This window comes from Megasphaera hexanoica (assembly GCF_043520715.1).
GTDB lineage: Bacteria > Bacillota > Negativicutes > Veillonellales > Megasphaeraceae > Megasphaera > Megasphaera hexanoica.
In genome coordinates this window covers 2,418,416-2,476,086 of record NZ_CP171361.1, presented here as the reverse complement: position 1 = coordinate 2,476,086, position 57,671 = coordinate 2,418,416, and the positions used below count along the sequence as shown (strand labels likewise).

The following is a 57,671-nucleotide window of genomic DNA, read 5'->3' as shown; positions in this document are numbered from 1 at the left end:
AAGATATCCTGCCAGAAGCTATTAAAAAGACAATCCGCGTCAAAGAAATCTTAAAGCACCATCAGAGCCGTACCATCAATGAAGCGGTAAAGATGATGGATTTAAGCCGCAGTGCGTACTATAAATATAAAGATTATGTTTTCCCTTTCCACGACGTAACACAGGGAAAAATTGTTACCTTATCGCTTCTGATCTTTGATAAACCGGGCGAACTTTCCCAGGTGTTGCATACAGTCGCAGCCAGCAACGGCAGCATCCTGACTATCAATCAGGGGATTCCCCTGCAGGGAATGGCTGATGTCAGTATTTCCATTGAAACGAAGAACATGAATATTTCTGCCGATGAATTAATGAAAAAATTAGATAAACTGCCGGGAGTCAGCAAAGTCGATATCATCGGGCAGGCCTAAGGAGGGGCTGTATGAAACACGTTGCAATTGCATTGTTAGGCTGCGGTACCGTTGGTAAAGGCGTTGTCGATTTATTGAGCCGCAACGGCCAGCTCATTGAGGAACAGCTGGAGACGCATATCAGCATTAAACGGATACTCATCCGTGATTTACCGAAATATGAACAGATGGATTTGCCGGATACCATTGCTCTTACTACCGATTTCAACGATATTATCAATGATGATGAAATAGAAATCGTAGTGGAAGTTATGGGAAGTGCTGATTTTGCAAAAGAATGCATCGAACAGTGCTTTAAGCGCGGGAAGAGCGTAGTCAGTGCCAATAAGGACCTAATTGCTGATTATGGGATTCCTCTTTTGAAACTCAGTCAGGAAAACAATGTCGATTTCCAGTTTGAAGCCAGTGTAGCCGGCGGCATCCCCGTTATCCGTCCCATGTATTCGTCGCTCAACAGTAATCGTATCGAACGCATCATCGGCATCATGAATGGAACGACAAACTATATCCTGACTAATATGACGGAACGGGGCCTGTCCTATGAAACCGCTCTTAAGGAAGCCCAGGAAAAAGGGTATGCCGAAGCCGATCCGACTAATGATGTCAGTGGATATGATGCGGCCCGGAAAATCGCTATTCTGGCAACATTGGGATTCCATTCTGCCGTTACTTTCCGCGATGTCTCTGTCGAAGGCATTGAGAAAATCACCCATGAGGATATTGAACATGCATCGGAAATGGGCTATGCCGTTAAACTGCTGGCTATTGCACAGCAGAACGACGATGGGATTTCCCTCAATGTCCACCCCGCCTTTATACCCAGAAGCCATCCGCTGGCCAATGTCGGCGGAGCCTATAATGCAGTATATGTACGGGGCAACTGCGTCGGTGATGTCATGTTTTACGGACAGGGAGCCGGTGCTTTTCCGACTGCCAGTGCGGTTGTCAGCGATGTCATGAATGTCATTCTTCATTTTAACCTTACCGTGACAGGAAAACGGAAATATGTCTGGCATGACACGAAACTGACGGATCCACGCTCTATCCGCGCTCCTTATTATCTGCGCATGATCGTCGATAATGCACCGGGCGTCTTGTCCAGTATCTCTGGCATATTTGCTGAAAATCGTATTAGTATCCGTTCTCTAATCCAGAAAGATGAAACGAAGGAAATTGCCGAAATTGTAATTCTTATCGATGCATCAGCCGATGGGCTGGTGCGGGATTCACTGAAAAAGGTGACATCTCTTTCCTGCGTCCGCCGCGTTGCCAATGCAATCAGAGTCATTGAAATTTAGAGGTGCTGTTTATGACCAAGAAAGTACATGTAAAAATTCCGGCCACATCGGCCAATATGGGTTCCGGGTTTGATGCCGTCGGCATCGCTCTGACCCTGTATAATGAAATACTGTTTGAAGAACGGCCGGGAGCGGAAGCGATAACCATCGAAATCAAGGGTATGGGTCAGAATGAAATCCCGACCGATCCCGCAGAAAATCTGGTATCGGAAGCCATGGCATACGTGGCAAAACGGAATGGACAGCCGCTGCCGGCCGGTCATCTGACGCTGATTAACCGCATCCCGCCGGCACGCGGGCTGGGAAGCAGCTCGGCAGCCCTCGTCGGCGGAATCATGGCAGGAGATGCCCTGACAGGGCGGAAATTGACCAAAGAAGATATACTGATCATTGCCAATTCGATGGAAGGCCATCCCGATAACGTGGCGCCTGCAACATATGGAGGACTGACATCGTCTATCATTGTCCATGACAAAGCTATCACCAATTCAGTGCCTGTAGAAGATGATTTGTCTTTTATCACGGTCAGTCCGGAAATTGAAGTTTCTACAGAAGAAGCGAGACAGGCGCTGCCCGATACGATTGACTATAAAAGTGCCGTTTTTAATGTCAGCCGGGTCAGTTTCCTTTTGTCCTCCTTCTTTACGAAACGGTATGACTATCTAAAATACAGCCTGCAGGATAAGCTCCATGTTCCCTATCGGATCCAGCTGATTCCTCACGGTCAGGACGTACTGGATGCGGCTATCGCTGCCGGTGCCCTGGGTTCTACCATCAGTGGTTCCGGCTCGACACTCATCGCATTTGCAACCGGACGGGAAAGAGAGGTAGAAGAGGCGATGATTTCTACTTTTGCCGGGTATGGCATCCAATCTTTTGGTCATATTCTCAAAGCGGATAATCAGGGTGCTACTTATGTAGATATACCGAAATAATATTCAGATTTGTGAATTAAAGTATAAAAACGGAGAGAGGCTGCCACCGGACAGCCTCATTTCCTTTGTAAGGAGTTTATATGATTCAGGATATCCATCCCCATATGTATCACAACGAATTTACGCCTGCTCTCATAGAAGAAAATGCCCTTATCTTGTCCTATGATAAAAAAAGTGTCCTCATACGGCAGGATGGAAACAGCTTTACTCTGCCGGCAGCTTCTGATTTTTCCGGCTGGAAGGCCGATAATTTTATCTGGCTGTTTGCCATCGACGACAGGCAGTTTTTCCTGGCCCGGCGTACGCTGCCAGCTCCAGAAGGATATGCCTATGTGCCTATCCGCTATATGCGGTATGCGGCACCACGGCACCTGGCATTTGCTTCTGTCACCGGCCTGTCACTGGCCGGATGGTACCGCCATCATCAGTTATGCGGATGCTGCGGGCAGCCGTTGCAGCATAGCAAAAAAGAGCGGATGTTGTATTGCCCATCCTGCGGTATTATGAATTATCCCCGTATCAATCCGGCGGTCATCGTGGCCGTCCGCCATGAAAATAAGATCCTCGTATCGACCTATGCCGGCCGGGAATATACGAATATGGCTCTCATCGCAGGATTTGCTGAAATTGGAGAAACCATCGAGGAGACAGTTCACCGGGAAGTCATGGAGGAAGTGGGAATCCGCGTCAAAAATCTGCAGTTCTATAAAAGCCAGCCCTGGTGTTTCACCGACACGCTCCTGTTCGGATTTTTCTGCGACCTTGACGGAGAAGATACGCTGCGTGTAGATCACGAAGAACTGGCAACTGCCCGCTGGATCAGTCGGGATGAAGTACCGGAAGATGTAGAAAAGGTCAGCCTGACCATGGAAATGATGACCTTGTTCAAAGAGGGAAAGGTATAGTAAATCCCTTGACAGGTATGGGTAAAGTTGCTACAATTATTACCAACATAAAAGCGATGAGCGGAAGAAGCGGTTTGTATCTGCGTCAGAGAGATGCCGTACAGGTGAAAGAGCATTGGCAGAGAGTATCGCGGGTCACCCGTGAGCCGGCAGGAGGAAAGGCCTGCCCGTCTGACAGGCGTTATCTGTTTTATAAAGAGGCCGCGTGGAGCGGCAATTTAGGTGGTACCGCGGAAGAACTAAGCGCCTTTCGTCCTAAGAGTGGACGAAAGAGCGCTTTTTTTATTTACTTTTTGGAGGGAACAGACAAATGAAATGGAATAAGGAAGAATTAGGAGCTTATTCACCGAATGACATTGAAATGTCCTGGTATGATTTCTGGGAAAAAAATGGCTATTTTCATCAGGATGCCGATAAGAGCAAAAAGCCATTCAGCATCGTCATGCCACCGCCTAATGTTACGGGGCAGCTTCACATGGGCCACGCACTGGATAATACGTTGCAGGATATCCTCGTCCGTTTCAAACGCATGGAAGGCTACAATGTTGCCTGGATCCCTGGAACAGACCATGCCGGCATTGCTACCCAGGTCAAAGTAGAACAGCAGCTGGCCAAAGAAGAAGGAAAGACGCGCTATGATATCGGCCGTGAAGAATTCCTGAAACGGGTCTGGGCCTGGAAAGAAAAATATGGCAGCCGCATTGAAAAACAGGTACGCCGTCTCGGTTCATCCTGTGACTGGAGCCGCAAACGCTTCACGATGGATCCCGTATGTGCCCGTGCCGTTCGTGAAGTATTCTGCACCTTATATGAAAAAGGCCTCATTTACCAGGGACAGCGTATCACCAACTGGTGCCCTCATTGCAATACGGCATTGTCTGATATCGAAGTAGACCATTCGGATGTTCAGGGCAGCCTCTGGTATGTCAAATATCCTGTCGTCGGTGAAGATGATTACATCATGATTGCCACGACCCGTCCGGAAACGATTATGGGCGATACGGCCGTTGCCGTCAACCCGGAAGACGACCGCATGAAAAAATACGTCGGCAAAAAAGTCATCGTACCGCTGGTAAACCGCGAAGTCGAAGTCATTGCCGATGATTATGTTGATATCGGTTTTGGTACGGGTGCCGTAAAAATTACACCGGCCCACGACCCCAATGACTTTGCCATGGGCGAACGCCATCACCTCGAATCAATCATGATCATGAATCTCGATGGCACGATGAACGATAAAGCCGGAGCTAAATACGATGGTATGACCCGGGAAGAATGCCGCAAAGCCGTTGTTGCTGACTTGCAGGAACTGGGCCTCCTCGATCACATTGAACCGCTGACCCACTCTGTCGGTCATTGCTCCCGCTGCAAGACGATTGTCGAACCGTTTTCGACGAAACAGTGGTTTGTCAAGATGGGACCACTGACCAAAGCCGCTATCGATGCCGTCGCTGAAGGAAAGACTCGGTTCATTCCGGAACGGTTCAGCAAGACATACAATCACTGGATGGAAAATGTTCATGACTGGTGCATCAGCCGCCAGCTCTGGTGGGGCCATCAGATTCCGGCCTGGTACTGCGATGACTGCGGTGAAATTTCCGTCAGCCGTGAAGATATCACCGAATGCCAGCATTGCCACAGCAAACATATCCATCGGGACCCCGATGTCCTCGATACGTGGTTCAGTTCGGCCCTCTGGCCGTTCTCGACAATGGGCTGGCCGGAAAAAACGGAAGATATCCAACAATTTTTCCCAACGAGCGTCATGGTTACGGGCTATGACATCATTTTCTTCTGGGTAGCCCGCATGATGTTCATGACCTGCGAATTCATGAAAGAAATCCCCTTCCACGACGTCTTCATCCATGGCCTCGTCCGGGACAGCCAGGGCCGCAAGATGAGCAAATCACTGGGAAACGGTATCGATCCTCTGGGCGTCTGCGAACAGTATGGCGCGGATGCACTGCGTTTTACTCTGGTAACGGGCAATACGCCGGGTAATGATATGCGCTTCTATATGGAACGGGTCGAAGCCAACCGGAATTTTGCCAATAAAATCTGGAATGCATCCAAATTCGTCATCATGAATCTGAAAGATTATGACCCCGGTTTCAAGCCGTCTGCTGATGATCTTACCTTAGCTGACCGCTGGATTCTCACCTCTTTCAACGATACGGTCAGCCAGGTTACGGCTAATCTCGATAAATTCGAACTCGGCGACGCCGCTGACGAAGTGTATGATTTCATCTGGAATTCCTATTGTGACTGGTATATTGAACTGGCTAAACAGCGCCTGTATAAATCGGATGACCAGCGCAGCAAGCAGACTGTACAGTACGTACTGGTCTATGTCCTGACGCACACACTGGAAATGCTCCATCCGTTCATGCCTTTCGTGACAGAACATCTCTGGCAGCATCTGCCCCACGAAGGGGAAAGCATCATCGTGGCACCGTGGCCACAGCCCAGAGCCGACCTGGAATTTACTGCCGATGCCGCCATTATGAACGTCATTATGGAAGCCATCAAGGGCATCCGCAATATGCGTGCCGAATCCAACGTGCCGATGGGCAAAAAAGCTCCGGTCATCATGGTACCGTCCGATGAAGGCATGGCTCAGACACTGCGCAAGTATGAATCGTATTTCCATACACTGGCCTTTGCCGATAAGGTGACATTGCTGGCTCCTGATGCGGCCAAACCGGAAAATGCCGTTGTAACCGTCGTACCGGGTATTGAAGTCTATCTGCAGCTGAAAGACCTTATCGATGTAGAAAAAGAAACGGCCCGTGTCAAGAAAGAACAGGACAAACTCCAGAAGGAAATCGACCGCCTTTCGAAAAAACTGTCTAATCCGGGATTCCTCGGCAAAGCACCGGCTGCTGTCGTAGAAAAAGAAAAAGCCAAACTGGCTGATTATACGGACAAGATGGCCTCCCTTACCAAACGTATGGAAGATTTGGCTAAATTATAAGAGGCGCTCATGACCTACGAAGAAGCAATTGATTATATCCAGCATGCCAGCGTGTTTGGTGTACAATTGGGCCTGGGCCGGATTCAGGAACTCCTGAACCGGCTGGGCAATCCCCAGAAAAAATATAAGACGATTCATGTTACTGGAACCAATGGCAAAGGGTCTGTAACGGCCATGATAGCCAGTGCTCTTTGTGAAGCTGGTTTCCGGACTGGCCGGTACACGTCGCCCCATCTGGAAGAATACACCGAACGGATACATATTAACGGCGATGATATTTCCCGTGCTGACTTTGCCACTGCTGTCGCTGCCGTCCGGGAGAAAGTCGAAGCCATGGCAGCAGAAGGGCTGGAACGTCCGACGGAGTTTGAAATGATTACGGCCGCCGCTTTCTGGCATTTTGCCAAAGCCGGTGTCGAATATGCCGTCATCGAGGTCGGGCTCGGCGGCCTTCTCGATTCGACCAATGTCATCATACCGGAAGTCTCGGTCATCACCAATGTGGCCATGGACCACATGAAATACTGTGGCAATACGATAGAAGAGATTGCCACACAGAAAGCGGGCATTATAAAAGAGGGCGTCCCTGTCGTCACGACGGCGGAAGAACCGGCCCTTTCGGTCATTGCCCGTACGGCCTATCACAAACACAGCCGGCTCTATGCCTATAAGCATAGTTTCGATGTCATTGGCAATGCCGGTCCGGAAGATCCGGCAGCCGGGCAGATGGTGACAGTACGGGAACCCTATGGCTTTGCCATCACGACGACACTGCCTCTGTTAGGGAAACACCAGCGTGTGAATTGCGGAGCGGCCGCCATGACGCTGCTGCTCCTGGCCCGTCACGAAAAGAGACTGACCCGTACGGCTATTGAACAGGGCCTTCACCATGTGAAATGGCCCGGGCGGTTCCAGGTCCTGCGGGCCGGAGAAACAGACGTTGTTATCGATGGAGCTCATAACCCGGCCGGTATCGATACGTTCTGTCAGACTTACAGTGATGTATTTGGGGACAGAAAGCGGGTATTTCTCTTTTCGGTCCTTGCCGATAAAGATTATACCCAGATGGTGCATGAACTGTTCCATGACGATGATTATGTCGTCTGCGCACCAGCACCGACACCGCGTACGTCTGATCCGGAAGAAATGGCAAAAATCCTGCCATGCCGGGCCGACTGGGCGGACAGCATTGTCCACGGATTGGATAAGGCCTTTGCTGCCGTGCAGGAAGGACAGGTACTCTGCATAGTGGGCTCCCTCTACATACAGGGAGAAGTCCGGCAATACATGCGCAACACATATCACATAGACGTGTAAGTTCATACGATATGACAAAAGATACAATCCGGACATTGCATGGGAAAAAACGTATAGAAGAATAGCATATCAGGAATTTTCAAAAGGATTGTCTGTATTTTTCGGACAGTCCTTTTTTCTGGGAAATATCTGCTTTTGGACAAATAAATGTATGCATTATGAACTCCCGTACTAACAGGCTGTATCGCACTCCTGGAGTATGATATAATGAGATATATAAATGCGGTTTCTTTCATAGATTTCGCATGACTGGAGAGATGTGATTCATGGTTTTTCGTTTTCATAGATATGGCCGCTGTAATGAAATCATAAAGGGGATAGCCAGTGCCGGCGTATATTTGTTGTGTTATGGTGTCTGCCAGTGGATGGTTCCGGATTTATCACCGTACCGGTTTTATGACAGTGCTGCTATCTGTGCCCTCCTCGTGGTAGGAAATCAGTCGGTCATTTTTTGCGGACAGTTCATACATGCTATCCTTTTCTGTTCTCTGCTCCTGCGTTTGCTCTCGTTTGATTTCTCCCTCCGTATCTTCTTGGCACAAGCAGGACAATACCTTGATGCACCAGAGCCCGGGACATATTCAACGCCGCACACCGTACAATTTTTAGCGGGCATTGCTGCCCACCGTTTTGTAGGTATGATATGTAATTCATCGACAAAGCCGATGAATTTATAGTAAATCTTGATTTCCTGCTTCACTGTTCCGTCTGCCATCTTCTCACGCTCCGAAACAAGTATCTTGTCTATGAGTGCGTTTATAACTGTTGCATCCAGTTCTTTTAAGCCTTGATAATTTCGGATAAGGGCGAGGAAGTCACGGATTCCCCGTGATTTCTCGTAGCTTTCATTAAGAGTTTCCGTCACCTCTTTCAGCCTTGCTTCAATTTCAAGCTGCTCTTTCTGGTATTTCCCCGACATCATCTCAAAATTCCGCTCGGTAATACGCTCCATGACCTTATCCTCGTAGAGAGAGGAAAACAGCCTGTCCAGTTCCGCAAGGCGTTTGTTCAGCTTCTTACGTTCTTTCTCTAATGCTTTCGCCCTGCTCTGGTCTGTTTCCGTGAGCCGCTTTTCTATGGCCCTGACCGCCTTTTCATCATTCACTGCCATATCCGCAAAACAGTTGATGTCGGCAAGAACGGCATTGAATAAATCCCTTGCTTCTATATTGTGGGCACTACACTCGCTTCTTCCGTTTCTTGCATAATTATTACATGAATACTGTACACAGTCGATAATCTCTGGGCGTTTCCTCCTGTGTACGTTCATTGCCCGCAGAGCACATCCGCAGTCCACACACTTGATAACGCCTGCAAAAATATTTACAAATCCTCCCTTGTTCTGTGGAAGCCTACGACTTGTAATAAGCTGTTGGACAATATCAAATTCCTCCTGCGTGACTATTCCCTCATGGGTATTGGGTATCACTTCCCATTCTTCGGGCAGCTTAGAGGGGCGTTTCTTGCTTTTCATATTGGCGGCAATCCGTTTGTAGCCTACAAGATTTCCCGCATATATCGGGCTTCTTAAAATGCTCCTCACGCTGTTCCCACTCCAAATATAGCGTTTGTCCTCGTTCCCCTCAAAATGACGTTCAAAGCCTGTTTCGCCACGCTCCGCCGCATAAGCGGCAGGGCGTAGGATATGCTGTTTATTAAGATGTCTGCAAATTTTGGCAACTCCATTCCCTTTTAATGCAAGGTCGAATATCTCTTTTACAACATGTGCCACTTTATCATCTATCAGCAGATGGTTGTGGTCGGCAGGGTCTTTGATATAGCCATAAGGGGCGGTAGTTCCCATGAATTTCCCCTGTTGAAACCTCGCCCGATATGCCGATTTTATCTTAACAGATATGTCAGCGGCATACATTTCGTTTAAAATGTTGCGGAAAGGCGTGATGTCCATAGCAGATTTATTCAAGGTATCTACGCCGTCATTGACCGCTATATACCTCACGTTATGCTCTGGGAAGAAAACTTCCAGATATAACCCACAATCAAGATAGTTTCTCCCCAGACGGGATAAATCTTTCGTAATCACGCAGTTTATCAGACCGCTTTCAATGTCTTTTATCATATTCTGGAAACTTGGTCTTTGGAAATTTGTACCAGAATAACCATCGTCCACATACGTTTTTGCTATGTGCCATCCCTGCTTTTTCACATAATCCGTGAGGATGGATTTCTGTGTCGCAATGCTCGCACTCTCGTTATCCGTACCATCGTCTTTAGATAAGCGGCAATAAATGCCGACTAAATAGATTTTCTTTTCTTCTTTGATTCCTGCCATACTGTAAAACCTCCGTATCTGTCCTATCTGTTTTCATGTCCCATTGCGTACATTCTAAGCGGACAGCCCCTCATTGTCGAAGGTGTCGCCCTCGGCAATCTTCTTCCGAATATCCTCGGAGATAATCGGGACAAACGCTTCTGTAACGGTCTGTGTGCCGACATATTCACGGCTGATTATCATCTGCACTGGTGCTTTTGGCACGATACGCTTTCTCTTTTTATCTGCTTTCTTATCCTCGCCCATACTTAAATCTTCCTTTCCAGACAGGGCAGGGAAGAGTTTGGAAATGTCCCCGCCCTGCCAATCAGATACCATTAATCCTCGCTGTTTAATTCTTTCTGTAATGCTTTAAGGAGTGCCGCCGCTTCATCAGCGTTCAGCGTGATTCCCTTGCCGCACTTTTCACGGTTCGGGGAAAAGCTGCGGATGTCATACTTCGGCTCTTTCCCATTCCATGAAATGAGATTGATTTCCTTTGTGTAGCCACTGTCGCCCGTAGACAATACTGCGATTTCCTTTACGATTTCATACTGGATTTCTCTCATTCTCCATACCTCAACTCTCTGTATTTACTTCCCGAAAAAAGAAGATTAGCGGCTGTCACGGTTGCGTTTCCTCTGCAACTCACGCTCCAAAAGTTTGATGATGGTTTCCTCCATCTGCTTCGGCGTTGTGTTCTTCGGAAAGTATTTTTTCAGCTTGCTTGTGTTGATTTTCAAGGTTTCTTTCTGGTTGCCCTTTTCCTCCGTCATAATCGCAAATATCGTATCCATGTCAAGCCGCCCGCTCTGGCTTAACTGTTTCATCCGCTGTGCCTGTGAGAGTGAGGGCGTTGCTTCTTCGCTCTCCATCGTGGCAAAGAGGTTTTCCTGCTCGTCTTTCTTCAAGAAGGACAGTTCCACCGCAGGCGTGAGGGCGATTTTCCCCTCGTCCACCATCTGCAAAATCGGCGGTATCAGTTCCGTCAGGCGGATAAAACGCTGCACGGTCATCCTGCCCACGCCGAAGCCCTGTGCCACCTTGTCGTCCGTCCGCAACTTCGTCACAACTTGTGACGAGGTTAAGTCTGTGCGGAAACCCTGCCGCTTCATGGCTTCGGATTTCATCTTGTAAGCAAACGCCCGCTCCGATGGCAGGATATTCTCACGCTGCAAATTGCTGTCTACAAGGGTGATGATGGCTCGGTCACGGTCTAAGGGCAGGACAAACGCAGGCACGGTATTTATCCCTGCAAGTTCAGAAGCACGGACACGCCGCTGTCCTGCAATCACTTCATAACCGTCCCCGTCCTCTTTCGGGCGTGTGATTATCGGCGTGACAATGCCAAATTCCTTGATGCTTTCCGCTAACTCTGACAGTGTTTCATCTTCTGCCACATGAAACGGATTGTCGGGGAACGGGTACAAGTCTTTGGTCTTTAACACCTTAAAATCCTGTTTCTTCATTCACATATCTACCTTTCTTTCGCTCTGCTTCTATGATTTTTCTGCAATTCTTCCAACACTTCGGGCGGTATTTTTGACAGCAGCCGCCCCATCTGCTCGTTGGTTCTCTGCAATTCAAATATCTTCTGATTCGCTTTCTGCACCTTTAGTTCCTGCTCGTACTTTTCATCACGCATACGCCCCGCATAGTCTGATTCCTGCCCAATTCTCTCTTTCAAACTGTCGATATACGCCTGCTGTTTCCCGATTTCCTTAGAGAATTTCTCCACGTCTGGCAGCCATGCAGAGAGTAAATCTAACGCTTTATCCCTTTTCTTCCCTGCGTTAAAGGCGTTGATGTCGGATAGGGCAGACACGATTTCTTCATACTGTTTATCAAGCCTGCCGCCTAATTTATAGAGCCATGTGGGGACGTGTTTCCGCTTGGTTTCCATTGAGGACTGCCCCCGTTCAAGCTGATTCCACCGTGAGGACATCCGCTCATGGTAGGCGGTCTGCCACTCGGATAATGATTTCTGGTTGCCTAAGATAGCTTTCGCTGACAGCTTATTGTCTGGCGTAATCGGCACAAAGCAGAGGTGCATATGGGGCGTTCTCTCGTCCATATGGACGACAGCGGAGAGGATATTCTGCTTTCCAACACGCTCCGAAATGAAGTCAAGAGCCGTCTGGAAATACGCTTTTTGTTCTTCGGGCGGTAACTGGTTCATAAATTCTGGTGAAGCTGTGATGAGCGTTTCCACCATCATCACGCTGTCTTTCCTTGTCCTGCACCCCGCTTCGGCTACCATGCGGTTAATCTCTTTCTTGTAGGTGTACTTTGGTGGTGCTATGAGATGGTAATTGTTTTTAGAGCGTTCCATATCTATATCTGGGTTGCTTTTGTAGGCTTCTTTCTTCCGCTCGTTGTGGCGTTCACAAGCCGCAACGCCGCCCGCTTTTCGTTTCTGGAAACGCAGGATTGCATAAGGCATAGGCGGATTCCTCCTTTCTTTCGGCGGGTGACCGTCCTTTGGGGTGACAGCGGTGACGGTGGTGACAGCAGTTTTGGGATACCCCCTGCCGACTGCCGCAACTGTCACCCTCACCCCCTGCATGACGGTCATGTCGATGATGACGGTGTTTTTGGGATACCCCCCTCGCAAGAGCCGTCACCGTCATGCCGCCATTCTTTTATCCGAAGCCGTAAGGCGTAGGATAGCAGGGCACAGCCCTGCCTTAAGGGAGTCCAGAGGGAACGTCTGGCACACGACTTTGCAGGGCAAAGTGTAGTGTGTTACACCCTGTAAACGCAGTCGGAAAAATCGGAATGATTTTTCTGACCGCAGGGGTGGTTTTACACGACCGAAAAGGGCGAGTAAATCTCACGCCTGCATTTTGCGTTTACGGGGTGTTCTCCCGTAGGGATGACAGCGGCAGGGTATCCTAAAATCACTGTCACCACCGTCACTGCTGTCACCCGCAGGGCAGAGCCGCCAGCTTTACATGGCTTTAAGCGTCAATGACAGTAACAGGGGGGTATCCTAATATCGCTGTCACCACCATCACCGCTGTCACCCGCCCTCCTTGCAAGGGCAATCCGCCTGCCGTCTTTCCTGCGGCTGTACTGGTAGCAGATACGGTTCTCGCTTAAAAATGTGGTGCGGTATTCATTCAGCCATTTCGTAATCACCGTGGGTATGGTTTCCGTTTCCCCCATAGCGGCTAACAGTTCCGTTGCCGTGCCTATCCATTCTTCCTTATCCCTCATAAAATCCACCAACCGAAAAAGGACATCTGGTATCGTTTCTTTCGCAAGCTGCTCCTGCGTTTTCCGCTCCACAAGCTCCCAACGGCAATCACGGAAACGCAGCGTGTATTCCTGATAAGGCGTGTCCCTGCCCGTCACATACAGCTTGGCGGTGTCAGACGCACGTTTCTCCTTTTCCAGAACAAAGGTAGCGTCCGCACTCCCCGTTAATCCTGTCGTCCCAGACACCTTGTTGAACACGTCGCTGTCATTCTGCTTTCGGATGTGGTGTACGACAATGACCGCCAGAGAGTGCCTGTCGGCAAAGTCTTTGATGAGGGAGATGTCCCCATAGTCGCTTGCATAGGCATTGTCTTTTGAAGCTGTACGGACTTTCTGCAAGGTATCAATGACAATGAGCCTGCTGTCTGGGTAATCTTTCAGATAATCTTCAAGCTGCACGATAAGACCGTCTGACAGCTTGCAGCTTGCCACGGCAAAGTGGAGCCGCCCGCTTGCTTCGTCCGTCAAACGAAATAACCTGTCCTGTATGCGGCAGAACGTGTCCTCAAGGCAGAGGTAAAGCACATCGCCCTCCATTGTCGGCATATCCCATAAAGGGATTCCCTGCGACACGCATAAGCATAGCTTCAGCATGAGCCAGCTTTTGCCTATCTTCTGTGAGCCGCAGAACAGCGATAAGCCTGTCGGGATAAGGCTGTCCACCACAAAGGATGGTTTCTCAAGCGGTTCATAAAGGAGCGTTTCGGCGTTGACTGTCTGTAACTTCTGCATGGCTTTCCTCCTTTCGGGCGGTGTCTTTGTTTTCGTTGCACATAGGCGTTGACCTCCTTAAAAATAGATTTACTCCCACGGAAAAAAGTGAGAGTATGTAATGCCGCCAATCCCACACAAATAAAAAACAGATTTCTTTTTCGGGCGGTGTCGGTCACGGTTGGAGATATTTCTTCAATTTCCGCCTTTACTTTCTCCTTTGCAATCGCAACAGATTTCTGTATTGCCGAAGCGGTGCAATGCTCCATAGCGGCGATTTGGTAAAAATTGAACTCATACTCGTAGTAGAGCAGGAAACGCCGCCTTTGTATCTCTGGAAGGCTCCCAACCGCCTTATAGAGCGTTTCATTCCGTTCTTCCTCAACCATGCGTTCATCAAGGCTCTTAGGCACACGCAACGCCCGTCTGTAAAGGGTTTCGTCCCATACCTCGTTAAACTCCCTGTGCCGCTCGTCCCATTAGAAAAGATTCCTGTTCCTGCGCTCCATCTGCCGAAACTCCATAAAGAACTGTTCCGACACTTCCAACTCGTGGGATTTGCCCTGCCCGTCCTTAAAGCTGATAAAATACCTTGTGCCGCTTTCCGTGGATTCCTCCCGAAGCGTGTATGCCTTAACCCTGTATGCCATCCTGTTGTCCTCCTGCAAAAAATGAGTGAGGGGATTTCCATCCCTCACCCAGTAGCCCGCAGGATGGCAGGCTGTTTTAGAAGCTATAAAATTTTCCGCAGCTTCTTCCGCAGATGGTCTAACCTCGCATAGATGGCACCAGTCGTCAAATGCACAAGCGGGGCAATCTCCTTTGTGGAATACCCCTGCATTTTCAGCAGGACGATTTTCAAGGTACGCCCGTCCACCGTGACTAATACTTGATAGAGATTTTCGCTCTCAATCTCTTCCAGTAACTCCGCAACCGTACCCACTTCCGCCTGCCGCTCCCTGCCTGCCATGTCCTCAAGATATTCCGCAACGTCATTCGTCCATCGGTAAAACCGCCTGTTGGAATTGAAGTCTGCCCTGTCCGCCATGCGTATCTGCTCAATGGTCGCTTCATCAACGCCGCACTCACGCAGCAGCTTTTCCTCCGCTTCTTTCCAGATACGCCATTTCCTGTCCTCCCGTCCGTGGTTGTATGCCATTCTTACTTCCTCCAATCAGAATTGATTGAGAGGGCAGAGAAAAGCCCCCTCATCTTCCCAAAGGAAAAAACAAGGGGGCTGAACGCCTTAAATTTTAATTTTCTATTATCTTTCTTAGTTTTATTAGGATTCTGGCTTTGCGTTTGTTTACAACGCTCTGGGTTATGCCCAACCTCGCCCCGACTTCACGCTCGGAAAGTCCGTCAAAAAAGATTGCCTGTATCAGCTCCTGTTCACTATCCGACAGCAAAGGCAGGGCGGCTTTCAGCCTGTCCACCATGACCGCATTGACAACGGTTTCTGCAATGTCCACCGCTTCATCAGTGATAAAGTCCAGAGGATTCCCCTCGCTGTCCGTAAATCCGTCGAGAGATAGCAGTCTATTCTTTGTATCTAATTTTTGCAGATAACGCCACCGTTCCTTGTCACGGTAGAAGTCTGTGTATTGCTCCCTCACGACTTCAAGCAGACAGCCTTGAATGGGGATAAACAGCTTGTCCATATAGGTCTGGTCGGATTCCCTGCAACGGCAGAACTCCGTGTAGGATAATTCCACATAGCCGCCACTTTCTCTGATATATACCTTTCTTGGTGCATATTTCACCATAAATACCTCCCATCTGAATTTTTGAAATGTAAAAAATCCAGATGGAGAGGCGGAGAACGACACCGCATATCAGAAACAGCCCTACGGCACTTTCCAACAAAAATCGACAAAAGAAAAACCGCAAAGGCTCTGTGACCTTTACGGTTATAGGAAATAGTAATTCTATTGTATGGAGATTGTACTTCTACTTTCAAGGTGAGAAGTACCGTTGCACTGGCAGAAATTTTTTTAACTGGTTTCCTGCCGTTCTCTGATATGCTATGTATTGATAAATTTTGCTTCGTATGAGCAGATAGATAACTGCCCGAAAAAAGGACATAAAAAAATCCCTCCAAATTTAAAAACAAATTCAGAGGGTAATTTAGGGTATAACAAAATAACCCACCCGAATATCGTTTTTTTTATTTGGTGAGTTTGTTCTTTCAAATACGAAACAAAAAGAGCCGATGATTCGTGAATTGTTCCACAATTTCATCGGCTCTGCGTCTTAAGCGTCTGGCTCTTTGATGACAGTTATCTTCAAGTTGTCAACTTTAATCAATCTTTCTTGTCTGCATTTTGGACAATAAAGGGGATAATTCTCCAAAACAGTGTCCTTCCTAATTTTATTACGGGTTTTGCTCCCACAAACAGGACACAATATCCATTCGCATTTCATCATAATTAGTCTCTAATCCTTTCAAATCTCATTTTATATGACTTTTGCAAGCTGTTAAGCTAACTTGTGGAACATATGCCGAACCTTATCTATACGGCTATTCGGGCGGCGGGGTTGGCAAATAAATTTACCAATAGCTGGCTGGTATCCTTTTAACTCTGTCAAGCAGACTCCCTGCCCATTTGTGAAATAAGTTAAATCGTTCCTGTATTCTTGAATACATCTAGCAGGGATTTCTCCTTTCAGAATGACCTCGTCATTCTTTATCTGAGTACTTACAATATCTGCACAATACCTTGGAGCATCATGATACGCCCGTGAGAGATATTCCTGCGGTGCATAAATTTCAAAGTGGAGATATGGCTCTAATAGTTCTGTCCCTGCTTTTTTTAAAGCCTGCTCCAATACGATAGGGGAAAGCAGCCGAAAGTCTGCGGGGGTACTTACAGGACTATAATACAATCCATATTCAAAACAGATTTTACAGTCTGTCACTTTCCATCCATACAGCCCCTGCTCGCAGCCATAAAGAACCCCCTCCATAACCGCATTTTGGAACGATTGATTTAAATATCCAAGTGAAACTCTGCTTTCATACTGCACTCCGCTTCCAATAGGGAGCGGCTCTATGGACAACCCGACAGAAGCCCAGAAAGGATTTGGCGGGACTTCTATGTGGATGGTATATTCTGCTTTTCTAAGCGGTCTTTCCATATATATAACAGTAGGCTCTTTTATTTCTGCCTCCACATGATATTTTTCCTCAAGGATGGCACAAATGACTTCCATCTGCACATTCCCCAAAAAAGAAAGTATAATCTCATGCGTTGTAGTATCCACATAATATTTTAAAAGAGGGTCGCAATCTGAAATTTCTGTAAGTGCCCCAAGCAATATTTCCCGCTGTTCAGATTTCTTTACTGCAATCGTTGTTTGGAGCATAGGGAGAGGATTTTCAATAAATTTTCTCTGCGGCAACAGTATTTCGTTCCCCAAAATACTGTTTAGCTGCAAAACATCATTTGGTAAAATTACAATATCACCAGAGCAGGCTGTATCGGATGAATATAATTCACCGTTTGTCGGAACACACATCTCTGTGATTTTTATTTTCTCTTTTTCAGATATTCTAATAACATCCCTCAAATGCAATGTTCCGCTATATATACGCACATAAACAAAACGCCGCCTTTTCTCTGAATATTCAATCTTAAAAACCTGCCCGCATAGTTCAGATTGACCTTCAGGCGTTGATGAATAAAATTTACTGGCAATTACTTCTATAAGCTGCCGAATCCCCAGATTGTTTTTAGCGCTTCCGTGATAAACGGGAAATAACGTTCCGTTTTGGAATCTCCTGTTTTCTTCCTGTTCCAGTTCTGACATTTTAAACGGTTTCCCTGACATATATTTCTCTAATAGTTCATCGTTTCCCATAATTACCGCATCCCACTGTTCCATATCGTCATTGTCCGTTACATTTATATGGGGATGCTGCCCAACCTTTTGCTTCACTATAATTTCCGAAGAAAGCTTTGCTTTCATTTCCCGATATACCATTGGCAAATCAATCCCCTCTTGGTCAATTTTATTGATGAAAAAAATTGTCGGAATCTTCATTATCTGTAGTGCATGAAACAGTATACGGGTCTGTGCCTGTATGCCATCCTTTGCAGAAACTAATAATACTGCTCCGTCTAATACGGATAAAGAACGGTATACTTCCGCCAAAAAATCCATATGGCCTGGCGTATCTATAATGTTGACTTTTACATCCTCCCACTGAAAAGATGTCACTGCTGTCTGGATAGTGATTCCCCTTTGACGCTCCAAATTCATTGTATCTGTCCTTGTTGTGCCTTCATCTACGCTCCCTAGTTCTGCAATTGCACCACTGGTATACAATAAACTTTCCGTTAATGTTGTCTTTCCTGCGTCAACGTGAGCCAGAATGCCTAAGTTAATTATTTTCATGTGATTTTCCTCCTATCAACACCCAAAAAAGGGCATAAAAATACCCAGTGATAAATACTCCTATCACTGGGTAAATAACTCCAATAGCCCCAAAACACTTATATGTTTTCGGGCATATAAAATTACATGATAAAAGTATTCTTAAACTGGGTACAAAAAACTAAGCCCCATATTAAAAGTGAAACGGGACTGCTACTTTTTGTTCCCACTATCAAATTGACAGTTTATTTAAGAATACCTTGCCGCATATTTATTAACTCCTTGTATAATACTGAATCTAATTATATTCCTTAACCCTTTATTTGTCAAGCTGACAAACTAAAGCAGAAAAAGCGGCAGGATTTCCCCCTGCCACTAATCATCTGTTTATGCAAAAATAATTTCCTTTTCCACAATCTCCCTCGCACAAGCCCTTATGTTATTGAGGCATCCTGTCCATTCTAAGGCGTTTTCTGCCTTTAGCTGTTCCGTTATGCCCTGTGCCTGTTTCATACCCTCTATGAGCCTTTCAAAGCGTTCCTGTGCCTGTCTGTTGATGTCGGCAAGGTAGGCGTTTAGCCTGCCGCTTGTAAGAAGATTGGTGTATGTAACTTTACGGTACTGTTTTAGATAATCTAAATGCCGTTGCCCCCAGATGCCTATTGCCTGTTCTTCTTCGGCGGGTACAGTTAAGCACGGTATCAAATAATCCCCTTGCCTTTCGTATTTGCCGCCCAGTTCCTCAAATAATGATTTTGCCATTGTCTGTTACCTCCACATTCTTTTTTATTTTGAATGTCCGCAAAATCCGTCCTACATCTGACAGCATGGCAGTATGATAAAAAATGGGTACGGACGATGATACTCTATAATGGGATTGTATTGTCAGCCGCTTTTATTCCACTATTGTCTGGTCAGCGGATCCTGCATGAAGAGATTGCTCATGCTTTTGTCATGGGAACTGCATCATTTCTCACTATTTTTTCTTTGCGAATCATGGCCGGGCAGGTGCGGTTTTCCCACTTGCGGCGTTTCTGCCTGGGTACGGTATATTTGCTAGGTGCTGTTTTTCTGCTCATACCACTCTTATTCTGGGGATACTACGTAGTCAGTGGACATGTGTTGTCGTCGGCGATTGTCCTTACTTTGTTTCAGACCAACGGCAGCGAAGCTATGTCTTATTTAAAAGACCAGAATATATTCCTATGGTGTGTGACGGGTACGATGCTGCTGTCGGTGGTTTCTGCCATGATGTATATACTGCACGATGCTGGCAGAAAGCAGAGCCGGTATCCACTCTGGGGACAACTATTGCTGGTCCTGGTTACACTGGCGGCAGGCTTCTGCGTTATGGAGCAGTCATCCAGTTATCTGCCCGTGCGGATTATGGATGAAACGGAAAATGTGTTGCAGGAATATCAGAAGTATGGACAGGCAAAAGCAGTGCGGCAGGAAAGATTGCAATCGCTGCAGAATCTGAGGATTTCATCGTCAGGCGGCATATTCGTGCTAGTCATTGGTGAATCGGAAAACCGGGACCACATGCAGGCCTATGGATATGACCGGCCGGATACGCCCTGGTTATTACAACAGACTGAAAAAACGAATACCATACTGTTTACTCATGCCTACTCGAATCATAGCCTTACTGTACCTGTCCTGACCTATGCCCTGAGTGAGAAAAACCAGTATAATGATATTTCCCTGGAAGATGCCTGTTCCCTTATGGAAGTAGCCAAAGCAGCCGGGTATGATACGGTTTGGCTGAGCAATCAGAGACATTACGGTGCCTGGGATACACCAGTTGCCGAAATTGCCAGCACGGCTGATTATCAGGTGTGGCTCAATGAGCGGAACGGGACGGAAGATTGCCGGACGAACTATTTTGATGAGGTACTGGCCGATACGATCCCAAATCTGGAGGACTCTTCCAATGCCCTGATTGTCATTCATCTCATGGGCTGTCATGGATCATATGGGGACAGGTATCCGACGAAGTGGAATGCTTTTCATGGAGAAAATGAACGTATCGATCAGTATGACAATGCCGTGGGTTATACGGATTATGTCTTGCAGAAAATCTATGACCGGATTAAGGCGGAGTCCCGGTTTAAGGGACTCGTATATGTTTCTGACCATGGAGAAGAAGTGGATCTGGGGTATTTTCACGAAGCGACAAAATTCACCTATGCTATGAGTCACATTCCCTTTGTCATGATTTTCAGTGATACATTTATCCAGGAATATCCGAAAATAGTTGATACGCTGCGGAATCATCGGGATGCTTATTGGACGAATGATTTGCTGTACGATGTCATGACCAGCCTCATGGGCATTGACGGAGTATCTACTGTAATGCCCGATCTGGACCTGACGTCTGATGGGTATTCTCTTGATAGAGGAACCATACGGACACTTCATGGCATGAAAAAAATAGAAGAGTGAATACCGATGGATTTCATCAGCAGCAAACCTGTGAAATTTCGATAAAGGAGGAAAAAATGATGCTGATTCAACAGATTTATACCATATCTTTCAGCCCGACGGGCAAGACCAGGCAGGTAGCCCGGTACTGTGCCGCCCGTCTGGCAGAATTGCTTTCCGTACCACTTCATGAAATCTCTCTCGATTTACCGGAAGAACGGAAAACGGCATATACCTTTGGCCCTTATGATCTGGTCATCGCAGCAGGTCCGACCTATGCGGGAAAGCTGCCCAATAAAATACTGCCAGCTTATACAGAAAACTTTCACGGGCAGGGGACGCGGGCCGTGGCGCTCGTGACCTTTGGCAACCGGTCTTTTGACAATTCCCTGGCGGAGTTGTGTGACCTGTTGCAGAAGAATAATTTTTGTCCTATATCTGCTGGGGCTTTTGTTGCGACCCATGCCTTTTCAGACCGGCTGGCTCCCGGACGGCCCGATGAATGGGATCTGGCAGATATCCGGCAGCTGGCTGACAGGACGGCTGAAAAAATCCGGGACAGGATGGATATGCCAGACGTGGTATCTGTAGATGGTGATGCAGCAGCCCCGTACTATATCCCCAAGGGAATTGATGGGAAACCGGCGAAATTCCTTAAAGCCCGTCCAAAGACCCGGGAAGACCGGTGCGTTCAATGCGGAATCTGTGCCAGAAACTGTCCTATGGGAGCTATATCGCGTGAGAATCCATCTGTCGTCACGGGGACATGCATCAAATGCCAGCGATGTATCCGGCATTGTCTTCATGAAGCAAAATATTTCGATGATCCAGCCTTTTTGTCTCATGTCGCCATGCTGGAACAACAGTACACGGCTAAAAAAGTGAATGTAATGTATTGGTAAGTGGCCTCGTTCTGCAAAAAAATATGGTATTTGAGACTTGTAAATTGTTTTTCCTATGATATACTATAATATGCACAGTAATGTGTATACCTTTACGGGGATGTAAAGGTTTCGACGTGGATGGTTGTATCATGAATAGCGAGCCGGGGTGTCATCTGCCCGTAAATCGGTGAAAACGTTAAATTAAACGCTAAAGAAGAAAACTTTGCTTTAGCTGCCTAAGCGCAGCTAACGTCCCTTTCTGCTAATCCTGCGGGCAGGGATGGGACGTCACTTAGCGGGATACCTTTCAGCTCTGCCTGGTGGCTGGAACGGGAAACTCACAGGCTGGAGTCAGTCTAGTTTGTCCTTGTACGACAACTGCTCGAGATAACTAACAAGGTCTGCGCTCGGAGAAGTTCATGGGGCGGCATTTACGGACAGGAGTTCGACTCTCCTCATCTCCACCAGATAAAGAAGTGCTGTTGCACACGTATTGTGCGGCAGCACCTTTTTTCATTTCCGATAATAGGGATGCCGTCGTACGGAGAAATGTGTTATAATAAAAAAGACCATTTTGGTACTCTTTTAGGACAGGGATGATAGCAATGAAAGAATTACCACTGTTTAAAGTTGGCAATTACTATGGATATAATCAGGAACTCTTCACTGACCACTGGATGAATATTGGCGGCTGCGGGGCCGTGACGGCCTGTGATGTCAGTATTTATCTGGACCTCAATCAGGGGTTCAGTCGTTTGTATCCGTATGACATTCATCATCTGACGGCTCAGGATTATATTAATTTTTCACAGATTATGAAACCATTCTTGCGTCCGCGACAGAATGGTATCGATACGCTGGAATTGTGGATACAGGGATACAGCAACTATCTGCGGTCCGTCGGTGAACAACGTATCACCATGCATGGTTTGTACAGTGACTGCCCGCTGAAAGAGCTGGAAAGCGCTGTAAAATGGGAAATAGATCATAATCTTCCTGTCCCCTATCTCAATTTAAAACATGCCAATCCGGATCTGGCCGCCTATGTCTGGCACTGGTTCTGGCTGGCGGGGTACGTCCAGTACGAAGATACGTTCCTGGTCAAACTCGTAACTTATGGAAGCTTCCGCTGGTTTTCCCTGGAAGAGTTGTGGAACAGCGGCTATAAGCGTAAAGGCGGCGTCATCCTTCTGGATGTAACAAAAAAGGGAAGGGAAGAATAGGTCATGTTGTATGTGATTAAATGGCTGTATATGTGGATTCTGCCTTTAGGCGGCGTATTTCTTGCCTTATTTGCCATTCTTATATATATGTTCCGCAAGCGTGCTGCCGGCCGCTGGGCTCTGCTCGTAACCGTGCTCTGTTTTTATGGTCTTTCCATCCAGCCCGTCAGCCATCTGTTTGTTCATCCTCTGGAAACACGGTATGAACAGCCGCCCCTGGATCAGCTCGACGGGGATGTCATTATCCTGTTGGGAGGAGGTTCCCTGGCTGGCGTGCCTGATTTTGACGGAACGGGCCAGCTGGGCCTTGCAGCGTCCCATCGGTTTCTGACAGCCGTGCGCATCCAGAAGGCGCTGCACATTCCCATTCTCCTTTCCGGTGGCGTCGTGTTTGCCGGTGATGCCAACGAAGCTGCTATTGAAAAACGGATGCTGCTGTCTCTGGAAGTAGAGGAGAAGGACATCATCAGTGATGAAAAAAGCCGCAACACGGCAGAAAACGCCCGGTTCGCCAGAGAGCTATGTGATGCTCATGGCTGGCATCATCCTATCGTCGTGACCAGTGGCTTCCATATGGCGCGGGCCATCGGATTTTTCACCCGTGAAGGCATGAATGTTACCCCTTATCCCTGTGATTACCGCACGACAGATACATACCGCCTATCGTTATTTTCCTTTATTCCCCAGTCCATCGTCCTTTTCGACTCATGTCTGGCCATCAAAGAATATGCTGGGATGATGGCAGCAAAAGCAGGCTTGCAGTAGCAGGTCTGTTTTTTTACCGTAAAAGTGGGACATAAAACGACCATGGCATTGCATTATTGTTCCCGATGTGGCATAATGACATTGTAAGAACAAAGAAGTTACAAACATCCATTAGCGATGTGCCTATAGTTTAAAAAAGGAGTGTATTCTCATGATTAATGTTGGCATTAACGGGTTTGGCCGTATCGGACGTCTGGTTTTTCGTGCTTCCATGAAGCGGGATGACATCAATATTGTAGCAATTAATGATCTCTGTGATGTAGATTACATGGCATATCTTTTGAAATACGATACCATGCATGGCCGCTTTCATGGCAAAGTAGAAGCGGATGTAGAAAAGAATGAACTCATTGTCAATGGCAAGCATATCCGCGTTACCCAGGAAAAAGACCCGGCTAATCTGAAATGGGACGAAGTCGGTGCCGAATATGTCGTCGAATCGACGGGACGGTTCCTGACTCCGGAACTGGCAGAAAAGCATTTACAGGCCGGTGCCAAATACGTCGTCCTTTCAGCTCCTTCCAAAAAAGGCAAAGATGGCAAACAGGCAGATATGTTCGTCTGTGGTGTCAATACGGATCAGTACGCCGGCCAGAAAATCGTTTCCAATGCTTCCTGCACGACGAACTGCCTGGCACCGCTGGCCAAAGTCATCAATGATGCCTACGGCATCGAATCGGGCCTGATGACGACTGTTCATTCCGTCACAGCTACACAGGAACCGGTCGATGGACCGTCTGCCAAAGACTGGCGCGGCGGCCGTGCTGCAACAGGGAATATCATCCCTTCCACGACGGGTGCTGCCAAAGCTGTTGGCAAGGTCATTCCCGAACTGGATGGCAAACTGACCGGCATGTCCATGCGTGTACCGACTCTGGACGTTTCTGTCGTAGACCTTACGGTCAACCTGAAGAAACCGGCAACGTATGACGAAATCTGCGCTACCGTTAAGAAAGCAGCAGAAGGCGAACTCAAAGGTATCCTCGGTTATACCGATGAACCGCTTGTATCGTCGGACTTCCTCGGCTGCCCGCTCACTTCCATTTTTGATGCTCAGGCCGGCATTGCTCTGACAGACAAATTTGTCAAACTCGTTTCCTGGTACGATAACGAAATTGGTTATTCTAATAAAGTACTGGATCTGATTCAGATCATGAATGCCTATAACAGCAAACACTGAGACAATCATACCGGATAGATGCCTGCCACGGCTGGAAAGGCAGCGAAGTACATATTATAATGAGGGCAGGGATTCATTCCCTGCCCTTTTTAATTTATAGTAAGGAGATATTCTGTATGACACAAAAACACACAGTAATGCTGATCATCATGGACGGGTTCGGATGCCGTGATGAAAAAAAAGATAACGCCGTGGCCATGGCTGATTTAAAGGTGCTGCCGCGCTTGTGGCATGACTATCCCCATTCTCACCTGGAAGCGTCTGGCGAAGCCGTAGGACTTCCGGCAGGCCAGATTGGAAATTCCGAAGTGGGACATCTCAATATCGGAGCCGGCCGGGTCGTCTATCAGGCACTGACGAAAATTACAAACGATATTAAAACGGGTGCTTTCTTCAAAAAAGAAGCACTGGTGGGAGCCATGGAAAATGCCCGGGATCGTCATTCAGCTCTTCACCTCATGGGCCTCGTGTCGCCCGGAGGCGTACATAGCAGTGAAAAACACCTCTTCGGCCTGCTGGAAATGGCCCGCCAATACGGTCTGAAAAAGGTTTTTATCCATGCTTTCCTGGATGGCCGCGATGTCCTTCCCCGCAGTGCCGGCCCGTTTCTCCAGGAACTGGAAGACGAATGCCACCGTCTTGGTACGGGAACCATCGCGACAATCAGCGGCCGTTATTATGCTATGGACCGGGATAAACGGTGGGACCGCATTGAAAAAGCGTACAGGGCCATTGCCTTCGGCGAAGGTGTCGAAGCAGCCGATGTCCGGTCCTGCCTGCGCGATTCTTATGCAGCGGATGTTTCCGATGAATTCGTCGTGCCGTCCGTCCTCTGCCATCAGCCCGTTGCCGATGGAGACAGTGTCATATTCTTTAATTTCCGTCCCGACCGGGCACGGCAGCTGACAGAAGCCTTTGTAGCTCCTGATTTCAAGGGGTTTGACCGGCCAGAAAAACGGGATATCTACTTTACGACTATGACCCGTTATGAAGACGGCCTGCCTGTTCACATTGCCTACGATAAGGAAACCATCGTCAATACACTGGGCGAAGTGCTGGCCAAAGCAGGGAAGAAACAGTTGCGCATCGCTGAAACGGAAAAATATGCTCATGTGACCTATTTCTTCAACGGAGGCAATGAAACGCCGAATGCCGGTGAAGACCGGATCCTCGTTCCATCTCCTAAAGTTGCTACGTATGATCTGAAGCCAGAAATGAGTGCCCCTGTCGTGACGGATAAGGTCATCGAACAAATCCAGTCGGGGACATATGACATGATCATGCTGAACTTTGCCAATGCCGATATGGTAGGACATACGGGTGTCATTCCGGCGGCCATCAAAGCCGTTGAAACAGTCGATACCTGTGTCGGCCGTATTGTAGAAGTACTGCAGCAGGCTGGTGGCGAAGTACTGATCATTGCCGATCATGGCAATGCCGAACAGATGGCAGATCCTGTGACCGGTTCGCCCTATACGGCACATACGACAAATAAAGTTCCCTGCATTTTAGTCAGCCGCTGCCATCAGCATGATGTTCTGAATGATGGCAAACTGGCCGACGTCGCGCCGACGCTGCTCCATCTTGCCGGACTGCCGGTGCCACCGGAAATGACTGGTAACAATCTGCTTCATTCATAAAATAGCTCATAAAACATAAAATAGTATATACAAAATAGATAAAATAATATTCTAAATACGAAAAACTTACTTATATAGTGCCTATATAGTGCACTGCTTCCTCCTCACACAACCATAACAGGAAAAAATAATTTACAAATTATGGATTGTAGTATACACTATAGCTGTAGAACTTAAAAGAGGTGTAGTCTGTCCGAATATCCGACGGTCAGGCATAGCTACCTGGATTATGTGTAAGGAGGAAGCATAATGACAGTAAAAATAGGTATCAGTGGCTTTGGCAGAATTGGCCGGTGCACACTCCGCACGTCCCTGCTGCAGCCGGAAATCGAAATCGCGGCTATCAATAACCGTTCCGTTGGCCCTATCATGGCGGATTTATTAAAATTCGATACCGTGCATGGTACGTGGAACCACGATGTATCATACGATGAAGGAACGAGTGAACTGATTATTGACGGGCGCCGCATTCCCGTGACCAATCATACGGATCCGGCTGATATTCCCTGGAAAAAACTGGGTGTAGATGTAGTAGTCGAATCGACAGGTAAATTCAAAGACCGCGAATCGGCATCCAAACATCTGGCAGGCGGTGCCAAACGCGTCATCATTACGGCGCCGGGCAAAAATCCTGATACGACCATCGTCATGGGTGTCAATGAAGAAACGTACGATCCGGAAAAACACCGTATTATTTCTAACGGTTCGTGTACGACGAACTGCCTGGCTCCTGTAGCCAAAGTGCTGTCCCGCGAATTCGGTATCGTCCGTGGTATGATGACGACGGTTCATGCCTATACGAACGATCAGCTTCTCGTCGATGGCGTACATAAAGATATGCGCCGTGCCCGCTGCGCTACCCAGTCTATTATTCCGACTTCTACCGGTGCAGCCAAGGCCGTTGCCCTGGTCCTGCCTGAATTGAAAGGCAAGTTTACCGGTATGGCTCTGCGCGTCCCGACACCGAACGTTTCGATGACCGACCTCGTAGCTATCCTGCAGAAAAAAGTAACCGTAGAAGAAGTGAACGGTGCCCTGAAAAAATGGGCGGAAGGCCCGCTGAAAGGCATACTGGCCTATTCAGAAGACGCTACCGTTTCTTCCGATTATATCAGCGATCCCCATAGCTCCATTGTCGATTCGCTAGATACACAGATTGTCGAAGGCGACATGATTAAAGTTGTTGCCTGGTATGATAATGAATGGGGATATTCTCTCCGCGTCAATGACCTGGCGGCCTATATGGCAACGAAAGGTATTTAAAGACTATCATGACAGGCAGCAAAAGGGAGGAAAAGATGAAAGAAAAGACTCTCAATGTCTTTCGCAAAATAGCCCCCGATGTAATGGGGACCATCAAAGAAAGATATTTGCTGCTCCGTCATATTTCTGATGCGGAACCCGTCGGGCGCCGGTCTCTGGCCGCCTTGTCGGGATTATCTGAACGAATAGTACGGGCACATGTGGATGTGCTGCGGCGAAGTGGCCTCGTGCGTTTTACAACCATGGGGATTGCCCTTGAGCCGGAAGGACGCAGACTCATGCCGGATTTACTGGAATGTTTCCTGCGCCTGAATAATGTCGATGATATGCAGCGTCGGCTCTGTCAGCACCTGCAGTTGAAAGAAGTATATATCGTACCGGGCGATTGTGATACCGATAAAGCGGCCTGTGAAGAAATGGGGCGTCAGGCAGCCCTGCTCCTGAATGACCTGCTCACGCGGGGGGCAATCGTCGCAATCAGTGGCGGTTCGACCATGGCCGAAGTAGCACGCTGCCTGCCAGAAAGCACGGCGGGACCGGTCATTGTGCCGGCCCGGGGCGGCATTGGCAATCACGTCGAATTCCAGGCCAATTATATTGCCGCCAACGTAGCGGTCAAGACGCATGGTACGTACCGGATGGTCCATATACCGGACGGGCTGAGCCAGTCGGCTTTGCACCTCATGCTTGATGCGGATGAACAGGCGAGGGAAAATGTAGCTCTGGCACAAAAGGCCCAGATTGTCCTGTTCGGCATAGGCCGGGCCGATACGATGGCAAAACGGCGCGGCCTGACAACGGTAGAAACGCATGCGTTGAAGGAGCTCATGGCCTGTGGCGAGTCCCTGGGCTGCTATTGCAGTCTCGATGGTCATGTCGTCCACGTGACGAGCAATGCCGGTATTTCTTTAAAAGACATAAAAAAACATCCACATGTTATAGCTGTCGCAGGCGGAACCAGCAAGGCTGAAGCTATCCTTGCGGTGATGCGTGCCTGCCGTACAGGAATCCTCGTTACAGATGAAGGAGCCGCAGAACAAATCCTGAAGATGATATGATAATGAGGAAAGGGTGTATAGCATGGTAAAAGTAGGTATTAATGGATTTGGGCGTATTGGCAGAAGTTTTTTTAAGATTGCCCAGCGCTATCAGGATGAAATCGAAATCGTTGGCATCAATGATATCGGTTCTCCGAAACAGATGGCCCATCTTCTGAAATATGACAGCATCTATGGCACATTGAAAAATAACGTGACCTATGATACGGGCCACATCATCGTTGATGGGAAAGCCTATCCGCTGTTTCAGCAGAAAGATGTGAAAGATGTCGATTGGGATGCTCTCGGTGCCCAGATTATCATCGAATCATCGGGCAAATATGCCGGCCGCCGCACGGCGAGTTCCCAGAGTCGTCTTCCCCTGGGAGGCAGCGTAAAAAAAGTCATCATTACGGCACCATCCACCATCGATGACATTACGATTGTCCTTGGCGTCAATGAAGATAAATACAATCCCAAGAAGCACCACGTCATTTCCGGCGCTTCTATGACAACCTGCGGTCTGGCTGCTATCCTGAAACTGATGAATGATACGTATGGTGTCAGACGCGGTATGACCACATCCATCCATTCCTACACGACGGACCAGAAAATACTCGACGTATCCCATAAAGATTTCCGCCGCGCCCGGGCAGCGGGCATGTCGATCATTCCGACGACGACCGGGGCTGCCGAAGCCATTACCAAAGTCCTGCCGGAATTCGAAGGCAAACTGAGCTGCCGGGCAGTCCGCGTACCGACACCGGATGTCTCCATTGTGGATATTGTCCTGGAATTAGAAGATAAAAACGTTACCCTGGAAGATTTGAACAGCACCTTCAAAAAAGCCGCTGCTTGGAAATACAGAGGCATCATCGATACTAACGAAGATGAACTCGTTTCGGTTGATTACCGCGGCAATGAAAATACGACGACCATCGATATTCCCCTGAATATGGTCATGGACGGAGGCATGGTGAAAATTGTCTCTTGGTATGATAATGAATGGGGATATGCCCGCCGCGTCGTCGAACTGGTGAAATACCTCACATCCCAGGGTCTCGACTGACGAGAGGAGAGACTACTATGAAAAAAATAATTACTGATGTAGATGTAGATAAGAAAAAAGTATTTGTCCGCGCTGATTTCAACGTGCCACTTGATGAAAATGGCGTTATCACCGACGATACACGGATCCAGAAAACATTGCCGACAATCCGCTATCTCCTCGACCATCAGGCTGCGGTCATCCTGGCCAGCCATCTGGGCCGGCCAAAGGGAAAGGCCGTTGCAAAATATTCCTTAAAACCGGTGGCAGCCCGCCTGTCGGAACTGCTGGGGATTCCCGTGCAGATGGCACCGGACTGCATCGGAGCCGAAACGGAAACTATGGCCGGGGCACTGCAGCCGGGCCAGGTCCTGCTCCTGGAAAACCTGCGCTTCCACGGGGAAGAGGAAAAGAATGATCCGGAATTCTCCCGCAAGCTGGCTTCTCTGGCCGATGTAGGCATCAACGACGCCTTTGGATGCTGCCACCGCGCTCATGCATCCGTAGCCGGTATTGCCGCTTTTCTTCCTATGGCAGCCGGTTTCCTTCTGGAAAAAGAAATCCGCTTTATCGGTGGTGCCGTCGATCATCCGGCACACCCCTTCGCAGCAATCATTGGTGGTGCCAAAGTTTCCGATAAGATTGAAGTCATTTCCAATCTGCTGCCCAAAGTCGATGTCATGATTATTGGCGGCGGCATGGCCAACACCTTCCTGGCAGCCCAGGGGTATGGTATTGGAAAGTCTCTGGTAGAAGCCGATAAAATCGATTTGGCGAAGAAACTTATCGCCCAGGCAGCAGACGAAGGAAAGAAACTGCTGCTGCCCGTCGATGTGAATGTAGCGGAAACGTTCTCTAACGATGCGGCTCATAAAGTCGTACCGGCTGATGCCGTGCCGGAAGACTGGATGATCCTCGATATCGGTACAAAGTCACAGGAACTGTTTGCCCGTGAACTGGAACCGATGAAACTCATCGTCTGGAACGGTCCGATGGGAGTCTTTGAAATGGAAAACTTCGCAAAGGGCACAGAAGCTGTTGCCCGTGCAGTAGCTCATTCCCAGGCGGTTTCCATTGTCGGCGGCGGTGACTCCGTTTCGGCTGTAAATAAAACAGGCCTTGCTAATCAGATCAGCCATATCTCTACTGGCGGCGGCGCTTCCCTGGAATATCTGGAAGGCAAGAAGCTGCCCGGTATAGAATCGCTGAGTGATAAATAAATCTACTTATATCAGTCGCAAAGGAGTTTTCGAGATGAGAAAAACAATTATTGCAGGTAACTGGAAGATGAATCACACCGGAAAAGAAACGCGGGAAACCATCACGGCTCTCGTACAGGGACTTACTGGTGCGGAACAGGCAGATATTGTCATCGCCCCTGTATTTCCCTATTTGCCGATGGCTGTAGAACTGACAAAAGGAACGGCTGTACATGTCGCTGCCCAGAATATGCATTGGCTGGACAACGGCGCTTACACAGGCGAAGTATCGCCGGCTATGTTAAAAGATATCGGCGTCAGCCATGTCATCATCGGCCATTCGGAACGGCGGGAATACAACAATGAAACGGATGAAACGGTCAATCTGAAAGTTAAATCTGCACTAGCCCATGGACTCACGCCGATTCTCTGTTGTGGGGAAACGCTGGCCCAGCGTGAAGGCGGTATTATGCAGTCCTGGATAGAAGGTCAGATCGAAAACGCCCTGAAAGATATTGCGGCAGCTGATATAACGAAAGTGGTCATCGCCTACGAACCTATCTGGGCTATCGGGACGGGCAAAACGGCGACGGCTGCTCAGGCAGAAGAAGTATGCGACATTATCCGCAAAAAGCTGGCAGCTCTCTATGATGACACAGCTGCACAGGATGTATCCATTTTGTACGGCGGCAGCGTTAAAGGCAAAAATGCAGCAGAACTGACAGCCTGCCCCGACATTGATGGCGGACTGGTCGGCGGTGCCAGCCTGAAAGCCGGTGATTTCCTGGAAATCATCCATAAGGCTGTCATCAAATAATCCATAGGATATCAGTAAATGATATTGTAAATTTTATATATCATATTAAAGTCTCCATTTCCCCTTTTCTTTTTAGGCGATTGGAGACTTTTCTTTTTTGTAAATAATAAAGATAAGAAATACTGGTTTAAAATAATGCATCAGAAATTATGAAAAGTAAAACGATTATGTAGAATAAAAAAAGCGCATATGATATAATGCAAAGTAGGCCATTGTAAAATTTTGACGATAAATGCGTCATGTTTTTGTAAATTCTACGGCCGGTATGTACTTGTAAAAATGAGGAGATTGGACGACTATGGCATTCCATTTAAAGCCGAAAGAAGAGAAGTTTTTCACCTTGCTCGACGAACATGCCCGTATCAGCTATGAAGCAGCTGATCTGCTGCGTCAGGCCATGAACCGGGAAATCCCTACAGAAGACGCCATGCATCAGATTTTTGATCTGAAGACAAAGGCAAATGAACTGGTAGTCGAAACGATGAAACGGCTGCAAAAAACGTTTATTACCCCCATGGACCGGGAAGATATCCAGCAGCTAATAGACCAGCTGGATGCGACTGTAGACAGCATTAATGACATCATGGATAAAATGTGGATGTACAAGGTCGGCGAGGCTACGGAAGGAACTAAGCAGATGACGGTCATTACGGCCAAAGCGATGAAGGAAATCCGCAAATCTATCGGATATATGAAGGATTTGAAAAAGAACTATCTCAAAGTAGAAGCACGCAGTAAAAAGGTGCTGAAACTGGAACAGGATTGTGATGACCTCTATCACGAAGAAATGGCAAAGCTGTTTGCCGAATGCAAAGATCCCATCGAAATTATCAAATGGAAAGAAATACTGCAGTCTGTCGAAGACGTGACAGATGACTGTGAAGATTTGGTTGTCACGTTCAGGAGGGTTGTATTGAAGTATGCCTGAGCATTGGTTAATCTGGGCAGTCGTATTGCTTGCCGTTCTTTTTGATTATGTCAATGGGTTTCATGACACGGCCAATGCCATTGCCACCAGTGTATCGACACGGGCAATCACGCCCCGTCATGCTATTATCATGGCGGCTACACTGAATTTTGCCGGCGCCATGATCAGTACCGGTGTCGCAAAGACCATTGGCGGTGATCTGGTCCTCAACCCATCCCAGATCAGTCTGGAAGTCATTGTAGCCGCTCTGATCGGTTCGATTATCTGGAATATAACAACTTGGTATTACCGTATCCCCAGCAGTTCTTCCCATTCTCTTGTCGGGGGCGTTATCGGTGCCGTCTCCATCAGCGTCGGACCGGCTGCCCTGGATATAACGGGGATCAGCAAAATCATCATGTCCCTGATTCTGTCGCCAATCGTGGCACTTGCAACGGGGTACTTTGTCATGATCGGGCTATTATGGATTTTCCGTAATTTTTCTCCTATTACCCTGAACCGGCAGTTCCGCAAAATGCAGCTCGTGTCGGCAAGCCTCATGGCTTTTTCCCACGGTTCGAACGATGCGCAGAAAGCTATGGGCATTATCGCCCTGGCGTTACTGTCCGGCGGTTACATTGAAACTATGGAAATTCCCATATGGGTAAAAATCGCCTGTGCCACATCGATGGCGCTGGGGACATCGGCCGGCGGCTGGCGCATCATTTCTACGATGGGAACGAAAATCTTCAAGATGGAATCCATCAATGGCTTTGCTGCAGATCTGAATTCGTCGATTGTCATCTTTACGGCGACTTTCCTGCACCTGCCGGTCAGTACGACTCACGTCGTATCCGGTTCTATCATGGGCATCGGTTCGGCTGAACGGGTCCGTGCCGTTCATTGGGGGGTAGCCCGCAGCATGCTTCTGGCCTGGGTCATTACGATTCCCATCAGTGCCTGTATTTCGGCTGTTATCTACCTGGGGCTGAGTCTGTTATAACTAAATACGGTATTATGGCTGTGCAATACGCTTGCGTATTTGCACAGCTTTTTTGTATTATGTCAAAAAAATAGGGGATATTGTGTCAAAAAAACTATACGAATTTAGTGAATTATTGTATAATAATAAGCAAGGATAACGATGGGGCTGGTTAGTCATAGTCCCATCAGCAAGGAGGAATTTTGCTATGAGATTGAATCAGGCAACAGATTACGCGTTTCGTATGGTATTGTACCTGGCATCTTTGCCGGAAGGAACAAAAATAACGGGAGCTGCCCTGGCAGAAAAACAGAATATACCGGAACGCTTCTTGTTAAAAATCATGCGCAGTCTGACGGCTGCCAATATCATGAAATCATACCGGGGCGTAGAAGGAGGATTTGCCCTCCAGCGCGCACCGAAAGATATTACCCTTTTTGATATCATTGAAGCCGTAGAAGGACAGACGGAATTACAGCGCTGCCTTCATGACGTGGGATCGTGTTCCAAAGGATGCAGCGGCATGTGTTCCATTTACGCGGCCTTTGCCGGTATTCAGCGTAATCTGGCCAAACAATTGAAATCGTATAATTTTGAAGACCTGGCGAATCAGGAAAAGGCCATAAAGAACGCCGAAGAAGCTGCCAAAGCGGCTGCTGCCCCGGACGAAGACAAAGCAAAAGCGGAATGACCATATTGATATGGAGACTGGTGCTGAAGTACGATTATCTTCAGTGCCAGTTTTTATTTGCTTCAGGTCAGGGAAGAAGCTCTTTTCAGCGCCCCTGAAATATTGTACAATAAAAATACTGCATGAAATGTCTCATGTACGTACTGTCTTCAGATATTATATCAGGGAGTGTACTATGTATTTACCAATTCAGGGATTCATCAGCAGTTTCCGCCTGCTCGATGTTGTAGATATTCTGCTCGTCGCTTTCTTTTTATATAAAATGCTGATCCTGATCCGTAATACGCGGGCTGTGGCCCTTATCAAAGGCCTCATCGTCCTCGGTGCCGTTACGGTAATCAGCAGCAGCCGCTTTCTCAATCTTCACGTCATCAACTGGATGCTTCAACAGGGCATGATGGTCATCATGTTTGCCTTGCCTGTCGTATTCCAGCCGGAATTGCGCCGTGCCCTGGAGCAAATCGGCCGCGGCCGCCTCATCCGTTCCAGCCAGGTCGTCGATATGGAAGCACTGGAGCGGCTGCTCGATGAAATCGTAGCTGTTACGGAATCCATGTCCAAAACTCATACGGGGGCACTCATCGTCTTTGAACGGGATGTCGGCCTCAATGATTATATTGACACGGGCATTCAGATTGACGGTAAAGTGTCGCGGGAACTGCTGGGAAATATTTTTATTCCCAATACGCCGCTCCACGACGGAGCGGTTATCATCCGCGATGACCGCATCATGGCGGCGGGGTGTCTGCTGCCGCTTACCAGTGACCGTTCCCTTTCGACGGAATTGGGGACGCGCCACCGGGCCGCTATCGGTATCAGTGAACTGGCCGATGCTGTCGTCGTAGTAGTCAGTGAAGAAACGGGATCGATTTCTTACACATACGGCGGCCACATTTACCGTCATCTCGACGGCACGGCACTGCGCAACGTTCTTATGACATTCCTCAAACGGCAGCCTCAGGGGCTGGCCAACATATTGAAATGGAGGCCGATGAAATAATGATCAAGCTCAATCAAAAATGGCAGCTGCGCATCATCTGTCTCATTCTGGCCATTGTCCTCTGGTTTGTCATCATCAATGAACAAAACCCGACGAGCGAAGGCAGCTATACCGTACCGGTCACCGTAGAAAATCTCAATTCCCAGTATATTGCGGCCAATGTCCCCAAGACAGTCTACGTCCGCCTTTCCGGTCCGCGCAATACGATTATTAACGTTGGTGCATCGGATATCAAGGCCTATATCGACCTCTCCAACGCCCAGGAAGGTGAAATGGAAGTCCCGATACACGTACAGATTCCCAATGGGACGGAACTGAAGAAACAGGCACAGAATTCGGCAAAAATTTATATTGATGTCTATGCCGTACAGGAATTCAAACTGACGCCTCATCTCAACGGCAAGCTACCCGATAATGTAGCTATCAGCAGTCTGCGCATGGTGCCCGATACAGTCGTCGTCAGTGGAGCCCGCCGCCTTATTCAGCAGGTAGACCGGGCCATCATCGATATTCCGGTCGGTGATAAAAACCAGGACTTCTCGGTCATGGCACCGATTCATCTGGTCCATGCCGATGGATCTCCTGTAGATGGGCTGGAAATGACGCCGTGGCAGAGCAAGGTCAATGTGAAACTGCTGACCGATGCCGTGACCAAACGGGTCCCGGTCTATGTGACGACGACGGGGGACCCGGCTGACGGGTATACCGTAAAGCGTGTCAGTCCCATTCCGGAAAGTGTAGAAATACGCGGACGGTCTGATGTCGTCGGTACCGTGTCAGGCATCAATCTGGCAGCAGTCAATGTCAGCGGTATCAGTGAAACGAAAGACTTTGAAATGTCTGCGCCATCCATTGATGGGGCCGTCTTTGCGCCGGATACGATTAAAGTCACCGTTGAAGTCGGCAAGGACGATTAAAGGAGAGAATCATTTTGCTCAGAGTACTAAATATACGGACCGCCGTTCCGATGGAAAAGCCGCTCCCGGTCCTGGCAGCGAAGAAATTACGCTGCCGTAAGGAAGACATACAGCGTCTGGTCATCGTACGGCGTTCCATAGATGCCCGCCGGAAACCGCACATCTACTTTGTGTTTACGGTCGATGTCACCCTGGCTGACGAAGCGCGGGTATGGAAACATTGCCACGACGCCAAAGACGTTCGAAAACTAGAGATCCGGCCTGAACCGCCGATTCATCCTGGAAACCGGAAACTGGCCCACCGGCCGGTCGTCGTCGGTACCGGTCCGTCTGGTCTGGCGGCAGCCCTGGAATTGGCCCGTCATGGATACCGGCCTGTAGTCTATGAACGAGGCTGCGATATCGATACGCGGACACGCCATGTAGAAGAGTTCTGGGACGGCGGCCCCTTCCGTCCCGAGTCGAATGTACAGTTCGGTGAAGGCGGAGCCGGCACTTTTTCAGACGGAAAACTGACGACGCGGGTCAATCACCCGTTGCTGCCCAGGATACTCCAGATGTTTGTCCAGGCCGGGGCACCGGAAGATATCCAGTATGCCTATAATCCTCACGTAGGTACGGATATCCTGCGACGCGTCGTAAAGAATATGCGCCAGACTATCGAACGCATGGGCGGGACCATTCATTTCAACAGCTGTGTGACTGATATCGGCAGAGACGATACGGGGCAGATTACTTCAGTTACCATCAATGGCACGGAGACGGTCCCGGCAGAGGTCGTCATCATGGGAATCGGGCACAGTGCCCGCGATACGTACCACATGTTGTACCAGCAGGGAATCCATATGGAACGGAAAGATTTCGCCGTAGGCGTACGCATCGAACATACCCAGGACTTGATTGATCATTCCCAGTATGGCTGCAGCGCAGCTGAGCTGGGACTGGATGCCGCCGATTATGCACTCGTATATCATGATAAACAAAGCGACCGGTCCTGCTATTCCTTCTGTATGTGTCCCGGCGGCGTCGTCGTAGCGGCCGCGTCAGAAGAAGGCGGTGTCGTGACCAATGGCATGAGCTTGTACAAACGGGATAGTGGTATTGCCAACAGCGCTCTCGTCGTCAATGTGACGGCCGATGACGTGGGCGGTTCGACGCCACTGGCGGGAATAGAATTCCAGCGTCGCTATGAAAAGCTGGCCTATGAAGCAGGCGGCAGGACATATAAGGCACCGGCACAAACGGTAGGATCGTTCCTGGGACGGGACGATACGGGGCAGATGCCGTCTGTCACGTCTTACCGGCCCGGCGTCGTCTGGACCGATCTGCGCCGCGTTCTGCCCGGCTTTGTGACTGATACGCTGGCAAAGGCCCTGCCATATTTTGGCCGGCGTATTCATGGCTTTGACGATCATAACGCCGTCATGACGGGCGTAGAGACCCGGACCAGCGCTCCGGTACGGATTGTCCGGGGAGAAGACCGTATGGCTGATGGCAGCAGCGGCCTCTATCCTGTCGGCGAAGGAGCCGGATATGCCGGAGGAATTATGAGTGCTTTTCTCGATGGTCTGGAAACAGCTATCGCAATTATAACTATATATCAACCGTTGGAGGGAAAATAAATGGCAAGATTGTTTGGAACTGATGGAGTACGAGGTATAGCAAATGATACATTGACGCCGGAACTGGCATATCATCTGGGACGGGCGGCTGCGTACGTACTGGGACAGGAAAAAGAACATCCCACATTCCTTATCGGCAGGGATACGCGTATTTCCGGAACGATGCTCGAAAGCATCCTGGCAGCAGGGATTACCTCGGCAGGGGGAAACTGCTATCTTGTCGGTGTGATCCCAACACCGGCCATTGCCTATCTGACACGGGTCCATCATCTCGACGCTGGCGTCATGATTTCGGCTTCCCATAATCCGTTTGAATACAATGGTATCAAATTCTTTGACCAGTACGGATATAAACTGCCCGATGAAACAGAAGACCGCATTGAAGAATACATGCTCAAAGATGAACGTTCCGGTATCCAGAGCCGTCCGACCGGCGCAGCTATCGGTACGATTTCTAACTGGACGAATCTGCAGGATGAATATGAAGATTTCATCGTCCAGTCTACCGATGTCGACCTGACAGGACTAAAAATCGTCCATGACGGGGCCAATGGATCGGCTTCCCAGCTCGGTCCGGATATCTTCCGCCGGCTCGGTGCGGAAGTCATCGCTATCCACCATGAACCCAATGGCATCAATATCAACGACCACTGCGGTTCTACCCATCTGGAAAGCCTTAAAGAAGCAGTCCTGCAGAACGGTGCCGATATCGGTATCGCCAATGACGGCGATGCCGACCGCTGCCTGGCTGTCGATGAAAAAGGACAGGAAATGGATGGCGACCAGATTATGCTCCTCTGCGCCCTGAAATTGAAAGAAGAAGGGCGGCTGAAACAGGATACGGTCGTCGGTACGGTCATGAGCAATATCGGTTTCCACAAGGCCCTGAAAGAAATGGGGTGCCAGAGCGTCATCACTGCCGTCGGGGACCGTTATGTCCTGGAACGGATGCGCAAAGATGGCTATTGCCTGGGAGGCGAACAATCGGGACATATTATTTTCCTCGATTATAATACGACGGGCGATGGCCTGTTGACGGCTGTGCAGCTGCTGTCTATCATGAAAACACGCCAGAAGCCTTTGTCTGAACTGGCAGGAATCATGACGAAATATCCGCAGATCCTGAAAAATGTCACCGTACAAACGAAATCGGGCTGGGAAAATAACAATCTCATCATGGCGGCTATCGCTGCCGGGGAAGAAGAACTGGGTGATGAAGGCCGGATCCTCGTGCGTCCGTCCGGAACGGAACCGCTTATCCGCGTTATGGCGGAAGGCCCGGATCTGGACCAGCTGCAGCGCATCGTAGACGATATCGCCCTCGTCGTAGAACATGAAATGGGACCGTCGAAATAAGCGCGGGTATTGACCAGAGTCATAGCTTATATTAAAATAAGGGAATGGAGTATACTACTTCATTCCTTTTTATTCGTTTAGGAATCCATTCGTAAAATGGATAGCGCTAGTGCCTGCGTGAGGAACAGGCAGACGAGGTAGAGAAGTATCGAAGATTCAGCGGATGTCTCTCGGCAGCTCCGGCCGTCATGTAATGAAAAAATCACACTGGTAACAGGGTGGACAAAATCATTGCAGGGAGCGCACAGGGGTAGTGCGCCTATTTTACGGCGCAGCCCCGAAAAACAGGAGGAAAAAAATTATGTGTGGTATTGTTGGTTATGTTGGTGACCGCCAGGCGGCAGATTTTCTTTTGGAAGGCCTTGCTAAATTAGAGTACAGAGGCTATGATTCTGCTGGCATAGCTGTATATCATGATGGAAAAATAAAAGTACAGAAAAAAGTGGGCCGGCTGGTCAACCTGAAGAAAGTTGTCGAACAGGACCCCAATATCGGGACTATCGGCATTGGTCATACCCGCTGGGCTACCCATGGCGGCCCTTCTGATGTCAATTCTCATCCTCATATGAGCATGGACGGGAAATTTGCAGTCGTCCACAATGGCATCATTGAAAACTACATGACGTTGAAAGAAGAATTACTGGCCAAAGGCTATCAGTTCAAATCAGAAACGGATACAGAAGTCGTGGCTCACCTCTGCTCTGACATGTATGATGGTGACTTTGCCAGCACAGTCCGCCGGGTCCTGAAACGGCTCCGTGGCTCTTATTCCCTGGTCTTCATGAGTACCTATCAGCCCGATACGATTATCTGTTGCAAAAAGGATAATCCGCTTATTGTGGGACTCGGCGACGGGGAGAATTATATTGCATCGGATATACCGGCTATTCTCAACTATACGCGCCGGACGTATATCATGAACGATGGCGAAGTCGCTATTGTCAAAAAAGACAGCGTCTGGGTAACGGATTTGGACGGGCAGCCTGTTTCCAAAAAAGTATTTGAGGTCAATTGGGATGCTGAAGCTGCTGAAAAAGGCGGCTTTGAGCATTTTATGATCAAAGAAATTTTTGAACAGCCCAAGGCTATCCGTGATACCCTGAGCTGCCGCGTGGCGGACGATGGCAAATCGGTTAAATTCGACGAACTCAACTGGTCGCCGGAAGATGTCAACTCTATCGGAAAGATTATGATCACCGCCTGCGGTACGGCTTATCATGCCGGGCTGCTGGCTAAGTATTTCATTGAAAAACTGGCCCGCATTCCCGTCGAAGTAGACATTGCTTCAGAATACCGCTATCGCGATCCCCTGACAGATAGCAAGACGCTGTGCATTATCATCAGTCAGTCCGGGGAAACGATTGATACACTGGCGGCACTCAAAGAAGCAAAACGGCGGGGAGCCCGCTCTCTGGCTATTACCAATGTCGTCGGCTCGTCTATCTCCCGGGAAGCAGACCAGGTTGTTTATACCTGGGCAGGCCCGGAAATCGCTGTAGCATCGACAAAGGCCTATACGACACAGCTCGTAGCATTGCTGCTGCTGGCACTCTACATGGGTCGTCTCAACGGGCAGCTTAGCGCAGAAAAAGAAACAGAGATTCTTCAGGATCTGCAGAAGGTTCCGGAGCAGTGCCAGTATATCTTTGACCATGCCGATGATGTGAAACAGCTGGCAGAAAAATTCAAGAATAAAGAAGATGTCTTTTTCATCGGCCGCTCTATGGATTATGGCCTGGCCATGGAAGGGGCTTTAAAACTGAAAGAAATTTCCTACATCCATGCCGAAGCCTATGCCGGTGGTGAACTGAAACACGGTACCCTAGCCCTGATTGTTGACGGTGTCCCCGTCATAGCCCTGGCTACCCAGCGGGATGTAGAAGAAAAGATGATAAGCAATATCAAAGAAGTCAAGGCCCGCAATGCCCAGGTAGTAGGCGTCGTGCAGGATGATGACACGGAAGTGGCCAAGACGGTGGACTATATCATCAAAATCCCCAAATCGGATAATTTTGTCATGCCCGTCATGACGGTTATTCCCTTGCAGCTGCTGGCGTACTATGCAGCCGTAGTCAGAGGAAATGATGTAGACAAGCCGAGAAATCTGGCTAAGAGTGTTACTGTAGAATAAGAATCAGGTGTATAGAGCCGGCAGGTGAATGAAAGAGCGTTCGCCTGCCGGCTTTTTTAAAAAATCCCTTGACAAGAAGGGAAGAGTGGGATATACTAAACAAGCTGTTGAGCGGACGTGAAGGTTCCCTTCCTCCTCTCAAAAGTATTTCAAAAAAAGTGCTTGACAAACTCCTGTGAGTTTGTTAAGATATATGAGTCGCCGCGATGAGCGATGAACTTTCTTCATCTCAATCATGCGGCTGGCAGATGACCTTTGAAAACTGAACAATGCAACATACGAATGAACGCCAGATAAGTAGAGAGCCATGTTTGAAGGAGCCGTAAGGCGACGCGCAAACATGAGCGAATCACTTATATCGAGATTAACTCGGTAGTGCGAGGTTCTAGAGATAGAACGTCAAACAATGAGTAACAAACCAACAATAGTAAGAATGAGCTAGTGCTCTTCACATATCATGGAGAGTTTGATCCTGGCTCAGGACGAACGCTGGCGGCGTGCTTAACACATGCAAGTCGAACGAGAGGACATGAAAAGCTTGCTTTTTATGGAATCGAGTGGCAAACGGGTGAGTAACGCGTAAGCAACCTGCCCTGCAGATGGGGACAACAGCTGGAAACGGCTGCTAATACCGAATACGAAGCAGCTCCCGCATGGGGGCAGCTTGAAAGGATGGCCTCTGAATATGCTATCGCTGCAGGAGGGGCTTGCGTCTGATTAGCTGGTTGGAGGGGTAACGGCCCACCAAGGCGACGATCAGTAGCCGGTCTGAGAGGATGAACGGCCACATTGGGACTGAGACACGGCCCAGACTCCTACGGGAGGCAGCAGTGGGGAATCTTCCGCAATGGACGAAAGTCTGACGGAGCAACGCCGCGTGAGTGAAGACGGCCTTCGGGTTGTAAAGCTCTGTTATACGGGACGAACGGGCGGGATGCTAATACCATCCTGTTGTGACGGTACCGTAAGAGAAAGCCACGGCTAACTACGTGCCAGCAGCCGCGGTAATACGTAGGTGGCAAGCGTTGTCCGGAATTATTGGGCGTAAAGGGTGCGCAGGCGGTCTCTTAAGTCTGTCTTAAAAGTGCGGGGCTCAACCCCGTGAGGGGACGGAAACTGGGAGACTGGAGTATCGGAGAGGAAAGCAGAATTCCTAGTGTAGCGGTGAAATGCGTAGATATTAGGAGGAATACCAGTGGCGAAAGCGGCTTTCTGGACGACAACTGACGCTGAGGCACGAAAGCCAGGGGAGCGAACGGGATTAGATACCCCGGTAGTCCTGGCCGTAAACGATGGGTACTAGGTGTAGGAGGTATCGACCCCTTCTGTGCCGGAGTTAACGCAATAAGTACCCCGCCTGGGGAGTACGGCCGCAAGGCTGAAACTCAAAGGAATTGACGGGGGCCCGCACAAGCGGTGGAGTATGTGGTTTAATTCGACGCAACGCGAAGAACCTTACCAAGCCTTGACATTGATCGCAATGGATAGAGATATCCAGTTCCTCTTCGGAGGACGAGAAAACAGGTGGTGCACGGCTGTCGTCAGCTCGTGTCGTGAGATGTTGGGTTAAGTCCCGCAACGAGCGCAACCCCTATCTTCTGTTACCAGCACGTGATGGTGGGGACTCAGGAGAGACTGCCGCAGACAATGCGGAGGAAGGCGGGGATGACGTCAAGTCATCATGCCCCTTATGGCTTGGGCTACACACGTACTACAATGGCTCTTAATAGAGGGAAGCGAAAGGGCGACCTGGAGCAAACCCCAAAAACAGAGTCCCAGTTCGGATTGCAGGCTGCAACCCGCCTGCATGAAGGAGGAATCGCTAGTAATCGCAGGTCAGCATACTGCGGTGAATACGTTCCCGGGCCTTGTACACACCGCCCGTCACACCACGAAAGTCATTCACACCCGAAGCCGGTGAGGCAACCGCAAGGAACCAGCCGTCGAAGGTGGGGGCGATGATTGGGGTGAAGTCGTAACAAGGTAGCCGTATCGGAAGGTGCGGCTGGATCACCTCCTTTCTAGGGATAGAGGCCGGAAGGAAGACGAAAGTCAGACTTCTGACGATTCTTAGGTCGGCATTCTGGCAGAGTATGAAGCATTGTTTAGTTTTGAGAGGCCATCCTCTCAGACGTACCTTGACAACTGTATAGAAAACGAAGAAACACCTCTTTTTTGAAAAGAAAAGAGACTTAACGAACCTTAGAAAAAAAGAGCAAGTCAAGTAAGTAAGGGCGTACGGCGGATGCCTTGGCTATATCAGCCGAAGAAGGACGCGATAAGCTGCGATAAGCTGCGGTGAGGTGCAAGTAACCTTTGACCCGCAGATGTCCGAATGGGGAAACCCGGCGTGAGGAGTCACGTCATCCTCTTAAGAGGAAGGGCACCCGGTGAACTGAAACATCTAAGTAGCCGGAGGAAAAGGAATCAAAAGAGATACCCTGAGTAGCGGCGAGCGAAAGGGGCAGAGCCCAAACCGGGATGGGAAACCAATCCGGGGTTGCGGACTGCGGAAAACTGCACGAGCGAAGCAGAATGAGCTGGGAAGCTCAGCCAGAGAGAGTGAGAGCCTCGTAAGCGCAAGCAGATGCAGGGAGCAGGATCCAGAGTACCACGAGACACGAGGAACCTTGTGGGAAGCAGGGGGGACCACCCTCCAAGGCGAAACACTGATATAGACCGATAGCGCATAGTACCGTGAGGGAAAGGTGAAAAGAACCCCGGGAGGGGAATGAAAGAGAACCTGAAACCGTATGTCTACAAGCAGTCGGAGCACTATATACGTGCGACGGCGTGCCTATTGAAGAATGAACCGGCGAGTTACTTCGTCCAGCGAGGTTAAGCAGGAAATGCGGAGCCGCAGCGAAAGCGAGTCTGAAGAGGGCGATGAGTTGGAGGGAGTAGACCCGAAACCACAGTGATCTACCCATGTCCAGGTTGAAGCACAGGTAAAAATGTGTGGAGGACCGAACCAGTGAGCGTTGAAAAGCTTTTGGATGAGATGTGGGTAGGGGTGAAATGCCAATCGAACGTGGAGATAGCTGGTTCTCCCCGAAATAGCTTTAGGGCTAGCCTCATGGAGAGAGTACAGGCGGTAGAGCACTGAACAGGGTAGGGGCCTATCCGGCTACTGAACCTAATCAAACTGCGAATGGCTGTACTTATACATGGGAGTCAGACTGCGAGTAATAAGACCCGTAGTCAAGAGGGAAACAGCCCAGACCAACAGCTAAGGTCCCCAATGCCGTACTAAGTGGTGAAGGATGTGGAATTTCGAAAACAACCAGGATGTTGGCTCAGAAGCAGCCACCATTAAAAGAGTGCGTAATAGCTCACTGGTCGAGAGACTCTGCGCCGAAGATGACCGGGGCTGAAGTACGGAACCGAAGCTTTGGCATGTATGTAGATACATGGGTAGGGGAGCGTTCCTGCATGGGAGAAGCGGTACCGGAAGGAGCCGTGGACAGGCAGGAAGAGAGAATGCCGGTATGAGTAGCGAAAAGGAAGGTGAGAATCCTTTCCACCGAAAGCCTAAGGGTTCCTGGGCAACGCTCGTCGACCCAGGGTAAGTCGGGACCTAATCCGAGGCGGAGACGCGTAGGAGATGGACAACAGGTTGAGATTCCTGTACTGCAGCCGTTTGTTTGAGCGACGGAGTGACGCAAGAAGGAAAGCGCGCGTGCGACTGGAAGAGCACGTCCAAGCAGGTAGGTCGGGAGACAGGCAAATCCGTCTTCCATAAGGCCGAGATGTGATGGGGAGCTTCTGGAGACAGAAGCGAAGGGGCCGGCACTATATTGCCAAGAAAAGCTTCTAGTGAGAACGGCAGCACCCGTACCGAAACCGACACAGGTAGGCAGGAAGAGAATTCTAAGGTGCGCGGGACAACCCTCGTTAAGGAACTCGGCAAAATATATCCGTAACTTCGGGAAAAGGATAGCCTGTAGTCAGTGAAGTGCAGAAGCGCACGGAGCTAAGGCAGGCGGCAGAAGAGAGGCCCAAGCGACTGTTTACCACAAACACAGGCGTCTGCTAAAGGGAAACCTGACGTATAGATGCTGACACCTGCCCGGTGCTGGAAGGTTAAGAGGACTTGTTAGCGCAAGCGAAGCAGAGAATTGAAGCCCCAGTAAACGGCGGCCGTAACTATAACGGTCCTAAGGTAGCGAAATTCCTTGTCGGGTAAGTTCCGACCCGCACGAAAGGTGTAACGATTTGGGCACTGTCTCAACGAGGGACCCGGTGAAATTGAAGTACCTGTGAAGATGCAGGTTACCCGCGACTGGACAGAAAGACCCCATGGAGCTTTACTGTAACCTGAGATTGAATTCTGGTAGGAGATGTACAGGATAGTTGGGAGGCGGAGAAGCGAGTACGCCAGTATTCGCGGAGCCGATGGTGGGATACCAACCTTGTTTTATTGGAATTCTAACGAGAAGCGTAACGAGCTTGCGGACAGTCTCAGGCGGGCAGTTTGACTGGGGCGGTCGCCTCCGAAAGAGCAACGGAGGCGCCCAAAGGTTCCCTCAGTGCGGACGGAAACCGCACGAAGAGTGCAAAGGCAGAAGGGAGCTTGACTGCGAGACGGACAGGTCGAGCAGGGACGAAAGTCGGGCTTAGTGATCCGGTGGCATAGAGTGGAATAGCCATCGCTCAACGGATAAAAGCTACCCTGGGGATAACAGGCTTATCTCTCCCAAGAGTCCATATCGACGGGGAGGTTTGGCACCTCGATGTCGGCTCATCACATCCTGGGGCTGAAGTAGGTCCCAAGGGTTGGGCTGTTCGCCCATTAAAGTGGTACGCGAGCTGGGTTCAGAACGTCGTGAGACAGTTCGGTCCCTATCCATCGCGGGCGGAAGAAACTTGAAAGGGGCTGCTCCTAGTACGAGAGGACCGGAGTGGACCGACCAATGGTGTACCAGTCATGACGCCAGTTGTGCAGCTGGGTAGCTACGTCGGGGACGGATAAACGCTGAAAGCATCTAAGCGTGAAACCAGCCTAGAGATGAGGTTTCTCATTACGCAAGTAAGTAAGGTCCCACAGAGACGATGTGGTAGATAGGCCGGGAGTGGAAGTACAGTGATGTACGGAGCGGACCGGTACTAATAGACCGAGGACTTGACTTAAAAGGTAAGGTAAGGAATACGTTTTCTATACAGTTGTCAGGGCACGGCCCTGACAAGAGAATTCAGTGGCGATAGCTGCGGGGATCCACCTGTTCCCATGCCGAACACAGCAGTTAAGCCCGCAAACGCCGAAAGTACTTGGGGGGAAGCCCCCTGGGAGGATAGGAAGCCGCTGATTGTGGAAAAAAGCACTAGCTTATGCTAGTGCTTTTTTTGTGTGGTTAGTGATTAGTGGGAAGTGAAGAAAACAGGACACCAGCCCAATACGGCTGGTGTCCTGTTCATTAGATGGCTGCCTGCGAACTGCGGCCTGCGTTCTGTGGCTGCTGCCCTTTCCGGCCTGCAAACGGCGCCCTTTTCTCTTGAAAATACAAAAGGACTGAAAAAGTGGACCGGATATGTCTAAATACAATAACATCAATTCTCATAAAATATTATGCGAAAGATACTTTATATTGTATAATATAACTGTAAAAATACTGAATATATGGTGTTCATGGTGTTGTATCTACCGATAAAGGAGTCTTTATTATGAAAGATATTCGCATTGAAAAAGTTATTGGCCGGGAAATCCTTGATTCACGGGGAAATCCTACCGTGCAGGCCGATGTGTGGTTGTCCGACGGGACCCTTGGCCGCAGTGCTGCTCCCAGCGGTGCCTCGACGGGACAGTTTGAAGCATTGGAACTGCGTGACGGCGATGCACAGCGCTTTGGCGGCAAAGGCGTTACCCAGGCCGTTAGTCACGTCAATACGGTATTGCAGGATGTTCTGAGAGGTCAGAATCCTTTTGATACGTATGGCATTGACAGCCTGATGATTCACGCCGATGGCACGCCTGATAAGTCACGCCTCGGCGCCAATGCCATTTTAGCTGTATCGCTGGCCTGCGCCCATGCAGCTGCTGCATCCCTGGGGATTCCCCTTTATCGTTTCCTCGGCGGCGTCAATGGCAATTATCTGCCTGTACCGATGATGAACATTCTAAATGGCGGTGCCCATGCAGCCAATACGGTTGACGTCCAGGAATTTATGATCATGCCGGCAGGAGCTTCTTCGTTCAGGGAAGGTCTGCGCTGGTGCGCTGAGGTTTATCATTCTCTGGCAGGTCTTCTGCAGGCCAGAGGATTGGCTACTTCTGTTGGCGACGAAGGCGGCTTTGCTCCGGATCTGGCCAGCGATGAAGAGGCTATCCAGTATATCATTCAGGCCATTGAAAAAGCTGGTTATGAACCGGGTAAAGATTTCGTCCTTGCTCTTGATGCCGCTGCCAGCGAATGGAAAGGGCCGAAACCGGGCGTTTACGTTCTGCCCAAGAGCGGTCAGTCCTTTACGACAGATGAACTCATTGCACACTGGCAGAAGCTCTCCCAGGCTTATCCCATTTACTCCATCGAAGATGGTTTGGATGAAGAAGACTGGGATGGCTGGTCCGCTTTGACAAAGGCCCTGGGACAGCGCGTACAGCTCGTTGGTGACGACTTATTCGTTACCAATACAAAACGTCTGGCCAAAGGGATTGCCCAGGGTTGCGGCAATGCCATCCTCATCAAGCTCAATCAGATTGGATCGGTATCGGAAACGTTGGAAGCCATCAAAATGGCACACCGCGCTGGTTATCGGGCCATCGTTTCCCATCGTTCCGGTGAAACAGAAGATACATCTATTGCTGATTTGGCCGTCGCTCTGAATACGGCACAGATCAAGAGCGGCGCACCAAACCGTAGCGAACGTGTGGCGAAATACAACCGTTTGCTTCAGATTGAAGATGAATTGCGTGGCCAGGGAATCTATCCCGGCTTCCAGGCATTTGGCATCCAGCGCTGAGTGCAGTGCTCTTGTCTCTGCATACAGAATTTATGTGAAATTAGAGGCCGATATAGGAAAATATCCGTCTTCAGGAGCGTAAACAACGGGAGACTGCTAAAACTTACAGTATAAAAGGCACCAGCCAAAGTGAGCTGGTGCCTTTTAAGTTTGATGTTTGATGAAATGGCCTGCCGCCTGCGAATGCGGCCTGAGAATTGCAATTTTTCCTTCTGCTAGCCGCTGACTGCTAACTTTTCCCTACTTCAGTGTCAGGAGAAGCGCCATTTTAAAGTTGTCATCTGCCTGTACGGCGTGACGGGCCCCGGCGGCGAATTTGATGGTTTCTCCCTTATGGATTGTCAGAGGCGTACCTTCATAGGTGATGGTAGCTGTGCCGTCTAATGCAAATACCAGAGCTTCGCCCGGTGCGGCGTGTTCCGAAAGGCCCGTGCCAGCAGCCAGACTCATGACGACGAATTTTAATTTTGGATCGGAAATGATATCCATATTGATGATTTTTCCATCTTGGTAAGGAACGAGATTAGCGAGCTGAAATACGTTTCCTTCTTTGATTATGTCGTTCATAGTCGATTCCTCCTGTAATGTCAATTCACTATAAATAGTATCAATATCGGCCTTCATGCCAATGGGAATATGACGCGGTGTCAGAATGCTGTCGCCGGCCTGTAGTATCTGTAAGATGCCGTCTGGAGTGTATATGGTCAGCGTTCCAGCCACTACGTGCAGCCATTTGGGATAGGCATAGCTTTCGGCACTGATATCGGTGTGAGCGGCCATAGAAAAATAGGAAAAAGCATATCCGTTTTCCTGAAATTCCTGACTGGAAATGGTGCAGCCGGGAACAGGTGTGTTTTCCTGTGTGATAGAAAAGATTTTTCCTACCGGTTCTTTCATGGTATCACCTCATTAGTAAATTAATTCTGTACATAGTATACGTAATTTTTTATGATTTATCCGTTGTATTTCTAACGAAATTATATTTCTTGATCAATTATCTTACATGTCACTATCAGGCGGCCACTATGCCAGAAGTAAAACCAAAGATTAACGAGGCACAGGGGGAATGAGGTCCATGCAGCAATGCAAAAATGCTATGCCAAAGAGACGATGCTGATCAATGCCTATGCCCCGGAGGTATCTGTCTGCTGGAGACGCGGGAAGCTATGCGGGAGACGTACGTTTTCCATATAGGAAGTTCCATTCCGGTTATTCCCCATCTACGCCCTACACAAGCTGCTTATTTTTGCGTATAATATATCTGTTGTTTTGTAAAGATAAAGGAGGATTCTTTTGGAAGAAAATATACTGTTGGATATATGGACCATTGCCCAGGTCGTCCTCATCGATCTGGCATTGGGCGGCGATAATTCTATCGTCATTGGCATGGCCGCAAAAAATCTGCCTCATCATTTGCAGAAGAAGGCCATTCTGTACGGAACCGGCGGGGCTATTGTCCTGCGTTTCCTCATGGCTGCTGCCGTTGTCTGGCTGCTGCAGATTCCCTATCTCAAGACCGTCGGTGCTATCCTGCTGGTCCTTATTGGTATTAAGCTCATCGGAGCCGATGATGACGAAAATATTCACGTAGAAGCGAAGGATTCCCTATTTGCGGCCGTGCGCACTATCATTGCCGCCGACGCCCTCATGAGCCTCGACAACGTGCTGGGAATCGTCGGTGCCACCGGCGGACACCTGGGGCTTCTGGTGCTGGGCATGATGATTTCCGTTCCTATCATCATCTTTGGCAGCACTATCGTCATCAAAATCATGAACCGTTTTCCCATACTGGTCTATATTGGCGGGGCCATCCTCGGTTGGGCTGCCGGCGGGATGCTGGCAACGGATCCGTACTTTCCCTATGGAAAAGGAAATGAAACGGTGATTCAGGACATATTGGTTGCTGTTACTCTGGCCGGAGGATTCCTCTGGAAAAAACGGAACGACCGGAAACAGAAAGCCCGTAAGTAGGCCGGCCTTCTGGTTGCGATGGCTCTGGCAGAAGGCGTCAGCAAACCTAAAGACATGACTAAATAATGTAAATATTTTACTTGACTTTCGTTGTGAATGTGGTATTATATACAAGTCAGGTGACGGGGCGTAGCGCAGTTTGGTAGCGCGCTTGGTTCGGGACTAAGAGGTCGCAGGTTCGAATCCTGTCGCCCCGACCATATTTACACATTGGGTGTTGATCCCGACAGCACCGTGAAAACTTCATAGAGTGCAACAATGTGTAAGGCATGGAGAGGTGTCCGAGTGGCTGAAGGAGCATGATTGGAAATCATGTGTACGGCTACAGCTGTACCGAGGGTTCAAATCCCTCTCTCTCCGCCAAAGTAAAACATTAGCTCTATATGATACATGGTGATACATGGCGACATGATAAACCGCATCATATAGGGCTTTTTTAGTACTCGGAACGCATTTTTCATATCGTCATATACCGCTAAAATTCAATAGATATTCCCTATATTTTCCCTATTTGTATTTTTCCCTATGATTTTCCAAGAAAAAATAGGGAATCAAGGCCCGCGGATGCACTAACCATGCGTGTTCGCGGGCTTTTTTAATGTATCTTTTCCAGTGCCTCGACGGCTTCATCTTCCATGGATTCCGTGACATGTGTATAGACGGCCAGTGTCGTCGTCGGTTCATTGTGCCCTACTCGTTGCATAATAGCCTTGAGCGGTACGCCTGCCTCAGCCAGAAGGCTGATATGGGTATGACGGAAGATATGTGTAGATAAGTGCTTATTGCATTTTATCTTTCGCAGGGTTCTGTTGACGTAGGCCAGGTCGACGGGCCCGCCTTCGGTCGTGGTGAAGATATATGTTTCTCCCTCTTTATCGTGCCTCGTAGGTTCCCAAAGCCGGCGCCGCTTATTCCTGAGTTGGAAGTGCTCCAGTATTTCCCTGGCTCGTTTATCCAGTTTGACATGCCGGATAGAGTAAATGTTTTTCGGGTCGCCACGATAGGGACGGTCGCCTTTCTTGCGTGGCCATACCAGTGTAGCATTGACATAGATTTCTTTACCGTCATAGTCTTCATCGCGCAGAGCCGCCAGCTCACCAAATCGGAGCCCGGTCCGTGACTGAAATTCACAGATCAGAGCGACTGCTGGCGACTCGGCTCGGATTTGCGCCAGTACGTCATGCAGTTCCTGCTTCGATAAAAACTTTTCTCGTTCCTGTTCGACGGCCTGGACAGACTGCTTTACCTTCGGGACTGTGACCCGGCGGATGACGTCAGCAGACTCGACCTGCCGCAAACGTTCTGCCAGAAGGCACGACGATTTCAGCACCGTATAGACCTTTTTACCATAGGCGTAAGAAAATCGCTGTACCAGTTTATCCAATACATCCTGCAGGTACGCTGGCGTTACCCGGTCTGCTTTCGTATCAGCCGGGAAATAGTCATGCAGGCGCTTCCAGACCATCTCATAACCGAGCATGGTCGATTCCTTGACGAATCCCTGCCGGCTGTCGATATAGGCCTGAATGACGTCGAAAAAGAGCATATCCGTGCCCTGGTACTTCGTCTTTTCCTGTATCATCAGCTGCAGTCTTTCTGATGCGGCCTTTTTAGCCGTGTTTGATTTGGATGGCATCGTGACAGATACCTTTCTCCGTTTGCCGGTCAATGGATCCGTATACGTTTCACGGAAAGCATAGCCGGTCTTCGTCTTTTCCATCCACATAATAGGACCTCCTTCACTATAATTATTTATCTTATTATCCAGCCACGAAGAATTCTACATCGCGCAGATCAGGCGCGGATTGCTGTGCATGGAGCAGTTTTTCCAGTAAATCAGCCTGGATATCCCGACTGAAATCGTTACCGTGTATATGAGTCAGCTCATGGAGAACCGCTTCTTTCTGGAGTTCCAGGCTGATGTTTTTGTTGATGAGGATGGTATAACTGCCGTCCTCATTTTCGTGTGTTAGTGCCCTGACGTGATAGGGCAGCTTCTGATAGATAAGTATGATGTTCATTGTGTGTCCTAGTTTTCTTTGTTTTCTTTACGAAGCATCTATTTCCTTTTGGGATTGTATGCTAAAATAAATAAAAAAGGGAGGTGATTTATGTGATTAATCATATTGAAAACTATCTAAAATGGTTAAATGACAATATGACTCAAACTGAAATAAGTCCTAATGTTTGTGAAATCACTACCCCTTTCTTAGACCGCCATAACGATTATACGCAGATTTATGTCAAAGCCAGACAAGATGGCTTGTTTCAAATTAGTGATGGCGGATATACATTAGCTGATTTATCAATGTGTGGGATGGAGTTCAACACTGCAAAGAAGAAAGAACTGCTGCACCAAGCATTGAATCGATTGGGGATAAAGCTGGACGAAAAACATGAAATCCTTTATATAACTTGCTCGAAATCAGAATTGCCGGCTTTTCAACATCGTATGATACAAAGTATGTTAGATATTAATGATATGTTTTATTTGTCATCGCCTAATATTAAAAGTTTATTTTATGAAGAAGTGAAACAGTTCTTTGATTCTCATGAAATTTATTATTCTGAAGGTATGAATGTTATAGGTAAATCTGGATTTAGTTATTCATATAATTTTGTATTACAGCGTAATAGGGAACATCCTCAACGGTTTATCAAATTAATGAATTCAGCCAACCGGTCTAATGCAGAAAGAATTATTTTTTCTTGGGGAGATACAAAAGAAGCTCGGGGTAGCGATGAAAAACTAATTGTCCTCATTAATGATGATAAAAAAATCACTGATTCCGTAATCGCTGGTTTTAGGCAATATGATATTAATCCGCTTCTATGGTCTCAACGTCATGAAAATATTCAAATGTTTGCCTAACCGGATATATCTATAGGTACTTCAAACATAACTTGATTGGAAAAATTACATAGACTAGCAAAAGTATAAAATTTATTTACCAGATCTCCCTGAGTCAAAGCCGAAAAATCAAATCCAGGCCATATTCTACGTAACACCGGATCATTTAATTCGTAAGCCCATGAGTCACCGAAACCATGGCGGTACACATGTATGTGTGTACCGTCTATTTTTTTACCATCAGGATTTTGATGCGGCTTTGTATCGCTGTCAAATCGAATTATAGTTGTATTCGTAAAAACTCTTTGATGATATGTAATTCTATTTAGCTGACAATATTTCCGATTTATATCTATGAGATATTCGTATTGAGTTACTTGCCCAATTCCACTTAATTTTATTGCTTCATGCAAAGATGGAAATTCAGCGTGGTCATCAACAAAACGCTTTTCTTCATTAAGAATTGCTGTAATATCAATCGTCTCTTCATCCATACTTACGCCTCCTCCCTATTCTTTTTCTCGTGCCTTAAGTCCTTCGATGATCTTCAAAACGGTATCTATATCGTCCTTGCTGAGGTCTTTGGTAGCGTCGAAGAGGATGCGCTTATCGGGGTCGGTCCGCAGCTCTTCGGCCATTTGGGCGACTTCGGGGTCAGAGTAGTAGCCGCCGGATTCTTGGGAGGGGTCCGATGAGTTGCCGAGCAGGTAGTCGATAGAGACGCCAAAGAAAGCAGACATCTTCTTTAATACATCCGTGCTTGGCTCAGCACGGCCATTTTCATATTTTGATATAGCAGCTTTTTGTATATCCAATACCTTGCCTAATTCTTCTTGTGTCATATTTCTTTGCTTACGTAATTCTTTTACTCTGTTCATAAATCATTCACCAGCCTTTTGTAAAAGTATCCGAAAACGATTCTATATAAATTATATAGTTTCCGTTTGAGATACTCAATAATAGTTTCCAAACTGGAAATTTTATTTCAATAGTATCTTTACAAGATACGAAGTTAGTGATATACTTTATGTATCCCGAAAGGAAACATTAGAAAGGTGGTGATTTGATGTTTGAACGACTGAAGGCGTTGCGCAAAGAACAAGGTCTAACTTGTGAAGCAATGGCAGAAGCTTTGGGATTAGAAACTAAAAGCGCATACAGTAAAAAAGAAAACGGAAGCACAAAGTTTTCTCTTGATGACGCTAAAAAAGTATCTGCTATTCTAGGGAAGAGTATCGAGGATATTTTTTTTACCAATGAAGTATCTTTAGAAGATACTAAGAAAAGGTAAGAAAGGAGCAAGCGTATGAATAAGGATGAAATCAAGGAATTCAGAATGATGGCTCGGCACATTGTCAGTAAAGAGCTGACAGGTCACAACGTTCAAGGAGACATCATGTGTATCGAAGACTACCTCATGCAGCATGGTGCAAGAAGTGCGGACGAAGCGAGTATTGCATGGCGCGTTGAAGCAGCCCGGCAACAGAAGGCTCTGGAATTTGAATATGAAGCAGCGCATCACATGGCTGTAGCTGCATTTTTCGCTAATGGCTGCGACCATACGGCCCCTGATGTACAAACCGCTATCCGCAAAGCAGAAGCTGCCGGTAAGCTCATTGGTAAAGACCGGGACGATGTGGAACGTGATATCGCAGAAGAATGCGAAGCTCGCGAATAAGGAGGCGGATATCATGAAGGAAGTTGGTGAAGTTATCAGGTTAGAGCAGTTATACGCCAGCCCGAAACATTTGTCAGAATTGTTTGACATGGGCATGACAAGTACACGAGCTATCATCGATGAAATGCGTGCCAGTAAAAAGTGGAGAAACAGCGTCGTATCATACGACCGTATGATCCGCGTCAACATTGCCGATTTTGAAAAATTCTGGAAGACCAAAAGCTTTATTCAGTAAGGAGGGAAGAAACATGAAACAGGATTTACAGACGCCAGCACCATGGATTAATTCCCGGCACAATCCAGAACCAGAACCGGAACAGGTTCCAGACAATCAGGACGACTGGCTCATGGAGGACATAATGAGACTGGAAAGCCAGGCGGACACAGCGATATCTATCGCAATGTTCCTGGGCGGACTACTCGTGATGGTCCTCATGGTGGGATACATCATGTGGGTCAATAATTTGATTGTACATTAAAAAAAGCCGCTTACCTGTTGGCGCAGGCAAACGGCACATACAAAAACACTCAAATTTATTATACCAGATGGAGGTTATTATGTCAGTAAAAATCCGACAGTTAGAAATTGAAAACGTGAAACGTGTCAAGGCTGTTACGTTGACGCCGACGGAGAACGGGCTGACCGTCATCGGCGGCCGGAATGGCCAGGGAAAGACTTCCGTATTGGATGCCATTGCCTGGGCACTGGGTGGCAATAAGCTCAAGCCGTCGGAATCACAGCGCATCGGCAGTGCCGCTCCACCATCTATCCACATCGAACTTAGCAACGGTCTGGTAGTGGAACGCAAGGGCAAATCGTCGGCCCTTCATGTCATCGACCCGTCGGGACAGAAAGCCGGCCAGCAACTCTTAGACAGCTTCATTGAAAAACTGGCCCTAAACCTCCCAAAATTCATAGACGCCCGGAATGATGAAAAGGCGGAAACACTGTTACAGATTATCGGCGTTGGGGACCAGCTGGCCGTTTTAGACCGTCAGGAAAAATCGCTGTACAATCAGCGTCTGGAAGTCGGCCGGATTGCCGACCGTAAAAAGAAACATGCTGAAGAACTGGCATGGTATCCCGATGCGCCGGCAGAACCGGTCAGCGCATCCGAACTCATCCAGAGACAGCAGGCCATCCTGGCAAAGAATGGAGAAAACCAGCGTAAGCGGGAAAAAGAAGCCTATTACAACAAGGTACTGGCAGAAGCGCAGATTGCCTTTGACCGGGCAAAAGCGGCACTGAAGCAGGCCGAACAGGATTGTGTAACAGCAAGAAAGGCTGCCGAAAACCTGCAGGATGAAAGCACTGCCGAACTGGAACAGGACATTGCCAATATCGATGCCATCAATACCAAAGTCCGGGCTAATGCCGAAAAGAACCGGGTCCAGGCCGAAGCCGATGAGCTGGCCGGCCAGTACAACGACCTGACCCAGCAGATTGAATCCGTGAAAGAACAGCGGATGAAACTGCTGGATTCGGCAGACATGCCCCTGCCAGGACTGTCAGTACAGGATGGCGAGCTGACCTATAACGGGCAGAAATGGGACTGCATGAGTGGGGCAGAACAACTGCAGGTCGCTACGGCCATCGTACGCAAACTCAACCCGGACTGCGGTTTTGTTCTCATGGATAAACTGGAACAAATGGACCCGGAAACACTGGCCGACTTCGGCAGATGGCTGGAAGGGGAAGGCCTGCAGGTCATCGCTACCCGCGTCGGGACCGACGACACTTGCAGCATCATCATTGAAGACGGATACGTCAAGGCGGAACAGCCCAGGGTAGAAACGAAGGAAGAAGATCCGGAAACGGATGCACCGAAATGGACACCCGGCACGTTTTAGGGTTTTAGAAAGGAGTACATCATGAAGATCATCTCAGGAAAAATCATAAAGCCCCAGAAAGTCGTCATCTACGGACCGGAAGGCATCGGCAAGTCTACGTTTGCCGCGCAATTCCCCAAGCCCCTGTTCATCGACACAGAAGGCAGCACGTCACACCTTGAAGTAGACCGCCTGCCCAGGCCGACGTCCTGGCAGATGCTCAGGCAGTACATTAAAGACCTCAAAGGCGATACGATGGGCTACCGCACACTGGTCATCGATACAGCAGACTGGGCCGAACGACTCTGTGAAGAAGCTGTTTGCCAAAAATACAACAAGGAAGGGCTGGAAACGTTTGGGTATGGGAAAGGGTACACCTACGTCAAAGAAGAATTCGGCCGGATGCTCGACGGTCTTTCCGACCTGATTGATGCGGGGATGAACGTCGTTCTAACAGCGCACAGCATCATCCGGAAGTTCGAATTACCCGAAGAAACGGGCGCTTACGACCGCTATGAACTGAAACTTGGCAACAAAGCCGGCAACCAATGCGCTGCTCTGGCCAAGGAATGGGCCGACATGGTCCTCTTCGCCAACTACAAGGAAATCGTCATCACATCGAAAGACGGCAAGAAGAAAGTCAGCGGCGGTCAGCGTGTCATGCATACCCTGCACAATCCGTGCTGGGATGCCAAGAACCGGCACAACCTACCGGAAGAACTGCCTTTCGATTACGTCCAGATTGCTCAGTGCATTCCGTCGAAAGAAACAGCCAAGAAGACGATTCCCGCACCGGCAGAACCGCCTGCACCACCTGAACAGCCAAAAGAAGAACCGG

50 protein-coding genes, 2 tRNA genes, 3 rRNA genes, 1 other RNA gene and 1 pseudogene (2 of these 57 running past the window's edge) are annotated in these 57,671 nt (G+C 48.6%); 40 read left to right on the top strand and 17 right to left on the bottom strand.

Annotated elements, in window-relative coordinates:
* From ACGTIC_RS12105 to ACGTIC_RS12080, 6 genes are all read left to right on the top strand, one after another.
* Positions 1-410, top strand: partial view of an ACT domain-containing protein gene (locus ACGTIC_RS12105; RefSeq protein ID WP_059075573.1) — the 3' portion only. Its footprint begins 40 nt before the window's first position; only the last 410 of its 450 coding nucleotides appear in the window; the start codon falls outside the window, past its left edge; it ends in the stop codon at positions 408-410.
* Between the two features lie 11 nt (positions 411-421).
* Entirely contained in the window at positions 422-1,708 is a 1,287-nt protein-coding gene (locus tag ACGTIC_RS12100; protein ID WP_059075574.1) for a homoserine dehydrogenase, read from the top strand.
* Positions 1,709-1,719: 11 nt separating this feature from the next.
* Positions 1,720-2,643: a homoserine kinase gene (gene thrB, locus ACGTIC_RS12095; protein WP_075581443.1), complete on the top strand. Its 924-nt coding sequence runs from the start codon at positions 1,720-1,722 to the stop codon at positions 2,641-2,643.
* An 80-nt stretch (positions 2,644-2,723) separates the two neighbouring features.
* Positions 2,724-3,548: an NAD(+) diphosphatase gene (gene nudC / locus ACGTIC_RS12090; RefSeq protein WP_113855091.1), complete on the top strand. Its 825-nt coding sequence runs from the start codon at positions 2,724-2,726 to the stop codon at positions 3,546-3,548.
* 310 nt (positions 3,549-3,858) lie between these two features.
* The gene (locus tag ACGTIC_RS12085; protein WP_059075578.1) at positions 3,859-6,522 is read left to right on the top strand and encodes a valine--tRNA ligase; all 2,664 of its coding nucleotides are present in this window, start codon (positions 3,859-3,861) and stop codon (positions 6,520-6,522) included.
* A 9-nt stretch (positions 6,523-6,531) separates the two neighbouring features.
* Positions 6,532-7,839 carry a folylpolyglutamate synthase/dihydrofolate synthase family protein gene (locus ACGTIC_RS12080; RefSeq protein ID WP_257536599.1) on the top strand — a complete coding sequence of 436 codons (1,308 nt, stop codon included), beginning with the start codon at positions 6,532-6,534 and terminating at the stop codon, positions 7,837-7,839.
* Between the two features lie 436 nt (positions 7,840-8,275).
* On the opposite strand, the gene ACGTIC_RS12075 is transcribed toward ACGTIC_RS12080, so the two are convergent.
* The 12 genes and pseudogenes from ACGTIC_RS12075 to ACGTIC_RS12020 form a co-directional block, all read right to left on the bottom strand.
* Entirely contained in the window at positions 8,276-10,132 is a 1,857-nt protein-coding gene (locus ACGTIC_RS12075; protein WP_001820670.1) for a recombinase family protein, read from the bottom strand.
* A 54-nt stretch (positions 10,133-10,186) separates the two neighbouring features.
* Entirely contained in the window at positions 10,187-10,378 is a 192-nt protein-coding gene (locus tag ACGTIC_RS12070) for a hypothetical protein (RefSeq protein WP_001820669.1), read from the bottom strand.
* Between the two features lie 71 nt (positions 10,379-10,449).
* Positions 10,450-10,680 (bottom strand): YdbC family protein, encoded by a 231-nt coding sequence (locus tag ACGTIC_RS12065; RefSeq protein WP_001206986.1) that lies wholly within the window; start codon positions 10,678-10,680, stop codon positions 10,450-10,452.
* 45 nt (positions 10,681-10,725) lie between these two features.
* Positions 10,726-11,580, bottom strand: a complete 855-nt coding sequence (locus ACGTIC_RS12060; protein ID WP_000743700.1) for a ParB/RepB/Spo0J family partition protein — start codon at positions 11,578-11,580, stop codon at positions 10,726-10,728.
* 8 nt (positions 11,581-11,588) lie between these two features.
* Positions 11,589-12,554: a MobV family relaxase gene (gene mobV / locus ACGTIC_RS12055; RefSeq protein ID WP_001820668.1), complete on the bottom strand. Its 966-nt coding sequence runs from the start codon at positions 12,552-12,554 to the stop codon at positions 11,589-11,591.
* A 524-nt stretch (positions 12,555-13,078) separates the two neighbouring features.
* Entirely contained in the window at positions 13,079-14,104 is a 1,026-nt protein-coding gene (locus ACGTIC_RS12050; protein WP_001170964.1) for an AAA family ATPase, read from the bottom strand.
* Positions 14,105-14,258: 154 nt separating this feature from the next.
* Positions 14,259-14,733, bottom strand: a pseudogene (locus tag ACGTIC_RS12045) (RNA polymerase sigma factor).
* 83 nt (positions 14,734-14,816) lie between these two features.
* Positions 14,817-15,242 carry a sigma-70 family RNA polymerase sigma factor gene (locus tag ACGTIC_RS12040; protein ID WP_000323895.1) on the bottom strand — a complete coding sequence of 142 codons (426 nt, stop codon included), beginning with the start codon at positions 15,240-15,242 and terminating at the stop codon, positions 14,817-14,819.
* A gap of 94 nt (positions 15,243-15,336) precedes the next feature.
* A complete protein-coding gene (locus tag ACGTIC_RS12035; RefSeq protein WP_105116765.1) occupies positions 15,337-15,846 on the bottom strand; it encodes a sigma-70 family RNA polymerase sigma factor in 510 nt (169 codons plus the stop codon).
* Positions 15,847-16,336: 490 nt separating this feature from the next.
* Positions 16,337-16,510 (bottom strand): cysteine-rich KTR domain-containing protein, encoded by a 174-nt coding sequence (locus ACGTIC_RS12030; protein WP_002779755.1) that lies wholly within the window; start codon positions 16,508-16,510, stop codon positions 16,337-16,339.
* 51 nt (positions 16,511-16,561) lie between these two features.
* Positions 16,562-18,481: a tetracycline resistance ribosomal protection protein Tet(O) gene (gene tet(O), locus ACGTIC_RS12025; RefSeq protein WP_113855090.1), complete on the bottom strand. Its 1,920-nt coding sequence runs from the start codon at positions 18,479-18,481 to the stop codon at positions 16,562-16,564.
* 366 nt (positions 18,482-18,847) lie between these two features.
* Positions 18,848-19,222, bottom strand: coding sequence for a TnpV protein (locus ACGTIC_RS12020; RefSeq protein ID WP_001129922.1), 375 nt, complete (start codon positions 19,220-19,222; stop codon positions 18,848-18,850).
* 96 nt (positions 19,223-19,318) lie between these two features.
* Between ACGTIC_RS12020 and ACGTIC_RS12015 the strand changes: the two genes are divergently transcribed.
* The 24 genes from ACGTIC_RS12015 to eno all read left to right on the top strand — a co-directional run bounded on the left by ACGTIC_RS12015 (position 19,319) and on the right by eno (position 48,503).
* Positions 19,319-20,905 carry a phosphoethanolamine transferase gene (locus tag ACGTIC_RS12015; RefSeq protein ID WP_162816187.1) on the top strand — a complete coding sequence of 529 codons (1,587 nt, stop codon included), beginning with the start codon at positions 19,319-19,321 and terminating at the stop codon, positions 20,903-20,905.
* Between the two features lie 56 nt (positions 20,906-20,961).
* Positions 20,962-21,786, top strand: coding sequence for a 4Fe-4S binding protein (locus ACGTIC_RS12010; RefSeq protein ID WP_257536598.1), 825 nt, complete (start codon positions 20,962-20,964; stop codon positions 21,784-21,786).
* 96 nt (positions 21,787-21,882) lie between these two features.
* Positions 21,883-22,235, top strand: a transfer-messenger RNA (tmRNA) gene (gene ssrA / locus ACGTIC_RS12005).
* A 138-nt stretch (positions 22,236-22,373) separates the two neighbouring features.
* Positions 22,374-22,991 carry a hypothetical protein gene (locus tag ACGTIC_RS12000; protein WP_059075582.1) on the top strand — a complete coding sequence of 206 codons (618 nt, stop codon included), beginning with the start codon at positions 22,374-22,376 and terminating at the stop codon, positions 22,989-22,991.
* Positions 22,992-22,994: 3 nt separating this feature from the next.
* Positions 22,995-23,756, top strand: a complete 762-nt coding sequence (locus ACGTIC_RS11995; RefSeq protein WP_113855087.1) for a YdcF family protein — start codon at positions 22,995-22,997, stop codon at positions 23,754-23,756.
* 151 nt (positions 23,757-23,907) lie between these two features.
* Complete coding sequence (gene gap, locus ACGTIC_RS11990; protein ID WP_059075584.1) at positions 23,908-24,936, top strand: type I glyceraldehyde-3-phosphate dehydrogenase; 1,029 nt, start codon at positions 23,908-23,910, stop codon at positions 24,934-24,936.
* Between the two features lie 116 nt (positions 24,937-25,052).
* A complete protein-coding gene (gene gpmI, locus ACGTIC_RS11985; RefSeq protein ID WP_113855086.1) occupies positions 25,053-26,576 on the top strand; it encodes a 2,3-bisphosphoglycerate-independent phosphoglycerate mutase in 1,524 nt (507 codons plus the stop codon).
* Positions 26,577-26,825: 249 nt separating this feature from the next.
* Positions 26,826-27,839: a type I glyceraldehyde-3-phosphate dehydrogenase gene (gap, locus tag ACGTIC_RS11980; RefSeq protein WP_059075586.1), complete on the top strand. Its 1,014-nt coding sequence runs from the start codon at positions 26,826-26,828 to the stop codon at positions 27,837-27,839.
* A 35-nt stretch (positions 27,840-27,874) separates the two neighbouring features.
* Positions 27,875-28,897: a sugar-binding transcriptional regulator gene (locus ACGTIC_RS11975; protein ID WP_113855085.1), complete on the top strand. Its 1,023-nt coding sequence runs from the start codon at positions 27,875-27,877 to the stop codon at positions 28,895-28,897.
* A 22-nt stretch (positions 28,898-28,919) separates the two neighbouring features.
* On the top strand, positions 28,920-29,945 hold the full coding sequence (locus ACGTIC_RS11970) for a type I glyceraldehyde-3-phosphate dehydrogenase (RefSeq protein WP_059075588.1): 1,026 nt from the start codon (positions 28,920-28,922) through the stop codon (positions 29,943-29,945).
* Positions 29,946-29,962: 17 nt separating this feature from the next.
* Positions 29,963-31,144 (top strand): phosphoglycerate kinase, encoded by a 1,182-nt coding sequence (locus ACGTIC_RS11965; protein ID WP_059075589.1) that lies wholly within the window; start codon positions 29,963-29,965, stop codon positions 31,142-31,144.
* Between the two features lie 34 nt (positions 31,145-31,178).
* Positions 31,179-31,940, top strand: a complete 762-nt coding sequence (gene tpiA / locus ACGTIC_RS11960) for a triose-phosphate isomerase (protein WP_059075590.1) — start codon at positions 31,179-31,181, stop codon at positions 31,938-31,940.
* Between the two features lie 298 nt (positions 31,941-32,238).
* A complete protein-coding gene (locus ACGTIC_RS11955) occupies positions 32,239-32,868 on the top strand; it encodes a DUF47 domain-containing protein (RefSeq protein ID WP_059075591.1) in 630 nt (209 codons plus the stop codon).
* The gene (locus tag ACGTIC_RS11950) at positions 32,861-33,850 is read left to right on the top strand and encodes an inorganic phosphate transporter (RefSeq protein ID WP_059075592.1); all 990 of its coding nucleotides are present in this window, start codon (positions 32,861-32,863) and stop codon (positions 33,848-33,850) included. The genes ACGTIC_RS11955 and ACGTIC_RS11950 overlap by 8 nt, the downstream gene beginning before the upstream one ends.
* A gap of 187 nt (positions 33,851-34,037) precedes the next feature.
* Positions 34,038-34,520, top strand: a complete 483-nt coding sequence (locus ACGTIC_RS11945; RefSeq protein WP_059075593.1) for an Rrf2 family transcriptional regulator — start codon at positions 34,038-34,040, stop codon at positions 34,518-34,520.
* Between the two features lie 175 nt (positions 34,521-34,695).
* Positions 34,696-35,520 carry a diadenylate cyclase CdaA gene (cdaA, locus tag ACGTIC_RS11940; protein ID WP_059075594.1) on the top strand — a complete coding sequence of 275 codons (825 nt, stop codon included), beginning with the start codon at positions 34,696-34,698 and terminating at the stop codon, positions 35,518-35,520.
* Positions 35,520-36,437, top strand: coding sequence for a YbbR-like domain-containing protein (locus ACGTIC_RS11935; RefSeq protein ID WP_059075595.1), 918 nt, complete (start codon positions 35,520-35,522; stop codon positions 36,435-36,437). Before cdaA ends, ACGTIC_RS11935 begins: the two co-directional genes overlap by 1 nt.
* 14 nt (positions 36,438-36,451) lie before the next feature.
* Positions 36,452-38,059, top strand: coding sequence for an NAD(P)/FAD-dependent oxidoreductase (locus ACGTIC_RS11930; RefSeq protein WP_200817496.1), 1,608 nt, complete (start codon positions 36,452-36,454; stop codon positions 38,057-38,059).
* Positions 38,060-39,415, top strand: a complete 1,356-nt coding sequence (gene glmM, locus ACGTIC_RS11925) for a phosphoglucosamine mutase (RefSeq protein ID WP_113855084.1) — start codon at positions 38,060-38,062, stop codon at positions 39,413-39,415.
* A 301-nt stretch (positions 39,416-39,716) separates the two neighbouring features.
* Positions 39,717-41,546 carry a glutamine--fructose-6-phosphate transaminase (isomerizing) gene (gene glmS, locus ACGTIC_RS11920; protein ID WP_059075598.1) on the top strand — a complete coding sequence of 610 codons (1,830 nt, stop codon included), beginning with the start codon at positions 39,717-39,719 and terminating at the stop codon, positions 41,544-41,546.
* Positions 41,547-42,000: 454 nt separating this feature from the next.
* Positions 42,001-43,567 (top strand): 16S ribosomal RNA (locus ACGTIC_RS11915).
* Between the two features lie 197 nt (positions 43,568-43,764).
* A 23S ribosomal RNA gene (locus ACGTIC_RS11910) occupies positions 43,765-46,676 on the top strand.
* A 61-nt stretch (positions 46,677-46,737) separates the two neighbouring features.
* Positions 46,738-46,854: ribosomal RNA gene (rrf, locus tag ACGTIC_RS11905) — 5S ribosomal RNA — on the top strand.
* The 16S, 23S and 5S rRNA genes sit together here, the layout of an rRNA operon.
* A gap of 353 nt (positions 46,855-47,207) precedes the next feature.
* Entirely contained in the window at positions 47,208-48,503 is a 1,296-nt protein-coding gene (gene eno / locus ACGTIC_RS11900; protein ID WP_113855520.1) for a phosphopyruvate hydratase, read from the top strand.
* A gap of 240 nt (positions 48,504-48,743) precedes the next feature.
* On the opposite strand, the gene ACGTIC_RS11895 is transcribed toward eno, so the two are convergent.
* Positions 48,744-49,400 (bottom strand): cupin domain-containing protein, encoded by a 657-nt coding sequence (locus tag ACGTIC_RS11895; RefSeq protein ID WP_113855521.1) that lies wholly within the window; start codon positions 49,398-49,400, stop codon positions 48,744-48,746.
* 396 nt (positions 49,401-49,796) lie between these two features.
* Here ACGTIC_RS11895 and ACGTIC_RS11890 point away from each other — a divergent pair, with 396 nt between their 5' ends.
* The 3 genes from ACGTIC_RS11890 (at position 49,797) to ACGTIC_RS11880 (ending at position 50,837) form a co-directional block, all read left to right on the top strand.
* A complete protein-coding gene (locus tag ACGTIC_RS11890; RefSeq protein ID WP_113855522.1) occupies positions 49,797-50,474 on the top strand; it encodes a TerC family protein in 678 nt (225 codons plus the stop codon).
* Between the two features lie 123 nt (positions 50,475-50,597).
* A tRNA-Pro gene (locus ACGTIC_RS11885) sits at positions 50,598-50,674 on the top strand.
* Between the two features lie 71 nt (positions 50,675-50,745).
* Positions 50,746-50,837: transfer RNA gene (locus ACGTIC_RS11880), tRNA-Ser, on the top strand.
* Between the two features lie 232 nt (positions 50,838-51,069).
* On the opposite strand, the gene ACGTIC_RS11875 is transcribed toward ACGTIC_RS11880, so the two are convergent.
* Entirely contained in the window at positions 51,070-52,200 is a 1,131-nt protein-coding gene (locus ACGTIC_RS11875; RefSeq protein ID WP_113855523.1) for a site-specific integrase, read from the bottom strand.
* Between the two features lie 34 nt (positions 52,201-52,234).
* Positions 52,235-52,495, bottom strand: a complete 261-nt coding sequence (locus ACGTIC_RS11870; RefSeq protein ID WP_113855524.1) for a hypothetical protein — start codon at positions 52,493-52,495, stop codon at positions 52,235-52,237.
* A gap of 92 nt (positions 52,496-52,587) precedes the next feature.
* On the opposite strand from ACGTIC_RS11870, the gene ACGTIC_RS11865 reads away from it, so the two are divergent.
* Entirely contained in the window at positions 52,588-53,346 is a 759-nt protein-coding gene (locus ACGTIC_RS11865) for a DUF1829 domain-containing protein (protein WP_113855525.1), read from the top strand.
* Here ACGTIC_RS11865 and ACGTIC_RS11860 read toward each other — a convergent pair.
* Together ACGTIC_RS11860 and ACGTIC_RS11855 are read right to left on the bottom strand one after the other, a co-directional pair.
* Positions 53,343-53,819: a DUF6978 family protein gene (locus tag ACGTIC_RS11860; RefSeq protein ID WP_113855526.1), complete on the bottom strand. Its 477-nt coding sequence runs from the start codon at positions 53,817-53,819 to the stop codon at positions 53,343-53,345. The genes ACGTIC_RS11865 and ACGTIC_RS11860 overlap by 4 nt on opposite strands.
* 15 nt (positions 53,820-53,834) lie before the next feature.
* The gene (locus ACGTIC_RS11855; RefSeq protein ID WP_113855527.1) at positions 53,835-54,203 is read right to left on the bottom strand and encodes a helix-turn-helix domain-containing protein; all 369 of its coding nucleotides are present in this window, start codon (positions 54,201-54,203) and stop codon (positions 53,835-53,837) included.
* Between the two features lie 188 nt (positions 54,204-54,391).
* On the opposite strand from ACGTIC_RS11855, the gene ACGTIC_RS11850 reads away from it, so the two are divergent.
* From ACGTIC_RS11850 to ACGTIC_RS11825, 6 genes are all read left to right on the top strand, one after another.
* Positions 54,392-54,616 carry a helix-turn-helix transcriptional regulator gene (locus tag ACGTIC_RS11850; protein WP_113855528.1) on the top strand — a complete coding sequence of 75 codons (225 nt, stop codon included), beginning with the start codon at positions 54,392-54,394 and terminating at the stop codon, positions 54,614-54,616.
* Positions 54,617-54,631: 15 nt separating this feature from the next.
* Positions 54,632-55,003 (top strand): hypothetical protein, encoded by a 372-nt coding sequence (locus ACGTIC_RS11845; RefSeq protein WP_113855529.1) that lies wholly within the window; start codon positions 54,632-54,634, stop codon positions 55,001-55,003.
* Between the two features lie 13 nt (positions 55,004-55,016).
* On the top strand, positions 55,017-55,238 hold the full coding sequence (locus ACGTIC_RS11840) for a hypothetical protein (protein WP_113855530.1): 222 nt from the start codon (positions 55,017-55,019) through the stop codon (positions 55,236-55,238).
* Positions 55,239-55,251: 13 nt separating this feature from the next.
* Entirely contained in the window at positions 55,252-55,482 is a 231-nt protein-coding gene (locus ACGTIC_RS11835; RefSeq protein ID WP_113855531.1) for a hypothetical protein, read from the top strand.
* Between the two features lie 79 nt (positions 55,483-55,561).
* Positions 55,562-56,854 (top strand): AAA family ATPase, encoded by a 1,293-nt coding sequence (locus ACGTIC_RS11830; RefSeq protein ID WP_113855532.1) that lies wholly within the window; start codon positions 55,562-55,564, stop codon positions 56,852-56,854.
* A 21-nt stretch (positions 56,855-56,875) separates the two neighbouring features.
* A protein-coding gene (locus ACGTIC_RS11825; protein WP_113855533.1) for an ATP-binding protein crosses the window boundary here: on the top strand, positions 56,876-57,671 show its 5' portion. It continues 221 nt past the right edge of the window; 796 of the gene's 1,017 nt are visible here — the first part of the coding sequence; its start codon is at positions 56,876-56,878; the stop codon falls past the right edge of the window.

Excerpts from the sequence above, each read along its gene's own strand:
- ACGTIC_RS12100 (WP_059075574.1), top strand. The coding sequence starts at position 422 with ATGAAACACGTTGCAATTGCATTGTTAGGCTGCGGTACCGTTGGTAAA.
- thrB (WP_075581443.1), top strand. The coding sequence starts at position 1,720 with ATGACCAAGAAAGTACATGTAAAAATTCCGGCCACATCGGCCAATATG.
- nudC (WP_113855091.1), top strand. The coding sequence starts at position 2,724 with ATGATTCAGGATATCCATCCCCATATGTATCACAACGAATTTACGCCT.
- ACGTIC_RS12085 (WP_059075578.1), top strand. The coding sequence starts at position 3,859 with ATGAAATGGAATAAGGAAGAATTAGGAGCTTATTCACCGAATGACATT.
- ACGTIC_RS12080 (WP_257536599.1), top strand. The coding sequence starts at position 6,532 with ATGACCTACGAAGAAGCAATTGATTATATCCAGCATGCCAGCGTGTTT.
- ACGTIC_RS12075 (WP_001820670.1), bottom strand. The coding sequence starts at position 10,132 with ATGGCAGGAATCAAAGAAGAAAAGAAAATCTATTTAGTCGGCATTTAT.
- ACGTIC_RS12070 (WP_001820669.1), bottom strand. The coding sequence starts at position 10,378 with ATGGGCGAGGATAAGAAAGCAGATAAAAAGAGAAAGCGTATCGTGCCA.
- ACGTIC_RS12065 (WP_001206986.1), bottom strand. The coding sequence starts at position 10,680 with ATGAGAGAAATCCAGTATGAAATCGTAAAGGAAATCGCAGTATTGTCT.
- ACGTIC_RS12060 (WP_000743700.1), bottom strand. The coding sequence starts at position 11,580 with ATGAAGAAACAGGATTTTAAGGTGTTAAAGACCAAAGACTTGTACCCG.
- mobV (WP_001820668.1), bottom strand. The coding sequence starts at position 12,554 with ATGCCTTATGCAATCCTGCGTTTCCAGAAACGAAAAGCGGGCGGCGTT.
- ACGTIC_RS12050 (WP_001170964.1), bottom strand. The coding sequence starts at position 14,104 with ATGCAGAAGTTACAGACAGTCAACGCCGAAACGCTCCTTTATGAACCG.
- ACGTIC_RS12040 (WP_000323895.1), bottom strand. The coding sequence starts at position 15,242 with ATGGCATACAACCACGGACGGGAGGACAGGAAATGGCGTATCTGGAAA.
- ACGTIC_RS12030 (WP_002779755.1), bottom strand. The coding sequence starts at position 16,510 with ATGATGAAATGCGAATGGATATTGTGTCCTGTTTGTGGGAGCAAAACC.
- ACGTIC_RS12020 (WP_001129922.1), bottom strand. The coding sequence starts at position 19,222 with ATGGCAAAATCATTATTTGAGGAACTGGGCGGCAAATACGAAAGGCAA.
- ACGTIC_RS12015 (WP_162816187.1), top strand. The coding sequence starts at position 19,319 with ATGATACTCTATAATGGGATTGTATTGTCAGCCGCTTTTATTCCACTA.
- ACGTIC_RS12010 (WP_257536598.1), top strand. The coding sequence starts at position 20,962 with ATGATGCTGATTCAACAGATTTATACCATATCTTTCAGCCCGACGGGC.
- ACGTIC_RS12000 (WP_059075582.1), top strand. The coding sequence starts at position 22,374 with ATGAAAGAATTACCACTGTTTAAAGTTGGCAATTACTATGGATATAAT.
- ACGTIC_RS11995 (WP_113855087.1), top strand. The coding sequence starts at position 22,995 with ATGTTGTATGTGATTAAATGGCTGTATATGTGGATTCTGCCTTTAGGC.
- gap (WP_059075584.1), top strand. The coding sequence starts at position 23,908 with ATGATTAATGTTGGCATTAACGGGTTTGGCCGTATCGGACGTCTGGTT.
- gpmI (WP_113855086.1), top strand. The coding sequence starts at position 25,053 with ATGACACAAAAACACACAGTAATGCTGATCATCATGGACGGGTTCGGA.
- gap (WP_059075586.1), top strand. The coding sequence starts at position 26,826 with ATGACAGTAAAAATAGGTATCAGTGGCTTTGGCAGAATTGGCCGGTGC.
- ACGTIC_RS11975 (WP_113855085.1), top strand. The coding sequence starts at position 27,875 with ATGAAAGAAAAGACTCTCAATGTCTTTCGCAAAATAGCCCCCGATGTA.
- ACGTIC_RS11970 (WP_059075588.1), top strand. The coding sequence starts at position 28,920 with ATGGTAAAAGTAGGTATTAATGGATTTGGGCGTATTGGCAGAAGTTTT.
- ACGTIC_RS11965 (WP_059075589.1), top strand. The coding sequence starts at position 29,963 with ATGAAAAAAATAATTACTGATGTAGATGTAGATAAGAAAAAAGTATTT.
- tpiA (WP_059075590.1), top strand. The coding sequence starts at position 31,179 with ATGAGAAAAACAATTATTGCAGGTAACTGGAAGATGAATCACACCGGA.
- ACGTIC_RS11955 (WP_059075591.1), top strand. The coding sequence starts at position 32,239 with ATGGCATTCCATTTAAAGCCGAAAGAAGAGAAGTTTTTCACCTTGCTC.
- ACGTIC_RS11950 (WP_059075592.1), top strand. The coding sequence starts at position 32,861 with ATGCCTGAGCATTGGTTAATCTGGGCAGTCGTATTGCTTGCCGTTCTT.
- ACGTIC_RS11945 (WP_059075593.1), top strand. The coding sequence starts at position 34,038 with ATGAGATTGAATCAGGCAACAGATTACGCGTTTCGTATGGTATTGTAC.
- cdaA (WP_059075594.1), top strand. The coding sequence starts at position 34,696 with ATGTATTTACCAATTCAGGGATTCATCAGCAGTTTCCGCCTGCTCGAT.
- ACGTIC_RS11935 (WP_059075595.1), top strand. The coding sequence starts at position 35,520 with ATGATCAAGCTCAATCAAAAATGGCAGCTGCGCATCATCTGTCTCATT.
- glmM (WP_113855084.1), top strand. The coding sequence starts at position 38,060 with ATGGCAAGATTGTTTGGAACTGATGGAGTACGAGGTATAGCAAATGAT.
- glmS (WP_059075598.1), top strand. The coding sequence starts at position 39,717 with ATGTGTGGTATTGTTGGTTATGTTGGTGACCGCCAGGCGGCAGATTTT.
- eno (WP_113855520.1), top strand. The coding sequence starts at position 47,208 with ATGAAAGATATTCGCATTGAAAAAGTTATTGGCCGGGAAATCCTTGAT.
- ACGTIC_RS11895 (WP_113855521.1), bottom strand. The coding sequence starts at position 49,400 with ATGAAAGAACCGGTAGGAAAAATCTTTTCTATCACACAGGAAAACACA.
- ACGTIC_RS11875 (WP_113855523.1), bottom strand. The coding sequence starts at position 52,200 with ATGTGGATGGAAAAGACGAAGACCGGCTATGCTTTCCGTGAAACGTAT.
- ACGTIC_RS11870 (WP_113855524.1), bottom strand. The coding sequence starts at position 52,495 with ATGAACATCATACTTATCTATCAGAAGCTGCCCTATCACGTCAGGGCA.
- ACGTIC_RS11860 (WP_113855526.1), bottom strand. The coding sequence starts at position 53,819 with ATGGATGAAGAGACGATTGATATTACAGCAATTCTTAATGAAGAAAAG.
- ACGTIC_RS11855 (WP_113855527.1), bottom strand. The coding sequence starts at position 54,203 with ATGAACAGAGTAAAAGAATTACGTAAGCAAAGAAATATGACACAAGAA.
- ACGTIC_RS11850 (WP_113855528.1), top strand. The coding sequence starts at position 54,392 with ATGTTTGAACGACTGAAGGCGTTGCGCAAAGAACAAGGTCTAACTTGT.
- ACGTIC_RS11845 (WP_113855529.1), top strand. The coding sequence starts at position 54,632 with ATGAATAAGGATGAAATCAAGGAATTCAGAATGATGGCTCGGCACATT.
- ACGTIC_RS11840 (WP_113855530.1), top strand. The coding sequence starts at position 55,017 with ATGAAGGAAGTTGGTGAAGTTATCAGGTTAGAGCAGTTATACGCCAGC.
- ACGTIC_RS11835 (WP_113855531.1), top strand. The coding sequence starts at position 55,252 with ATGAAACAGGATTTACAGACGCCAGCACCATGGATTAATTCCCGGCAC.
- ACGTIC_RS11830 (WP_113855532.1), top strand. The coding sequence starts at position 55,562 with ATGTCAGTAAAAATCCGACAGTTAGAAATTGAAAACGTGAAACGTGTC.